This is a genomic window from Aquimarina megaterium XH134 (genome assembly GCF_000520975.1).
In the GTDB taxonomy this organism is placed as follows: domain Bacteria; phylum Bacteroidota; class Bacteroidia; order Flavobacteriales; family Flavobacteriaceae; genus Aquimarina; species Aquimarina megaterium.
Map to the genome: position 1 here is coordinate 288,356 of NZ_JACB01000006.1, position 57,671 is coordinate 346,026.

56 protein-coding genes and 1 tRNA gene (2 of these 57 running past the window's edge) are annotated in these 57,671 nt (G+C 33.4%); 41 read left to right on the top strand and 16 right to left on the bottom strand.

Annotated elements, in window-relative coordinates:
• The 8 genes from ileS to Z053_RS0108220 all read left to right on the top strand — a co-directional run.
• Window positions 1–2,766, top strand: the 3' portion of a protein-coding gene (gene ileS, locus Z053_RS0108185) for an isoleucine--tRNA ligase (RefSeq protein WP_025664549.1). It extends 639 nt beyond the left edge of the window; 2,766 of the gene's 3,405 nt are visible here — the last part of the coding sequence; the start codon falls outside the window, past its left edge; it ends in the stop codon at window positions 2,764–2,766.
• Between the two features lie 5 nt (window positions 2,767–2,771).
• Window positions 2,772–3,155 carry a TraR/DksA family transcriptional regulator gene (locus tag Z053_RS0108190; RefSeq protein WP_025664550.1) on the top strand — a complete coding sequence of 128 codons (384 nt, stop codon included), beginning with the start codon at window positions 2,772–2,774 and terminating at the stop codon, window positions 3,153–3,155.
• A gap of 147 nt (window positions 3,156–3,302) precedes the next feature.
• Window positions 3,303–3,836, top strand: a complete 534-nt coding sequence (locus tag Z053_RS0108195; RefSeq protein ID WP_025664551.1) for an RNA polymerase sigma factor — start codon at window positions 3,303–3,305, stop codon at window positions 3,834–3,836.
• Window positions 3,837–3,841: 5 nt separating this feature from the next.
• Entirely contained in the window at window positions 3,842–4,636 is a 795-nt protein-coding gene (locus tag Z053_RS29945; protein WP_025664552.1) for a HEAT repeat domain-containing protein, read from the top strand.
• Between the two features lie 25 nt (window positions 4,637–4,661).
• The gene (locus Z053_RS0108205) at window positions 4,662–5,417 is read left to right on the top strand and encodes a DUF4097 family beta strand repeat-containing protein (protein WP_025664553.1); all 756 of its coding nucleotides are present in this window, start codon (window positions 4,662–4,664) and stop codon (window positions 5,415–5,417) included.
• Window positions 5,418–5,452: 35 nt separating this feature from the next.
• Window positions 5,453–6,166, top strand: coding sequence for a DUF4097 family beta strand repeat-containing protein (locus Z053_RS0108210; RefSeq protein ID WP_025664554.1), 714 nt, complete (start codon window positions 5,453–5,455; stop codon window positions 6,164–6,166).
• Between the two features lie 292 nt (window positions 6,167–6,458).
• Complete coding sequence (locus tag Z053_RS0108215) at window positions 6,459–7,457, top strand: hypothetical protein (protein ID WP_025664555.1); 999 nt, start codon at window positions 6,459–6,461, stop codon at window positions 7,455–7,457.
• A 236-nt stretch (window positions 7,458–7,693) separates the two neighbouring features.
• Complete coding sequence (locus tag Z053_RS0108220) at window positions 7,694–8,296, top strand: lipoprotein signal peptidase (protein WP_025664556.1); 603 nt, start codon at window positions 7,694–7,696, stop codon at window positions 8,294–8,296.
• Window positions 8,297–8,315: 19 nt separating this feature from the next.
• Here Z053_RS0108220 and Z053_RS0108225 read toward each other — a convergent pair whose 3' ends face one another.
• The 5 genes from Z053_RS0108225 to Z053_RS0108245 form a co-directional block, all read right to left on the bottom strand.
• Entirely contained in the window at window positions 8,316–8,717 is a 402-nt protein-coding gene (locus Z053_RS0108225; RefSeq protein ID WP_025664558.1) for a response regulator, read from the bottom strand.
• A gap of 69 nt (window positions 8,718–8,786) precedes the next feature.
• Window positions 8,787–9,356, bottom strand: a complete 570-nt coding sequence (locus Z053_RS0108230) for a 5-formyltetrahydrofolate cyclo-ligase (protein ID WP_025664559.1) — start codon at window positions 9,354–9,356, stop codon at window positions 8,787–8,789.
• Window positions 9,349–10,329 carry a succinylglutamate desuccinylase/aspartoacylase family protein gene (locus tag Z053_RS0108235; RefSeq protein WP_025664560.1) on the bottom strand — a complete coding sequence of 327 codons (981 nt, stop codon included), beginning with the start codon at window positions 10,327–10,329 and terminating at the stop codon, window positions 9,349–9,351. Before Z053_RS0108235 ends, Z053_RS0108230 begins: the two co-directional genes overlap by 8 nt.
• A gap of 4 nt (window positions 10,330–10,333) precedes the next feature.
• On the bottom strand, window positions 10,334–11,206 hold the full coding sequence (gene rimK, locus Z053_RS0108240; protein ID WP_025664561.1) for a 30S ribosomal protein S6--L-glutamate ligase: 873 nt from the start codon (window positions 11,204–11,206) through the stop codon (window positions 10,334–10,336).
• Window positions 11,206–11,682 carry an ATP-dependent zinc protease family protein gene (locus Z053_RS0108245; protein ID WP_051476005.1) on the bottom strand — a complete coding sequence of 159 codons (477 nt, stop codon included), beginning with the start codon at window positions 11,680–11,682 and terminating at the stop codon, window positions 11,206–11,208. The genes rimK and Z053_RS0108245 overlap by 1 nt, the downstream gene beginning before the upstream one ends.
• Before the next feature lie 117 nt (window positions 11,683–11,799).
• Here Z053_RS0108245 and uvrC point away from each other — a divergent pair, with 117 nt between their 5' ends.
• The 12 genes from uvrC to Z053_RS0108305 all read left to right on the top strand — a co-directional run bounded on the left by uvrC (window position 11,800) and on the right by Z053_RS0108305 (window position 30,527).
• Window positions 11,800–13,599, top strand: coding sequence for an excinuclease ABC subunit UvrC (gene uvrC / locus Z053_RS0108250; RefSeq protein WP_025664563.1), 1,800 nt, complete (start codon window positions 11,800–11,802; stop codon window positions 13,597–13,599).
• A gap of 2 nt (window positions 13,600–13,601) precedes the next feature.
• Window positions 13,602–15,884, top strand: a complete 2,283-nt coding sequence (locus Z053_RS0108255) for a patatin-like phospholipase family protein (protein ID WP_152538275.1) — start codon at window positions 13,602–13,604, stop codon at window positions 15,882–15,884.
• 179 nt (window positions 15,885–16,063) lie between these two features.
• Window positions 16,064–17,221: a homogentisate 1,2-dioxygenase gene (locus Z053_RS0108260; RefSeq protein ID WP_025664565.1), complete on the top strand. Its 1,158-nt coding sequence runs from the start codon at window positions 16,064–16,066 to the stop codon at window positions 17,219–17,221.
• A 186-nt stretch (window positions 17,222–17,407) separates the two neighbouring features.
• The gene (gene hppD, locus Z053_RS0108265; RefSeq protein WP_025664566.1) at window positions 17,408–18,547 is read left to right on the top strand and encodes a 4-hydroxyphenylpyruvate dioxygenase; all 1,140 of its coding nucleotides are present in this window, start codon (window positions 17,408–17,410) and stop codon (window positions 18,545–18,547) included.
• A gap of 199 nt (window positions 18,548–18,746) precedes the next feature.
• Window positions 18,747–19,739 (top strand): fumarylacetoacetate hydrolase family protein, encoded by a 993-nt coding sequence (locus Z053_RS0108270; RefSeq protein WP_025664567.1) that lies wholly within the window; start codon window positions 18,747–18,749, stop codon window positions 19,737–19,739.
• A gap of 486 nt (window positions 19,740–20,225) precedes the next feature.
• Window positions 20,226–21,005, top strand: coding sequence for a DUF3108 domain-containing protein (locus tag Z053_RS0108275; protein WP_025664568.1), 780 nt, complete (start codon window positions 20,226–20,228; stop codon window positions 21,003–21,005).
• Window positions 21,005–21,970, top strand: a complete 966-nt coding sequence (locus Z053_RS0108280) for a tryptophan 2,3-dioxygenase family protein (RefSeq protein ID WP_025664569.1) — start codon at window positions 21,005–21,007, stop codon at window positions 21,968–21,970. The genes Z053_RS0108275 and Z053_RS0108280 overlap by 1 nt, the downstream gene beginning before the upstream one ends.
• 12 nt (window positions 21,971–21,982) lie before the next feature.
• Window positions 21,983–23,245 (top strand): peptidoglycan DD-metalloendopeptidase family protein, encoded by a 1,263-nt coding sequence (locus tag Z053_RS0108285; RefSeq protein WP_025664570.1) that lies wholly within the window; start codon window positions 21,983–21,985, stop codon window positions 23,243–23,245.
• 3 nt (window positions 23,246–23,248) lie between these two features.
• Entirely contained in the window at window positions 23,249–24,895 is a 1,647-nt protein-coding gene (pgi, locus tag Z053_RS0108290) for a glucose-6-phosphate isomerase (protein ID WP_025664571.1), read from the top strand.
• 462 nt (window positions 24,896–25,357) lie between these two features.
• Entirely contained in the window at window positions 25,358–28,612 is a 3,255-nt protein-coding gene (locus tag Z053_RS0108295) for a TonB-dependent receptor (RefSeq protein WP_025664572.1), read from the top strand.
• A gap of 263 nt (window positions 28,613–28,875) precedes the next feature.
• Window positions 28,876–29,928, top strand: coding sequence for a cytochrome-c peroxidase (locus Z053_RS0108300; protein ID WP_025664573.1), 1,053 nt, complete (start codon window positions 28,876–28,878; stop codon window positions 29,926–29,928).
• 158 nt (window positions 29,929–30,086) lie between these two features.
• Window positions 30,087–30,527, top strand: a complete 441-nt coding sequence (locus tag Z053_RS0108305) for a hypothetical protein (protein WP_025664574.1) — start codon at window positions 30,087–30,089, stop codon at window positions 30,525–30,527.
• Window positions 30,528–30,653: 126 nt separating this feature from the next.
• Here Z053_RS0108305 and Z053_RS0108310 read toward each other — a convergent pair whose 3' ends face one another.
• Entirely contained in the window at window positions 30,654–31,076 is a 423-nt protein-coding gene (locus tag Z053_RS0108310; RefSeq protein ID WP_025664576.1) for a secondary thiamine-phosphate synthase enzyme YjbQ, read from the bottom strand.
• A gap of 178 nt (window positions 31,077–31,254) precedes the next feature.
• Between Z053_RS0108310 and Z053_RS0108315 the strand changes: the two genes are divergently transcribed.
• The gene (locus Z053_RS0108315) at window positions 31,255–32,067 is read left to right on the top strand and encodes a Cof-type HAD-IIB family hydrolase (RefSeq protein WP_025664577.1); all 813 of its coding nucleotides are present in this window, start codon (window positions 31,255–31,257) and stop codon (window positions 32,065–32,067) included.
• Between the two features lie 6 nt (window positions 32,068–32,073).
• Here Z053_RS0108315 and Z053_RS0108320 read toward each other — a convergent pair whose 3' ends face one another.
• Window positions 32,074–33,147 carry a hypothetical protein gene (locus Z053_RS0108320; RefSeq protein WP_025664578.1) on the bottom strand — a complete coding sequence of 358 codons (1,074 nt, stop codon included), beginning with the start codon at window positions 33,145–33,147 and terminating at the stop codon, window positions 32,074–32,076.
• Window positions 33,148–33,254: 107 nt separating this feature from the next.
• On the bottom strand, window positions 33,255–35,051 hold the full coding sequence (gene lepA, locus Z053_RS0108325) for a translation elongation factor 4 (protein ID WP_025664579.1): 1,797 nt from the start codon (window positions 35,049–35,051) through the stop codon (window positions 33,255–33,257).
• A 351-nt stretch (window positions 35,052–35,402) separates the two neighbouring features.
• On the opposite strand from lepA, the gene dusB reads away from it, so the two are divergent.
• Window positions 35,403–36,395: a tRNA dihydrouridine synthase DusB gene (dusB, locus tag Z053_RS0108330; RefSeq protein WP_025664580.1), complete on the top strand. Its 993-nt coding sequence runs from the start codon at window positions 35,403–35,405 to the stop codon at window positions 36,393–36,395.
• A 102-nt stretch (window positions 36,396–36,497) separates the two neighbouring features.
• On the opposite strand, the gene Z053_RS0108335 is transcribed toward dusB, so the two are convergent.
• Both Z053_RS0108335 and rbfA read right to left on the bottom strand, forming a co-directional pair.
• Window positions 36,498–37,700, bottom strand: a complete 1,203-nt coding sequence (locus Z053_RS0108335; protein WP_025664581.1) for an ABC transporter permease — start codon at window positions 37,698–37,700, stop codon at window positions 36,498–36,500.
• Between the two features lie 119 nt (window positions 37,701–37,819).
• Window positions 37,820–38,212 carry a 30S ribosome-binding factor RbfA gene (gene rbfA, locus Z053_RS0108340; protein ID WP_025664582.1) on the bottom strand — a complete coding sequence of 131 codons (393 nt, stop codon included), beginning with the start codon at window positions 38,210–38,212 and terminating at the stop codon, window positions 37,820–37,822.
• A gap of 63 nt (window positions 38,213–38,275) precedes the next feature.
• Here rbfA and mce point away from each other — a divergent pair, with 63 nt between their 5' ends.
• Window positions 38,276–38,698, top strand: a complete 423-nt coding sequence (gene mce, locus Z053_RS0108345; protein ID WP_025664583.1) for a methylmalonyl-CoA epimerase — start codon at window positions 38,276–38,278, stop codon at window positions 38,696–38,698.
• A gap of 143 nt (window positions 38,699–38,841) precedes the next feature.
• Window positions 38,842–38,915: transfer RNA gene (locus tag Z053_RS0108350), tRNA-Ile, on the top strand.
• A gap of 93 nt (window positions 38,916–39,008) precedes the next feature.
• On the opposite strand, the gene Z053_RS0108355 is transcribed toward Z053_RS0108350, so the two are convergent.
• The 3 genes from Z053_RS0108355 to Z053_RS0108365 form a co-directional block, all read right to left on the bottom strand.
• Window positions 39,009–39,797: an MOSC domain-containing protein gene (locus Z053_RS0108355; RefSeq protein ID WP_025664584.1), complete on the bottom strand. Its 789-nt coding sequence runs from the start codon at window positions 39,795–39,797 to the stop codon at window positions 39,009–39,011.
• A gap of 58 nt (window positions 39,798–39,855) precedes the next feature.
• Window positions 39,856–40,749, bottom strand: coding sequence for a DMT family transporter (locus tag Z053_RS0108360; RefSeq protein WP_081748233.1), 894 nt, complete (start codon window positions 40,747–40,749; stop codon window positions 39,856–39,858).
• Between the two features lie 66 nt (window positions 40,750–40,815).
• Complete coding sequence (locus Z053_RS0108365; protein ID WP_025664586.1) at window positions 40,816–41,136, bottom strand: hypothetical protein; 321 nt, start codon at window positions 41,134–41,136, stop codon at window positions 40,816–40,818.
• A 92-nt stretch (window positions 41,137–41,228) separates the two neighbouring features.
• Between Z053_RS0108365 and Z053_RS0108370 the strand changes: the two genes are divergently transcribed.
• The 9 genes from Z053_RS0108370 to Z053_RS0108410 all read left to right on the top strand — a co-directional run bounded on the left by Z053_RS0108370 (window position 41,229) and on the right by Z053_RS0108410 (window position 47,765).
• On the top strand, window positions 41,229–41,819 hold the full coding sequence (locus Z053_RS0108370) for a CGNR zinc finger domain-containing protein (protein ID WP_025664587.1): 591 nt from the start codon (window positions 41,229–41,231) through the stop codon (window positions 41,817–41,819).
• A 12-nt stretch (window positions 41,820–41,831) separates the two neighbouring features.
• Window positions 41,832–42,221 (top strand): RidA family protein, encoded by a 390-nt coding sequence (locus tag Z053_RS0108375; protein WP_025664588.1) that lies wholly within the window; start codon window positions 41,832–41,834, stop codon window positions 42,219–42,221.
• A 51-nt stretch (window positions 42,222–42,272) separates the two neighbouring features.
• Window positions 42,273–42,416, top strand: a complete 144-nt coding sequence (locus Z053_RS31425) for a hypothetical protein (RefSeq protein ID WP_160112040.1) — start codon at window positions 42,273–42,275, stop codon at window positions 42,414–42,416.
• A 161-nt stretch (window positions 42,417–42,577) separates the two neighbouring features.
• On the top strand, window positions 42,578–43,360 hold the full coding sequence (locus Z053_RS0108385) for a 2-keto-4-pentenoate hydratase (protein WP_025664589.1): 783 nt from the start codon (window positions 42,578–42,580) through the stop codon (window positions 43,358–43,360).
• A 31-nt stretch (window positions 43,361–43,391) separates the two neighbouring features.
• Entirely contained in the window at window positions 43,392–44,495 is a 1,104-nt protein-coding gene (locus Z053_RS0108390; protein ID WP_025664590.1) for an aminotransferase class V-fold PLP-dependent enzyme, read from the top strand.
• A gap of 4 nt (window positions 44,496–44,499) precedes the next feature.
• The gene (locus Z053_RS0108395; RefSeq protein ID WP_025664591.1) at window positions 44,500–45,402 is read left to right on the top strand and encodes a PhzF family isomerase; all 903 of its coding nucleotides are present in this window, start codon (window positions 44,500–44,502) and stop codon (window positions 45,400–45,402) included.
• Window positions 45,399–46,238, top strand: coding sequence for a PhzF family phenazine biosynthesis protein (locus Z053_RS0108400; protein ID WP_025664592.1), 840 nt, complete (start codon window positions 45,399–45,401; stop codon window positions 46,236–46,238). The genes Z053_RS0108395 and Z053_RS0108400 overlap by 4 nt, the downstream gene beginning before the upstream one ends.
• A gap of 34 nt (window positions 46,239–46,272) precedes the next feature.
• Window positions 46,273–46,650 (top strand): RidA family protein, encoded by a 378-nt coding sequence (locus Z053_RS0108405; protein WP_025664593.1) that lies wholly within the window; start codon window positions 46,273–46,275, stop codon window positions 46,648–46,650.
• Window positions 46,651–46,664: 14 nt separating this feature from the next.
• On the top strand, window positions 46,665–47,765 hold the full coding sequence (locus Z053_RS0108410; RefSeq protein ID WP_025664594.1) for an aminopeptidase: 1,101 nt from the start codon (window positions 46,665–46,667) through the stop codon (window positions 47,763–47,765).
• A 249-nt stretch (window positions 47,766–48,014) separates the two neighbouring features.
• Here the strand turns inward: Z053_RS0108410 and Z053_RS0108415 are convergent, their stop codons facing one another.
• Window positions 48,015–48,353, bottom strand: coding sequence for a hypothetical protein (locus Z053_RS0108415; RefSeq protein ID WP_025664595.1), 339 nt, complete (start codon window positions 48,351–48,353; stop codon window positions 48,015–48,017).
• 478 nt (window positions 48,354–48,831) lie between these two features.
• On the opposite strand from Z053_RS0108415, the gene Z053_RS31430 reads away from it, so the two are divergent.
• On the top strand, window positions 48,832–48,987 hold the full coding sequence (locus Z053_RS31430) for a hypothetical protein (RefSeq protein WP_159099330.1): 156 nt from the start codon (window positions 48,832–48,834) through the stop codon (window positions 48,985–48,987).
• A gap of 69 nt (window positions 48,988–49,056) precedes the next feature.
• Here the strand turns inward: Z053_RS31430 and Z053_RS0108425 are convergent, their stop codons facing one another.
• Complete coding sequence (locus Z053_RS0108425) at window positions 49,057–49,644, bottom strand: riboflavin synthase (protein WP_025664596.1); 588 nt, start codon at window positions 49,642–49,644, stop codon at window positions 49,057–49,059.
• An 87-nt stretch (window positions 49,645–49,731) separates the two neighbouring features.
• On the opposite strand from Z053_RS0108425, the gene pdxA reads away from it, so the two are divergent.
• The 6 genes from pdxA to accC all read left to right on the top strand — a co-directional run bounded on the left by pdxA (window position 49,732) and on the right by accC (window position 54,834).
• Entirely contained in the window at window positions 49,732–50,790 is a 1,059-nt protein-coding gene (pdxA, locus tag Z053_RS0108430) for a 4-hydroxythreonine-4-phosphate dehydrogenase PdxA (protein WP_025664597.1), read from the top strand.
• Between the two features lie 175 nt (window positions 50,791–50,965).
• On the top strand, window positions 50,966–51,508 hold the full coding sequence (locus Z053_RS0108435; RefSeq protein WP_025664598.1) for a YceD family protein: 543 nt from the start codon (window positions 50,966–50,968) through the stop codon (window positions 51,506–51,508).
• A gap of 7 nt (window positions 51,509–51,515) precedes the next feature.
• The gene (rpmF, locus tag Z053_RS0108440; protein WP_024768393.1) at window positions 51,516–51,713 is read left to right on the top strand and encodes a 50S ribosomal protein L32; all 198 of its coding nucleotides are present in this window, start codon (window positions 51,516–51,518) and stop codon (window positions 51,711–51,713) included.
• A 173-nt stretch (window positions 51,714–51,886) separates the two neighbouring features.
• Complete coding sequence (locus Z053_RS0108445; protein WP_025664599.1) at window positions 51,887–52,882, top strand: beta-ketoacyl-ACP synthase III; 996 nt, start codon at window positions 51,887–51,889, stop codon at window positions 52,880–52,882.
• Between the two features lie 27 nt (window positions 52,883–52,909).
• A complete protein-coding gene (accB, locus tag Z053_RS0108450) occupies window positions 52,910–53,395 on the top strand; it encodes an acetyl-CoA carboxylase biotin carboxyl carrier protein (RefSeq protein ID WP_025664600.1) in 486 nt (161 codons plus the stop codon).
• 89 nt (window positions 53,396–53,484) lie between these two features.
• Window positions 53,485–54,834, top strand: a complete 1,350-nt coding sequence (accC, locus tag Z053_RS0108455; protein WP_025664601.1) for an acetyl-CoA carboxylase biotin carboxylase subunit — start codon at window positions 53,485–53,487, stop codon at window positions 54,832–54,834.
• A gap of 133 nt (window positions 54,835–54,967) precedes the next feature.
• Here the strand turns inward: accC and Z053_RS0108460 are convergent, their stop codons facing one another.
• Window positions 54,968–56,539, bottom strand: a complete 1,572-nt coding sequence (locus tag Z053_RS0108460) for a hypothetical protein (RefSeq protein ID WP_152538276.1) — start codon at window positions 56,537–56,539, stop codon at window positions 54,968–54,970.
• 168 nt (window positions 56,540–56,707) lie between these two features.
• Between Z053_RS0108460 and Z053_RS0108465 the strand changes: the two genes are divergently transcribed.
• A protein-coding gene (locus Z053_RS0108465) for an NAD(P)/FAD-dependent oxidoreductase (protein WP_025664603.1) crosses the window boundary here: on the top strand, window positions 56,708–57,671 show its 5' portion. 149 nt of this gene lie beyond the right edge of the window; only the first 964 of its 1,113 coding nucleotides appear in the window; it begins with the start codon at window positions 56,708–56,710; the stop codon falls past the right edge of the window.

Genomic DNA, 57,671 nt, shown 5'->3' on the forward strand with positions numbered 1-57,671 from the left:
TTTAAAGCTAAAAAAGAAACATTACCCTCATTTTTGCAGGAAATAGAAGAAGCTATTTACTTTTTGGCCTGGACGACAACTCCATGGACTCTTCCTTCGAATACAGCATTAACAGTAGGTCCTAAAATTGATTATGTTGTTGTAAAAACATTTAATCAATATACTTTTGAGCCGATTCATGTTGTTCTTGCAAAAAACTTGGTAGGAAAGCAATTTGCTGGCAAATTTGTGCAGGCAGAAACTAAAGAAGAGCTTATCGCTTTTAAAGAAGGAGACAAAAAAATTCCTTATTTCATCTTAAAAGAATGTAAAGGAGCTGATCTGGTCGATATTCGATATGAGCAACTTATAGATTATGTGCAACCTTACCATAACCCAGAAAATGCTTTTAGAATCATTGCAGGTGATTTTGTAACTACCGAAGACGGAACCGGGATAGTACATACTTCGCCAACTTTTGGTGCAGATGATGCATTGGTCGCTAAACAAGCAAAGCCAGAAGTACCTGCATTATTGGTAATGGATGAAAATGATAATCTTGTACCTACTGTAGATTTACAAGGACGATTTATCCCGCAAATGGGTGATTTGGGTGGTAAATATGTTAAAAATGAATATTATGATGATGGTGAAGCTCCAGAGAAATCTGTAGATGTAGAAATAGCCATTAAATTAAAAATAGAAAATAAAGCTTTTAAAGTCGAAAAATATGTACACAGTTATCCAAATTGCTGGCGTACCGATAAACCTGTCTTATATTATCCTTTGGACTCGTGGTTTATCAAAGTAACCGATTTTAAAGATCGTATGCATGAGCTTAATTTGGGTATTAACTGGAAACCTAAAGCAACTGGTGAAGGTCGTTTTGGGAACTGGTTAGCTAATGCTAATGATTGGAATTTATCTCGATCTAGATTCTGGGGAGTTCCATTACCGATCTGGAGAACAGAAGATGGTAAAGAAGAACTTATCATTGGCTCTGTCGAAGAATTAAAAGCCGAAATGACCAAGGCTGTTGATGCAGGAGTACTCGATAAAGATATATTCTCAGATTTTGTTGTTGGTGATATGAGTGAAGAGAATTATGACAAAATTGATCTTCATAAAAATGTAGTAGACAAAATTACCCTGGTATCTTCTTCAGGAAAACCAATGAAACGTGAGAGCGATCTTATCGATGTATGGTTTGACTCTGGATCAATGCCTTATGCACAATGGCATTATCCTTTTGAGAATAAAGAAAAGGTAGAAACAGGAGGAAGGAAAGCCGATTTTATAGCCGAAGGAGTAGATCAAACTCGTGGATGGTTCTATACGCTACATGCTATAGGAACTATGATTTTTGATGATGTTGCCTATAAAAATGTAGTATCTAATGGCCTTGTATTAGATAAAAACGGCCAGAAAATGTCTAAAAGACTTGGTAATGCAGCTGATCCTTTCGAGACGTTAAAAACTTTTGGACCAGACGCTACCCGATGGTATATGATTAGTAATGCCAATCCCTGGGATAACTTGAAATTTGATTCTGAAGGAATTGCAGAGGTTCGACGTAAGTTTTTCGGTACACTATATAATACGTATTCATTCTTTACTTTATATGCTAATATCGACAATTTCACTTATGCCGAAGCAGATATTCCATTAGCAGAACGTCCCGAGATTGATCGTTGGATTCTAAGTGAACTACATACCTTGATCAAAAATGTAGATACCTGTTATAATGATTACGAACCTACCAAGGCAACCAGAGCAATCTCTGATTTTGTTCAGGAAAATCTAAGTAACTGGTTTGTACGCCTAAGCAGAAGAAGGTACTGGAAAGGCGATTATCAAAAAGATAAAGTTTCTGCTTATCAAACATTATATACCTGTATGCTAACGATTGCTAAATTAGGAGCACCGGTAGCACCATTTTTTATGGATCGATTATATAAAGATTTGGTAACAGGAACCAAAAAAGAAGCTTTTGAAAGTGTTCATTTGGCACATTTTCCTGAGTATAATCAGGATTTTGTAGATACATCCTTAGAACACAAGATGCAAAAAGCCCAGACCATATCTTCTTTGACACTTTCTCTTCGCCAAAAAGAAAAAATCAAAGTTCGACAGCCATTACAGCGAATTATGATTCCTGTGTTAAATGAAGCCGAAAAGAATGAAATCAATGACATTGCGGGTCTTATAAAAAGCGAAGTTAATGTTAAAGAAATAGAGCTTATAGATGACGCATCAGGTATTCTGGTAAAACAAATTAAACCTAATTTTAAAACATTAGGCCCTCGTTTTGGTAAAGATATGAAGCTGATTGCCAACAAGATACAGTCTTTCGGTCAAGAAACTATAAAAATTCTTGAACAAACAGGGCATTTTGATGTAGAAATTAATGATAAAATTATTACATTAGGTACCGATGATGTAGAGATAAGCTCTCAGGATATTGAAGGTTGGTTAGTCGCAAATTCTGGAGCTTTGACTGTAGCATTGGATGTAACTATAAGTCCTGAGCTTAAAAAAGAAGGAATCGCCAGAGAACTTATAAATCGTATTCAAAACATTCGTAAAGATAGCGGTCTTGAGGTGACTGATAAGATAAAAATTGTTTTTCAGGAAAATGAAATCATTCAAGAAGCTATCGCCACTAATGAGAGTTATATTAAAAATGAAACCTTAACCGAGACAATTGAATTTGCATCAGATGTAATAAATGGTACAGAAATTGCGTTTGACGACATTGCAACCCAATTGATAATAAAAAAACATTAAGAAGTATGGCAGAAGATATCAAAGTAAGGTACAGCGACGCTGATTTAGCGATGTTTAAGGAAATCATCGTAGAGAAAATGGAAAAAGCACAGAAAGATTTGGAATTGCTTAGAAGTGCTTATAAAAATGATGGAAATAACGGTACAGACGACACTTCACCAACGTTTAAGGCATTTGAAGAAGGAAGTGAAACGATGTCTAAAGAAGCTAACACGCAACTTGCTATTAGACAAGAAAAATTTGTACGCGATTTAAAGAATGCTTTATTACGTATCGAAAACAAAACATATGGTATTTGTCGTGTAACAGGAAAACTAATTAATCCTGATCGATTAAAACTGGTTCCGCATGCTACATTAAGTATCGAAGCAAAAAATATGCAGAGTTAAAAACAAACAAATAATCTATAATTATAGATTTGACCTCACCGGTTTTTTAAACCAGTGAGGTCTTTTTTTTTATCTTATATCAAATAAATGTAACCTTTTTTAAAAAACAAGGTATTAGTAATAGAAACCAACCAAAAGAGTAACATCTTGAAAAATCTAACTGACGAAGAATTAATGATTCTGGTATCCAATGGTAACCTGGATGTAATGAGTGTCCTTTTTGAAAGATACCATATCAAAATCTTTAATTTCTTATTAAAAATGACGAGAGATCGAGAGATCAGCCAGGACATTACACAAGAAGTTTTCTATAAGGCGATTAAATATAGAACTTCTTATAAAAAAGGAAAATTTTCATCATGGATCTATACCATTGCCAGAAATATATTTAGCGATCATTATCAAAGTCAAAAAACAGTCGCTCAACGTTTTGAAAATGTTGAATATAAAATAGAGCAAAAAGAACAAGATCATATTGAAATAAAAGAGACCAGTGAAGAATTATACCGAGCATTAAATCAACTTAGTAAAACCGATAAAGAGCTTGTTGTTATGAATCGATATCAAGGAATAAAATACCAGGAAATAGCCGAGATTACAGGCTCTACAACAGGAGCTGTAAAAACCAAAGTTCATCGGGCTATCCATAAATTAAAAGATTATTATTTACAAAACATATAATTGTTATGAACTGTAAAGACATACAAAATCAACTGATCGATTATATAGATCATAATCTGGATCAGGAAACATATAAAAAGGTAGAAGTACATCTCAAAAGTTGTAAACAGTGCAAAACAGCCTTACAAGAACTTCAAACCGTTTTTGAGGCTATACACCATACTTCTTCTCAAGAACTTCCGGATAAAAGTTTACAAATGAACTTTGAAGAAATGTTGAGAAAAGAAAAAGAAATACTCAATGATCCTAAGGTTGTATCCTTAAATCCAAAAACCAAAAGTTCATGGAAAACAGCTTTACAGATCGCTGCAACCATTGCACTTGTTTTTTCAGGATATTTCTACGGAAAACTAGAGAACACCGCATCACTTTCTGAGGAAATGGCGGTATTAGAAAAAGAAAAATATCAAATGAAGCAAACGATGACCATTTCTTTAATAGAAAATGAATCTGCAAGCAAACGCCTACAAGCTGTAAACTATGCAGAGGAATTTGAAAAACCCGGAAATGATATCCTAAATGCTTTAATCAATAAAATGCATTATGACGATCATAGCAATGTGCGATTAGCTGCAGCAGAAGCACTGGCAAAATTTTCGGATTCTGAGATGGTTCGTAAAGCATTAATCAATGCCTTGGATATTGAACAAGATCCAGGTATACAAATTGAATTAATTCAAATATTAGTCTCCATTCAGGAAAAACGCGCAGTTCCTTCTATGGAAAAATTACTTCAGAATGAAGAAACACCCGATTATGTAAAAGATCAGGTAAAAATCGGGTTACCAAATTTAATTTAAAAATTCAATCAAAAAACAAATAGTCATGAAGAAAATAGCAATCGCATTACTAGTATTTATAGTAGCAGGAAATCTAGCTGCACAAGATTATAAACACTCCTTACAAGGAATCAAAAAAGTAAAAATAGCCTCAGAATCTGGAGTTATAGCAAAAACTCACAGCCAAAATGAAGTATTGATCAAAGGAGAAGGAAGAGAAACTCCTGAAAAAGCCCGAGGATTAAAAGCGGTATACTCTGGTGGAAGTGATAACACCGGCATAGGAATCTATGTTCAAAAAGAGGGAGAAACACTTATCATTAGAAACCTCAAAGGTATGCATAGTGAGACTTTAGAGATTTATCTCCCAAAAGAAATCAACATTACGACAGAGAGTAGTAATCTGGGGAGTCTATCTTTTAGCGGGTTTTCTTCTGAAATAGAAGCAAGAACCAATGTAGGTGGTATTACATTAAAAAATGTTACTGGCCCCATTGTAGCTAAGACTGCGACTGGCGAAATTAATATTGTATTCGACAAAGTAAGCCAAAGTTCACCTATTTCTATCGTATCTGCTACAGGAGCAATCGACGTAAGTCTGCCATCAAGCACTCCGGCAAACTTAGAATTAAAAACTTCTATGGGAGAAATCTATACCGATTTTGATATAAAATTTCCTGTTGAACATAAAAACATGAAGGTAATTAGTGGTAGAAGAGCTATAAACACCAAGCTAAATAATGGTGGAGTCGATATCACTCTGAGATCATCTACAGGAAATATTTACCTGAGAAAAAAATAATCGAGGTCATCAATTAATCAAAAAAAACAACGAACATGAAAACTGTATTAAAACTCATCCTGCTGTGTTTTGTTTCATTACAAATACAAGCGCAAAAAGTAATCCAAAAAGAACTTACCACTTCTGCTGATCTAATCAAGGTAGAATTTAAATTTGCCCAAGACATCGTTATCAAAACATGGGATAAAAGCAACGTATCATTAAAAGCCAATGTAAGTATTAATGGCGGGGAATTTGACGACTATTTTAACTTAAAAATAGACAACACTTCATCGGTTCTGGATATATCATCAGACTATGGTGACCTATTCGACAAGTGGAAGAAAGAACGGGGATCAAACGATAAAAACAATTGGGGTCCTTGCAATAATTTAGACATTGATGCCACATATACCATGTATCTTCCGAAAAATTCTACACTAAGAGTAAAAAGTATTTCTGGAAATGTTGAGTCTGAAAATTATCAGGGAGAACTAATTGTAGATATCATTAGCGGAAATATCGATATCAAAAACTATAACGGAGATCTTAATCTTAAAACTGTAAGTGGTGATATTGATATTAATGTCTCAAAATCGAGATTAAAAGCAGAAACGGTTACTGGAATGATTTATTCTGATAAAGACATGAAATTTGATCATGGTAAAAATAGGATAGTAGGAAGCAAAGTAACCGGTACTTTTGGGGATGCAAGAAGTGAACTAAAGCTTGGAACCGTGAGTGGTAGCATATTTATTAGAAAACAATAGCTAAGTACTTAAAATAACATAGAAATAGTTGCCTTGCTTCTATGGCAGCTATTTCTTGCTGTAAAACTTAAACCTATGAAACTTGATTCAACTAGGCTAATTTATTAAAATGCAGGTGAAATAAATAGTAGGTGAATCAGAATACGGGAAATTATTTATAAATCTAGAATTGTTACAGATAAAAGTAAAAAAATAAAAGCCAACTTGTAACAAACTATATAATTAATAGCTACCCCATCGGGATGACTACATAATCCTATAGCAAGCGTTCTGCAACATAAACAGATACAAAATGAACAGAATACATTTAATAATTTTACTTTTAATTCAAAACATTGCTTTATTTGGTCAAGAGTTATCCGAAATTGAAAAAAAATATGATTTTGTAGAAGTCTGGGGATTAGAAAACCAATCAAAAAAAGACTTTTTAACAGAAATAATGTCTTATCCCGAAGGGATTTGTGAACAATCTTTAATTAAAATGGAGATTATGGAAGGTAATAAATTACCAATTCCATTTTCAAATAAAATAATAATTACCATTAGAAATACTCCCAAATATGTTTCTAAAAATAATATTAAGCCCATTAACAATAAAGAATTAAAGAAATGGAAAAAATTCAAGTCTATTTATGAAAAACTTGGATTTTATGAAAGACAGCAAGTACCTATTTTTAAAAACTCATTTATAGATAATAATGAACCGAAAATAGACAGCTTGTTTAATAATTTACATTCTGAATTTAAAAGTTATGGAATAGATTTAAAAAAAGCCAAAATCCTTCAATCACTAGATGTCTATAAAAAGTATTCAAATCAATTTTCTAAAATAGATGTTTTATCTGCACTTTATCACTCCAAAAATAAAGATTCTATTCGTGAAACGGCAATGTTTATTGCTCCTAACTATCTTAAAAACCATAATGATTTAATAGAATTTTTACCATTACTTTTAAAAAAAAACAGTGGAGTTCAACCTCTCCTTGCTTCATTCATAAAAAAATACAACGGGAAAATTGATTGGAATAGTAGGATGGACTTGCTTACAAAATTGGTAAACAACCCAAATCCATATCAAAGTATATTAGCACTTCGTATTGCTGACAAAACTGGGTTTACAAAAAATAATATGAAAATTCTTTTATCTTCTGAAATGAAAACAATAAAAGAGATACTTCAATCAAAGTATTTACCAAAAGAACAAATAGATTTTCTTATTGTTTTTCTAAATAAATATTCAGATGTACCGATCGAGCAAAACAAAGAAATGTTAATTAAACAATTGGATTAAATACGTCACATAACACTTTCCGTTTCTTTTCAAATTAGACCTGGTCATTTAGGGTATTTACACATCAATGGATCAAATATGTTGAAAAAATACTAAAAGAAGACTAGTCATAATTTTTATCTTAATACTGAACAAAAGTTCATAAATCTTGTAGCTAAAACAATAAGTATCTATAAAACAAAATAAAACACTATTTTTGTCCGTCGCTTTTAACAGCCAAGCAAATTAATACTTATATGTCTTTAAAGAAATCTATTTTAGTTATAATTTTAGTGTTACTTATTGATCAGATCACCAAAATTTATATTAAAACTCATTTTACTCTTCATGATAATGTAGAGGTATTTGGTTGGTTTCGTATCATATTTGTAGAAAATAAAGGCATGGCCTGGGGATTTGAACTTCCTGGGAATTATGGCAAACTGGTTCTTACCCTATTTAGATTGGTAGCCATCACTGGTATCGGATATTGGTTGTATGATTCTGTTCGTAAAAACAGTCCCACTATTCTTACTTTTTGTATTGCATTGATTTTTGCCGGTGCTTTTGGAAATATTATTGATTCTATATTTTATGGTATTTTATTTAGTGAAAGTACACCTGTAGAGATTGCAACTTTCTTACCAGAAGGTGGTGGTTACGAAAGTGTTTTTTATGGTAAAGTGGTCGATATGATTCAGTTTACTTTCTATGATGATATTTTACCAGATTGGATTCCGTTTATGGGAGGCAAACATTTTTCATTCTTTGATCCTGTATTTAATATTGCCGATTCTGCAATAAGTATTGGTGTATTTTTATTGATTGTTTTTAACAAAAAAGCATTTCCAAAAAAATAAAACAGATCTTAAACTCTAATTAGATCAATATCCTCTCGAAGTCATTTAGCTTAATAGGTTTGGTAAGATAATCAGATACTATATCAATAGATTTGGCACGTTCTATATCTCTAGAGTCTATTGAAGAACTCACTACATAAAGGTCAATTTTTTTTCTAATTTGATTTTTGATTTTAGAAAACTCATTCAAAAATTCCCATCCATCCATCACTGGCATGTTAAGGTCTAAAAAGATAATCTGTGGTATATCTTCGTTTTCTTCTTGCTGCAAAGATTGTAGAAAAAAATCTAAAGCTTCTTTACCATTGTTAAAAACTAAAACAGATTCTGATAGTTTTTTTAGTTCAATGATCTTGCTTACTAGATTAATATAAATAAGATCATCATCAATGATACAAACACTTTCTATATTTTGGGGCATTTTTTATAGAGTACAAAATTAAAGATATCGAAATATACAAAAGTATTTCTTAATTCAGTAAACCTCTATTTATTTCTTAATCGAATACACTTTTGTTGGAGTAACACAAAAATCCAGCGGTATATCTGCAGTAGTTACATTTTCTATTTCTTCTTCAGCAGAAAAAAAAGAAAGACCAATTTTTAAAGTATTGGGATTACATTTTGCCAAAAACTTATCATAAAACCCTTTTCCGTAACCTACTCTATTTCCATTTTGATCAAATGCAAGTAATGGTACAAAAACTACTTCTATTTTATCTTCGGGAATCGGGATGCCATCAACTGGCTCAGGAATTCCCCAAGAATTTACTTTTAATGCAGTAGTATCTGTGAGTAAAAAATGCTGCAATGTATTGTCTTTAAAATTACTTTTTGACACGATTACGTTTTTATCCTTTCCCAGAAGAATATTCAACAAAAACTCTGTATTGATTTCTTTCTTTTGATGAATAGATAGAAAAATATGATAATACGACTTTTCCCAAACAGGTAGCTCGAGTAATCGGTTTGCTATATCAATGCTTAAGCTCTCAACTTCTTCGTTACTTAAATGAGATCTAAGGGCTTTATATTTAGCACGCAGTTCTTTTTTATTCATTTACTAATTCTTTGGTTATACGAAAAATAGCATCTCCTTTATACACAATTGAGGACTCATTTACATTTATAATATATCCTTCATTATTTGCTTTAACCACATGTCTCATCTTACCATAAGGATCTGTAATTGTTGCCATAACCTCTCCTTTTTCTATATGTTTACCAATGGGTACTTTAATATGTAATAAACCACTATATTTTGCGCGCATCCATACACTTTTTATAACAATCTGAGTGTCAGAATCGCGAACTGGAGCTTCGAATTCTGCTTTGAGCATTCCCAGATAGTCCAAGATTCGCATGGTCCCCTGCACTCCTTCTCTTGCTATTTCTTTGCTACTATTTTGAGATTTTCCTCCTTCAAACAATAATATGTCTTTTCCTTTCTTGGCACAAGTAGCTCGATATGACCCCTCTAGATTCTTAGAAAAAAGAGTAAATGGAGCATTAAAAATCTTTGCTAATTCTATCAATCTTTCATTTTTGGGATCCACTCTAATGTGCGGAGCATTAAATCTACTGGCTCCCCCAGTATGAAAATCCAAACAAAAATCTACTGCAGGTAAAATATCATTTATAAATTGATAAGCAAAACGACTTGCTAGAGACCCATTTTTGGTTCCTGGAAAAACCCTGTTAAGATCTCGACCATCGGGGAAAAAACGATCCATACTTAAAAATCCAAATACATTAAGTACTGGGATACATATAATACTACCTTTTGCGGGCTTATTAATTTTTCTTGCAATGATTTGCCTCACAACTTCTACTCCATTGATCTCATCTCCATGAATTCCTGCCGTAATAAGTACTGTAGGACCTGGTTTTTTTGATCTTTCTATAATTATTGGTATTTCTACTTTGGTAGAAGTATATAACTTGGCGATATTAAAATTTATAGTTGTACTCGTGCCAGGCAATACGTCTTTGCCAAGAATATTAAGTATATTTTTTTCTGTTACTTTGGTCATTGTGTTATAAACTTCTTTCAATATAACGAATAATGGTTTTTGCTATATCTTTTCCTGTAGCGTTTTCTATACCTTCTAATCCGGGAGAAGAATTAACTTCGAGAATAAGAGGTCCTCTATCACTTTGTAGCATATCTACACCTGCCACGCCCATTTTTAAAGCTTTGGCCGCCTTTATAGCTGCCTGTTCTTCTTCTTCACTAAGGGTAATCACTGATGCACTACCTCCTCTATGCAAATTAGATCGAAACTCACCTTCTTTCCCTTGTCTTTTCATAGCTCCAACGACTTGTTCATCAACAACAAGAACTCTAATATCTGCTCCTTTGGCTTCTTTTATAAATTCTTGTACAATTACACGAGCTTGTAGCCCATTAAAAGCCTCTAACACAGATTCTGCAGCTGTCTTCGTTTCAGCCAATACAACTCCTAATCCCTGAGTACCTTCTAGTAATTTAATAATTAGAGGGGCTCCCCCTACGTGGGATATCACCTCAGAAACATCTTTAGAATAATTGGTAAATACTGTTTTGGGGAGTCCCAATCCCGCTTTTGATAATATTTGTAAACTTCTTAGTTTATCTCTCGATTGCAGTAATGCTTGTGACTTAAGTGTGGTAAATACATTCATTAACTCAAACTGGCGTACTACTGCAGTCCCATAAAAAGTGATAGAAGCACCAATTCTGGGAATCACAGCATCTACATGATCTAATTTTTTACCTCGATAATAAATTTCAGGCTTTTGTTTTTCAATAATAATATCACAATTAAGAGGGTCTATCACTTGTACATTATGCTTGCGCTTTACTGCTGCTTGAACCAAGGCATTAGTAGAATACAAACTCGTACCACGAGACAAGATTTTAATGTTCATTACAAATTTTGATTATAAGACTGATTTTCTAATTGGGGGTCAACTAAAAACTTACCGCTTAGAAATTTGCGCCCAATCAATACCGGAAAACGCATATCATCGCGGGAAGATAATGTGAGGGTTATGGGGTATGTTTTATCAAATACAATAATCTGCGTTCTAATGGCATATCGTACTTCTACTTTTCCAATATTACTTTTTACTGCAGTAATATCGTAATTTTTAAATGTAAATTTTTTACCGTTATATTCTGAATGCGTTGCATCAAGAAGATTGCATTGCAATGTTTGATCAACCTCTCTTATATCGATACAATGAATAGACGAAGTATATGCTCCTGTATCGATTTTGGCATCGATACCTTTTAGCTCTAAAAGAGGAAAATCCACTTTATCAGTTCTGCCAATTATTTTCTTTTCTTTCTCCAAAAGATATGATTGATATTCGCTACTAATGTAATAAAAATCAATAAGCATTGTATTACATCCTCTCTATTTAATAGAAAACCATAACACGAACAGTAATTAACAAAAATTTAAACCCCTAATATTTGCATTACAATTCAGGTAAACCCTTAACTTTACCATTAGAATATGCAAGAAGCTACTTTAGACATACAAATTAAAATATTACCTACCAGTCCTGGAGTGTATCAATATTATGATAAAGACAACACATTACTTTATGTAGGAAAAGCAAAGAACTTAAAAAAAAGAGTCTCTTCTTACTTTACAAAAAATCATGATAACTATAAAACCAAGGTTCTTGTAAAGAAAATTCATACCATAAAACATATTGTTGTCGAAACAGAAACAGATGCTCTGTTACTAGAAAACAATCTGATTAAAAAATATTTGCCCAGGTTTAATGTCATGCTCAAAGATGATAAGACGTATCCATGGATTTGTATCAAAAAAGAGCGTTTCTCAAGGATATTTCTTACTCGCAATCTTATCAAAGATGGCTCAGAGTATTATGGCCCTTATACTTCGGTAAAAACAGTACATGTGCTTTTGGATCTTATCAAGGAACTTTACCAGCTTAGAACTTGCAGTTATGATTTATCTCAGGAAAAAATAAACAATGGAAAATATAAAGTTTGTTTAGAATATCATCTGGGTAATTGCAAAGGGCCTTGCGAAGGATTACAAGATGAAAAAGAATATCTCGAAAACCTTGAAGCTATTCGTCAAATTGTGAAAGGAAATTTTAAAGATTCTCTAAATCGTTTTAGGAATCAAATGATGGTTCATGCAGAGAAAATGGAGTTTGAAGATGCCCAGCGGATTAAGGAAAAAATACAAATACTAGAAAACTATCAGGCAAGATCAACTGTAGTGAATCCAAAGATAAGTAATGTCGATGTGTTTTCTATCATATCAGATGAATCCTATGGGTATATAAATTTTCTTCAACTGTCCTATGGTGCTATAATTAGATCTCATACTACAGAAGTTAAAAAGAAATTGGACGAATCTGACAAAGAACTTTTAGAACTTGCCATTATCGAACTCAGACAACGTTTTAACTCTACATCTAAAGAAATATTTGTTCCTTTTAATGTAGAAGTAGGAGAAGGTCTAAAAATCACAGTCCCACAATTAGGTGATAAAAAAAAGATCGTAGACTTATCTCTAAGAAATGCAAAATACCATAGACAAGAACGTTTTAAGCAAATCAAGATCATGGACCCAGATCGGCATATAAAACGTCTGATGGCACAAATGAAAAAAGACTTAAGACTACCAGAAGAGCCAAGACATATCGAATGTTTTGATAATTCGAATATTCAAGGAACTAATCCTGTTGCCGCCTGTGTAGTATTTAAAAATGGAAAACCTAGCAAGAAAGAGTATAGAAAATTTAATATAAAAACAGTAGAAGGTGCTAATGATTTCGCTTCGATGGAAGAAGTCGTATATCGACGTTACAAACGATTAACCGAAGAAGACCAGCCATTACCACAACTAGTAATTGTAGACGGAGGAAAAGGGCAGCTTTCTTCAGGATTAAAAGCTCTGGACACATTAGGTTTAAGAGGAAAAATAACTATTATTGGTATTGCCAAGCGACTAGAAGAGATTTATTATCCCGGAGATTCTATACCACTATACTTAGATAAAAAATCAGAATCCTTAAAGGTTATACAACATTTACGAAATGAAGCACATCGATTCGGAATCACCTTCCATAGACAAAAAAGAAGCAAAGCTGCTTTAGATACCGAATTAGATTTAATTCCTGGAATTGGAGAAAAAACCGTTATAGAATTATTAAAAACCTTTAGGTCTGTAAAAAGAATAAGTGAAGCTTCTAAACACGAATTAAGTGAAGTGATTGGAGATTCGCGCGCAACCAAAGTGTACAATTATTATCTTTCTAAAAAAGAATAAGCGTGACCAGACACAATACATTAAGATTTTTTTTATCTGGGATACTACTTTTAGTGTTCCTCATTCCTGATATAATTTGGTCGCAAGAAAAACAACTCTTAGAGACTCATGATGATCCCGCTATAGAAGATATAAAAATAGGATTAGTCTTAAGCGGAGGTGGTGCAAAAGGACTTGCTCATATTGGCGCTCTAAAAATAATAGAAGATGCGGGAGTACGTATCGATTACATTGGTGGTACCAGCATGGGAGCTATTGTAGGAGCTTTATATGCTTCTGGATATCGTGCAGCAGAACTCGACTCTATCTTTAGAGCTGTTGACTTTGATGCATTTATACAAGATGAACTTCCTAGAAGTGCCAAAACTTTTTATGAACGAGAAGACTCAGAAAAATATGCAGTAACTCTTCCTTTTGATAAATTTAAAATCGGTTTACCCAAAGGATTATCTAAAGGGCAGAATTTTTATAACCAATTCTCGAGATTTACAGCTCATGTAAGTGAAGTACGCGATTTTAACAATCTCCCAATCCCTTTTTTCTGTATGGCTACTAATATTGAAACCGGAGAACAAGTACTTCTGGACAAAGGATACTTGCCCGATGCTGTTGCTGCCAGTGGTGCATTACCTTCTGTTTTTAGCCCAGTAGAATTAAACGGAATTTTAATGACAGATGGAGGAGTGACCAACAACTATCCTGTTAAAGAAATTAAAGAAAAAGGAGCCGAAATAGTTATAGGGATTGATGTACAAGACAGTTTAATGTCTAGAGACCAACTAACTTCGGTAACTAATATCATGCTTCAAATAAATAACTTCAGAACTTATGAAGCTATGAAAAATAAAGTTCCTGAAACAGATCTATACATTAAACCTTCGATAACAGATTTTTCGGTAATATCTTTTGACCAGGCTGATAAAATCATTGCTAATGGAGAAAAAGCTGCATTTGCAAACTATGAAAAACTCAAAGCAATTGCAATGCGTCAAAAACCTGGACCAAAGAGTCCTGTAATTGCTAAAAGCTCAGAAAACATATTGGTGAGCAGTTTAGCCATTTCGGGAAATGAAAGATATACAAGAGCTTACATCAAAGGGAAGTTAAAACTAAAAACCCCTAGAATTACCACCTACAAAAAATTAAATGAAGGGATTAACAACCTATCTGCAACAGGAAATTTTGATCGGGTAAGCCACAAGCTCATCGACACAAAAGATGGTAAACACCTAGTACTTAATGTAAAAGAGAGTGACAACAAAATGTTATTACGTTTTGCACTTCATTATGATGATCTATATCAAACTGCAGCTCTAATTAATGTTACCAGAAAAAGCCTATTATTTGACAATGATGTATTTTCTGCCGATGTAGCTTTAGGTGATAACATTCGTTATAATCTGGACTACTATATTGATAAAGGTTTTTATTGGAGTACTGGAATAAAATTTCGTTATACTAATTTTAAAAAAGCAATTGATTTTGATTTTATAGGAAGATTTGGAGAAATCCCGGATTTAGATATTAATACCATTGATGTAGACTATACCGACTATAATGCGCAAATCTATGCAGAAACCTTATTACAACAAACCTTTTCTGTTGGCTTGGGTGCAGAATATAAACGCCTTAGTATTATTTCTGAAACATTTGGAGAAGACGAAAATCAAATTCCAAGAACTGTATTTGATGATAGTGATTATTGGAGTGCCTTTGGGTATATTAAATTAGATACATATGACAATAAATATTTTCCGAAGCGAGGATTTTTATTTGAAGGAGATATCCACACTTATCTTTTTTCTTCTGACTTTACTGAAAGTTTTGATGAATTCTCAATTACCAAAGCGCAACTAGGGTTCGCTACACCTTTATATAATGCACTTTCTATGAATATTAGCCTGGAGGCGGGTACTAAAATTGGAAATACTTCCCTAAGTTCTCTCGATTTTCTACTTGGAGGTTTTGGCGCTAAAACTATTAATAATTTTATTCCTTTTTATGGATATGATTTTTTTGGAATGACAGGGCAAAGTTTTGTAAAAGCTTTACTATCTGTAGATTATGAGATATTTAAAAAGAACCATATTAACGCATCTGCCAACTTTGCAAATGTAGGCAATAAACTATTTAGTACCGGAAAATGGTTTGAAGATCCAGAATTTTCTGGATATGCCTTGGGGTACGGCCTGGATACCTTTGCTGGACCAATACAAGTCAAATATTCTTACTCTCCAGAACTAGACGAAAGTAACTGGTTTTTTAGCATCGGTTTTTGGTTTTAAAAAATTATACTGCAAAAGAATAGAAATATTTACGATATTTGTAATGTTATGAACTTGTTTTGGCAGGATTTATTATTACTACTACACTACCTTATTAAGCGTAATCCCGAATAAGGTAGATCTGCTGTTTATTATTGTCTTATTAAAAAAAGTAGTTAATATTTTAAATTTGCAACATCATGCCTTTTTATCATACTCTTGGGGAAATCCCTCCGAAACGTCACACCATCTTTAAAAAACCAGATGGTAATTTATATTATGAACAATTATTTGGAACAATAGGTTTTGACGGAATGTCGACCAATTTATACCATTGCCATAGACCAACACAAGTAAAAGAAATTAAAGGAAGTTATAGTGTAGCTCCCAAAGTAGCTATAAAAAACAATATCAAATCTTATAGATTTCACGGTTTCAAAGTGGACCCAGAAAAGGATTATCTACAAAGTAGAAAAAATGTATTAACCAATAGTGATGCAAGCATTATTTTATCTGCTCCGCAGGAATCCACTACCGATTATTTTTATAAAAATACTGATGCCGACGAATTAATTTTTATTCATCGTGGAAGTGGAAAGTTTCGAAGTCATTTAGGTAATCTCGATTTTAAATATGGAGATTATATATTAATTCCCAGAGGAACTATTTACAAACTCGATTTTGATACTTCTGATAATCGTTTGTTTATTGTAGAATCAAGAAGACCAATTTATACTCCAAAAAGATACCGTAACTGGTTTGGGCAATTATTAGAACATTCTCCGTTTTGCGAACGTGATATCAGAGCTCCTTATGAATTAGAAACTAATGATGAAAAAGGAGATTTTCTAATTAAGGTAAAAAAGCAGGACGAAATTTTTGATATGATCTATGCAACACATCCATTTGATGTAGTAGGATATGATGGATTTAATTTTCCTTATGCTTTTTCAATACACGACTTTGAACCTATTACTGGTAGAATACATCAACCACCACCAGTGCACCAAACATTCGAGACCGATGCTTTTGTAATTTGTTCTTTCGTACCAAGATTATATGATTACCACCCAGAGAGTATTCCTGCACCCTATAATCATAGTAATATAGATAGTGATGAAGTGTTATACTATGTAGATGGTGATTTTATGAGTAGAAATGATATTGATGCAGGGCATATTTCCTTACATCCTGCCGGGATACCACACGGTCCTCATCCCGGGGCAGTAGAACGAAGTATTGGAAAAACCAAAACCGATGAATTAGCTGTTATGGTAGACACCTTTAAACCTCTTATGGTTACCGAAGAGGCTATGAAAATAGCCGACGAAGATTATCACAAATCCTGGCTTGAGTAACCATTAGAAAATGTTTTATAACCAAAATAGCTTTAAAAAAGATAATTTGTTATGCTAAATTACAGGAAAGATATTACAGCGCATCTAAGAGCCATGTGGTAATGTTTTTAAACTAACCTATTCGAGAAAATTATAAATACCTTTTTCTCATTGATTTATTTTTTAACTATATTATTTAAAAACATTATGTCGACCAATATAACACCTCAGAACTTAGAAAAAGTAGTTCCTCAAGCAGAAGATTTTTTACCGCTATTAGGAACAGATTATGTAGAACTCTATGTAGGTAATGCCAAACAAGCTGCCTATTATTACCAAGCAGCATGGGGTTTTCAAATTATAGCCTATTCTGGATTAGAGACAGGGCGCAAGGATAGCGTTTCTTATGTACTACAACAAGATAAAATACGATTGGTTCTTACCTCTCCTCTACAACCAGATGGAGATATTAATAAACATATAAATGCTCATGGTGATGCCGTAAAAGTAGTTGCTCTATGGGTTGATGATGCTACCAAAAGCTATCAAGAAACTGTAAAAAGAGGTGCTAAATCTTATATGGAACCCACCGTTGAAGAAGATGAAAACGGTCGTGTTGTATTCTCAGGAATCCACACTTACGGAGAAACTGTACACGTTTTTGTTGAACGAAAAAACTATAACGGAGTATTCTTACCCGGGTATATAGCCTGGAACAAACCCTACAAAACAAAAACTACAGGTCTTAAATACATAGATCATATGGTAGGTAATGTAGGATGGAATGAGATGAACAAATGGTGCGAGTTTTACGCCAAAGTCATGGGGTTTGCACAATTAGTATCTTTTGATGATAAAGATATTTCTACAGAATATACAGCCTTAATGAGTAAGGTAATGAGTAACGGTAACGGACGTATAAAGTTTCCTATAAACGAACCTGCCGAAGGAAGAAAAAAATCTCAAATTGAAGAATATATCGATTTTTATAATGGTGCCGGAGTACAACACATAGCATTAGCTACCGATAATATTATTGAAACCGTTTCTGCACTTCAGAGTCGAGGAATAGAATTTCTTACTGTTCCTGCCAGTTATTATGAAACTGTTTTGGATCGAGTTGGTGAAATCGATGAAGATCTTGCACCGCTTAAAGAATTAGGAATTCTTATCGATCGGGATGATGAAGGATATCTGCTTCAGATTTTTACCAAACCAGTTTTAGATCGCCCAACAATGTTTTTTGAAATTATACAGCGTAAAGGAGCTCAATCCTTTGGTAAAGGTAATTTTAAAGCATTGTTCGAAGCTATCGAGAGAGAACAAGAGCAAAGAGGTACCCTATAGAATACTTTAACATCACATTTTAAGAAAATAGACTTATTATTTTCTTGCCATTTATATACCAATTATTTAGAACTCATCTTTTAATTGGTGTATAATGTATGGTATAATATCTCTAAAAATCAAACAAAAGTTTCTCATAAAAATAGCTTTCTGAAAAGTAAATTATTATGAGTTATAAACTTTCAAGAAAAACAATACAATGAAATTAGCAACAATAAAAAATAATAGCCGAGACGGACAACTAGTTGTAGTAAGCAGAGATCTAACCAAAGCTGTAAAAGTTCCTGAAATTGCTCAAACCATGCAGGAAGCTTTGGATAATTGGGATGATATCTCTCCTAAACTAGAAAAGGTGTATGACCAGTTACAAAATAATACATTACCAAATACTTTCGATTTTGATTCGACAGAAGCCATGGCTGCAATCCCCAGAGCGTATCATTGGGCAGATGGTAGTGCCTATGTTACTCACGTAGAATTAGTAAGAAAAGCAAGAAATGCCGAACTACCAGAGACGTTCTGGACTGATCCCTTAATGTATATGGGCGCTTCTGATGCATTTATTGGAGCAAATGAAGATATCAAAATTGAAAAAGAAGAATGGGGAATAGATTTTGAATCTGAAGTCGCTGTAATAACAGATGATGTTCCTGCTGGTGTAAGTGCAAAAAATGCTCAAAAGCACATTAAACTTGTGGCAATCATTAATGATGTTTCATTAAGAAATCTAATTCCTAACGAGTTAGCTAAACAATTTGGATTTTATCAATCAAAACCATGGACTACATTTTCTCCAGTAGTAGTTACACCAGATGAACTAGAGGATGCCTGGAGTAATGCTAAAGTACATCTACCATTAATCTCTACACTAAACTCTAAAGTTATAGGATCACCTAATGCAGGAATAGATATGACTTTTGATTTTGGTCAATTAATTGCTCATGCAGCCAAATCAAGGTCTTTAATGGCCGGATCTGTAATAGGGTCTGGTACTGTTGCAAATCAAGGTAGTCCTAATGGATCAAGCTGTTTGGCAGAAGTTAGGTGTTTAGAAATTATAAAAAACGGGGAACCATCTACTCCTTTTATGAGTTTTGATGATCGTATAGAAATCGAAATGAAAAATAAAGAAGGAGAGACTATTTTTGGAAAAATAGATCAGGTAGTAAAACAATACGAGCCTATAAATTAAGTAAATTATAGATATACTATTTTTAATCAAAAAATAAATCAGTCTATCCTGTGAGAAATAGATCAAATCTTTTTTCAGATGTATAACAGTTATTGGTTAAAAAAGCAGCCGAAATATACTTTTTTTATTGATTAAAGCTATTTTTTGATTTTTGAGAAAAATGCATTTTTCACAGCAAACGATATAAACTTTTGTTAAATTTCATAATAAAAAAACGTTTTCGTTTGATAATTATTCAAAAAAAGTTCATTTTTGCATTTATAGGTGGAGTGGTTACTGCCTATATCTAAAACAATAATTATTCTCATAATTTAAGTTTTTAGTTGGTTAATAAAAGTAAAGAAGAGAGCTGTGGTGGCTCTCTTTTTTTGTTTATATTTTTAGATTAGATAACAACATTCATTTTTATCTCTTCATATTAAATAGTATTTTTGGAATGGATATTGTAATTAATATGTATATCAAATAATAACAATGCCCTAAACTATGAAAAAGTGTATTATCATATTGCTTTTGATAACAAGTATAGTTCCTGCTTTTGCTCAAGATAGCCATAAAGCATTCGATTCTGGAGAATGGTTTAAGTTTAGAATTCATTATGGCCTTTTTACAGCTAGTTATGCTACACTTGAAATTAAAAAAGAACAGTTAAATGGTAAACCGGTACATCATATAATTGGTACAGGTAAATCATCTGGTTTTTTAAGCGTCTTTTTTAAAGTAGAAGACTATTATGAAACTTATATTGATATCGATAGAGTAAAACCTTATCGTTTTATTCGAAAAATAAATGAAGGAGGACATACTAAGAATATAGAAATTAACTTCGATCATAATGAAAATAAGGCATTAGTTTTCAACAAAAAGCACAATACAAAAAAGTCTTACCCTATACAATCTGATGTACAGGACATGATGTCTTCTTTTTACTACTTGCGTAATAATATTAATACATCTTCTCTAAAAAAAGGAGACGAACAGTATGTAAATATGTTTTTTGATAATGAAAGCTATCGTTTTAAGTTAAAGTTCTTAGGACGAGAAGTAATTAAAACCAAAATGGGTAAAATTGCATGTTTAAAATTTAGACCCTATGTTCAAGCAGATAGAGTTTTTAAAGAAGAAGAAAGTATGACTGTATGGGTTAGTGATGATGACAATCGAATGCCTGTAAGAATAAAAGCTGATATCCTAGTTGGTTCGATAAAAGCAGATTTAGATGCATTTAAAGGACTTAAACACCCATTTAAAATTATAGTAGATTAATGAATGAATCTATACAACCAGAGATCGCCGAAAAAATAAAGCAACTAGAAAAAAAATTTAAAAATTCTGGCCAGGATTTGGGATCATATTTAGATGGCCTGCTTCATGATCGATATTTAACCTATTGGGATTATATACATTTAGACACTTTATTAAGTTTACAAATCCCTAGAACACATTTTCCCGATGAAGAAATTTTCATCACTTATCATCAAATTACAGAGCTCTATTTTAAATTAATCATACACGAGCTAAAGCAAATTATTGATGATAAATTACAAAATGCTGCATTTTTTACTGCTAAAATTGATCGGGTAAATCGTTATTTTAGAGTCCTGATCAATTCTTTTGATGTTATGATTAGAGGAATGGACAGAGAACAGTTTCTTAAATATCGAATGTCTCTTCTACCTGCAAGTGGTTTTCAATCTGTGCAATTCAGGTTGATCGAGATATATTCGACCCCTCTGGCAAATCTAGTGAGCACAAAGGAAAGAAGTATGTTTTCTGAAAAAGATGTTCTCGAAGATGTATTCGAACATTTATACTGGAAATCTGGTGCTACCGATAAAGAAACCGGCGAAAAAACACTTACACTTAAGCAATTCGAATATCGATATACACCAAGAATGATGCGTATTGCTCACCAGGTACAACACAGCACTATTTTTCATAAATATCTCGAACTACCAGAAAAAGAACAAAATAATGTGCTCCTTATCGAAGCATTACGTACTTTTGACACTAATGTGAATGTTAATTGGTTATTAATGCACATGGGTGCTGCCTATAGGTATCTCAATAAAGAGAAAGGTGAAGTTTTGGCTACAGGAGGAACGAACTGGAAAAGTTTCTTGCCTCCAAGTTTTCAAAGGATTATGTTTTTTCCTAATCTTTGGACTAAGGAAGAAAAAGAAAACTGGGGTCAACAATGGGTTACTCATCAATTTAATACCGCAAAATAAAATAGTCGTCAGTTGAAGCAAATAGGTTATTTACTACTTATAGCGGTAGTATTATTTTCATGTAAGAAAGAAACAAAAGAAGCAAAAATTATTGTTCCCGAAGTTATCGAGGAAGAAAAAGCACCCCCTATTATAACCGAATTTGGTTATGTCCTAAATGATTTTAATGTTGTGAAAGACACCATACGTCCCGGAGATAGTTTTGGTGCTATTATGGATACTCATGGCATAAGCAGAACTAAAGTATTCGAGATCACCAATACAATTAAAGACACTTTTAATGTAGCCAGGATTCAGGCAGGAAAACCTTATATGCTTCTTAAATCAAAAGATACTACAGAAAAAGCCCAGGTATTTGTATATCAAAATAATAAAATCGATTATACTGTGATCGATTTTAGAGATAGTATTATTGCTAAAAAAAGCAAAAAACCGGTAACACTGGTTGAAAAAACTGCTTCAGGAACTATAAACAGCAGTTTAATGCAAACATTTGATGATATGGATCTCAATTTTCTGGTTGCATATAACATGGCAGATATTTATGCCTGGACTATTGATTTCACAAGATTACAAGCCGGAGATAGATTTAAGGTAGTTTATACAGAGAAATTTATTGATGACACTATTCCTGCTGGAGTTGACCAAATTAAAGCATCATATTTTGAGCACAGAGGTAAACCAATCTATGCTTTTAGATTTATGGATGATTCTATCAATAATTCTGTAGATTACTATGATGAAGAAGCTAATAATTTGCGTAGAGCATTTCTTACTGCTCCTGTGAAATTTAGTAGAATTTCTTCTCGATACAACCTTAAACGTAGAATTAAATACTATGGCTACAAAATAAGACCACATAGAGGTACTGATTTTGCTGCTCCTATAGGCACTCCTATACTAGCCACCGCAGACGGTATTGTAACCAAATCCGAGCGCAAAGGTGGAAACGGTAAATATGTAAAAATAAGACATAATGCCACTTATGACACTCAATATCTACACATGAGCAGACAAGCTGTAAAAGTAGGTGAATTTGTAAAGCAAGGAGATGTTATAGGGTATATTGGGATGACCGGTAATACAGGAGGTCCTCATGTATGTTACAGATTCTGGAAAAACGGAAAAGAAGTAGATCCATTCAAACAAGATTTGCCAGCTTCAAAACCATTAGCCGACAGTCTTAGACAAGGATTTTATAACCACATCGAACCTTTAAAGACCGAACTAGATAGTATTTCTTTTAAACCACAAAAACCACTGGAAATTTTATAAATCATGACATTACCAACTATTAACCCAACCACCACAAAAGCCTGGGAAGCATTACAATCTCATTATGAAACTATAAAAAAAACACATCTTAAAGATCTTTTCGAACAATATCCAGATCGTGCTACTGACTTGTCGATTGAATGGAAGGACTTTTATGTAGATTATTCTAAAAACAGAATAGATAAGACTACAAAAAAATTATTATTAGATCTGGCTAGAGAAGTAAAACTTGATGAAGCCATACAATGTTATTTTGACGGAAGCACTATCAATGAAACAGAAAATAGAGCTGTTCTACACACTGCTCTTAGAACACCATCAACACATCAAGTCACCATTGATGGGAAAAATATAATTTCGGAAGTTACAAACGTAAAAGAAAAAATAAAGTCCTTTAGCCACCAGGTTATTTCAGGAAATCTTAAAGGGTATACAGGTAAAGCTTTTACAGATATTGTAAATATTGGTATTGGGGGGTCTGATCTTGGCCCTGCTATGATTACAGAGTCCTTAGCTTATTATAAGAATCATCTTAACCTACATTTTATTTCTAATGTAGATGGAGATCATGTTCATCAAAACTTAAAAAATTTAAACCCAGAGACTACTTTATTTGTAGTTGTATCTAAAACTTTTTCTACTCAAGAAACGATATCCAATGCTACAACAGCAAGAAATTGGTTCACCAAAAATGCACCAAAAGAAGCTGTAGGAAGCCATTTTGTAGCCGTGTCAAGTAATATTTCTAATGTGACCAACTTTGGGATTGCAGAAGAAAATATCTTCCCACTATGGGATTGGGTTGGGGGTCGCTTTTCTTTATGGAGCGCAGTTGGATTATCTATATGTTTATCTATAGGTTATGAAAATTTTGAAGCTCTGCTAGTAGGTGCTCATGAAATGGATGAGCATTTTAAGAACACTCCTTTTGAAGAAAATATTCCAGTAATTTTAGGAATGCTTAGTATATGGTATAATAATTTTTTTAATGCAGAAAGTGAAGCTATCATCCCATATTCTCAATATTTACATAGATTACCAGCATACCTGCAGCAAGGTATTATGGAAAGTAACGGAAAAAGTATCGATCGCAATGGTAACCCTATTAACTACCAAACGGGTACAATTATCTGGGGCGAACCAGGTACCAATGCCCAGCATGCCTTTTTTCAATTGATTCATCAAGGGACAAAATTGATTCCAGCAGAGTTTATTGGCTTTAAGCACTCTTTATTTGGAGATCAGGATCATCAAAATAAATTAATGGCCAACTTTTTTGCACAAACAGAAGCCTTGATGAATGGTAAAACACAAGAAGAAGTGCTTCAGGAATTAAATGCAATAAACACCTCTGAAGAAACACTGAAAAAACTATTGCCTTTTAAAGTATTCGCAGGTAACAAACCTACTACTACTATTTTAATTGACACCCTTACCCCAAAAAGTTTAGGAGCACTAGTATCAATGTATGAACAACGTATTTTTGTTCAAGGTATCATATGGAATATTTTTAGCTATGACCAATGGGGTGTAGAATTAGGTAAGCAATTGGCTACTACGATCTTATCAGAAATCGATACTCATGAGGTTAAAAAACATGATTCGTCAACAAATACGCTTTTACAACGGTATTTAAAGAAATCTGAATAATAAATCTATTTTCAGAAAATAAAAAAATAAGTTTTCAAATCAATTTGTAACCATAAATTGATTTGAAAACTTATTCTCTTTTTGGTACTAGTAATATGTTAATATTAATCTATTTAGCATCTATTTTTCATACTCTGGACGTTTTTTTCACCCAATGTTGCAAGATTGTATCAATTTTTAATTAACAATTTCTTAGTTAATAACTTTTTAATATCTTCAATTAATTAATAATCAATCTGGTACAAAAAAAAATTATCTTAAAAACTATAATACAAATCTGTATAAAATTTAACATTTTAATAAACTATGCACGCATAAAGATTCGTTCTTTTGCGAAGATTATTAACTCTATCAAATATTTACGAAACTGGATACGATTTAAATGATTTTTAAACCTTATAGTGTTATTATTTTAATCGTTAAGAGTTTCATGAGACAATTAAAAACAACTAAAACACACTCATGAAAAAGATTACATTTTTATTTGTTGTAATCCTTATGGCAGTCGTTGGGGAAACGTTTGCGCAAGGGGTAACCAAATCTTCCATTAATGGTAAGATAACTGATAATACAGGACAAGCTCTTCCTGGTGCCAATGTAGTTGCGATCCACACTCCATCTGGAACAAAATATGGTGCAATTACCGATTTTGATGGCTTTTACAGAATAGCAAATATGAGAACTGGTGGACCATACAAGGTTACTATTTCTTATGTTGGTTTTAAGGATTATGTAAAAGACAATACTTTTCTTCAATTAGGAGATTCGCAAAATATCAGCACTCAAATGATTGAAGAGGCTAGTGCTCTTGAACAAGTTATAATTACAGTAACTAACAATAGTGTTTTTGATTCTGGTAAAACAGGTACAGAAACTACGGTGACAGAGAGACAAATTAATTCTTTACCTTCGGTATCAAGATCTGTTGCCGACTTTGTAAGAATTACACCTCAAGCTCAAATAACTGAAGGAGACGATGGTTTTTCTGTTTCTTTAGCTGGGCAAAATAACAGATACAATGCCTTATATATTGACGGAGGGGTAAGTAATGATGTATTTGGTCTTGCCGGATCAGGTACTGATGGTGGACAAACAGGGGTAAATCCATTCTCAATCGATGCGATTGAAACTTTTCAAATTAACATAGCTCCTTTTGATGTAAGACAATCAGGATTCTCTGGAGGTGCTATAAATGCAATCACTCGATCAGGAACAAATACCATAGAAGGATCTGCCTATACCTATTTTAGAAACGAAAGTCTTGCAGGAAAAACTCCTCCAAGTTTAGTAGGAACTGGTGAATCAAGAGAAAAATTATCTGATTTCTCAGCAAAAATTTATGGAGCTCGTATTGGTGGTCCAATTATAAAAGACAAATTATTTTACTTTGTTAATTACGAGAGAGAAGAACAAGAAACTCCACAGCCATTTAATTTTAGCAACTACCAAGGAAATGCTACTTTGGCTGATATCCAAAATCTATCTAATTTCTTACAGACAACATATGGTTATAATCCTGGTGGGTTTGACAATAATACAAGAACATTAGACAGTGATAAATTAACCGTTAAATTAGATTGGAATATTAATGACAACCATCAATTAAGTCTAAAGCACAATTTTGTAAAAGCTGAAAATTTAGAAGCAAGAAATAGTGGTAACAGAAATATTGGTTTTATTAATGGTTCTGAGCTTTTTGAAAGTACTAAAAACGAAACTACTTTAGAATTTAGTTCTTCTATAGGAAGTTGGGCTTCTAACAACTTACTTATTGGTTATAAATCGGTAAGAGACGATCGTGATCCTTCTGGTAACCCATTTCCAACTGTTGATATTCGTGATGGTGGAGGAACAATTTCTTTTGGAGCAGAACCTTTTTCTACTGCAAACCTATTAGATCAGGATATTGTTAATATAGCCGATAATTTTGAGATTTACAGTGGTAAACACACAGTAACTATAGGTACTCAACATGAGTTTTCAAAAATTAAAAACTTATTTTTTGCTTTTAATTACGGAGATTACACCTTTAATAGTTTAAGTGATTTCTTTAATGGTATTATTGATGAATATCAAAAAGGATATTCTCTAGTAGGAGGTAATGCCGTAGGTGATGAGTCTTCTGGAGCATCTGAATTTAAATTATATCAACCAAGTTTTTATGTTCAAGATGAAATAAGTGTAACTGATAATTTTAAATTAACAGCTGGACTAAGAGTTGATGTTCCTATTTTTGATGCGGGTGCTGAAAATCCTGATTTTAACGATAGAACTATTCCTCTTCTTGAAGCTGCAGGAAAAGATCTTCAAGGTGCAAGAGTAGGTAAAAAAATAAGACCTTCTGCACATTTATCTCCTCGTGTTGGATTTAACTGGGATGTAAAAAATGATAAGACTACTCAAATACGCGGTGGTTTTGGTATTTTTACTTCAAGAATCCCATTAGTATGGCCAGGTGGTTCATATAACAATAATGGTATTACCGGTGGATTTACTGGCGGCTTTAATCTAGACCCTTCTACAATAACTTTTAACCCAAATGTTAACCAACAACCTGTAGCCGTAGCACCAGGAACTGGAGAAACAGCAGGAAATATTGACATTTTCACTCCTGATCTAAAATTACCTCAGGTAATGAAATACAATATCGCTATTGATCAAAAATTACCACTTTGGGGATTAATTGCAAGTGCAGACTTTTTATACACAGATGTTATTACTAATATTTATTATCAAAACTTAAATATTCGTGGACCAGAAGGAACTTTAAATGGTGCTGATAACAGACCGTACTACAGTGATAGTTTCGGAGATCGAATCGACAATACTTATGGAAGAATAATTCTTGGAACCAATACTGGTGAAGGATTCTCTTATAATACATCTTTTACCCTAAGAAAACCTTTTGACAACGGATTTCAAGGAAGTGTATCATATTCTTATGGTGAATCAGAATCTGTTTTTGATGGTACTTCTTCACAAAACAGTTCACAGTGGAGAAATATTCAAACAGTAAATGGTAAGAACTCTAACATCCCAAGGTCAAGATCTGATTTTTCACAAGGATCTCGTTTTTCTGCTAATGTTAGTTACGAAAAAGAATACCTAGGGTTTATGAAATCGACAATTGCATTATTTTATGAAGGTACACAAGGTGCTCCTCACTCTTTTGTTTACAGAGAAGGTAGAGACCTTTTAAATGATGATTCTAGAGATAATGCTCTTATCTACATCCCTTCAAACGCAAGTGAAATTAACCTTGTTCCTTTTAGAGATCGCGACGGAAACATAATCCCAGGATCAGCTACTCCTGCAGAACAGTGGGCTTCATTAGATGCTTTTATAGAAGGAAATGATTATTTAAGAAAAAGAAGAGGTGGATATGCAGAACGTAATGGAGATAGAGGTCCTTGGAGTCATGCTATTGACTTAAAATTCTTACAGGATTTTTATATCAATACTGGTGATAAGAAAAATACGCTTCAGCTTTCTCTTGATATTTTCAACTTTACTAATCTTTTAAATAAAGATTGGGGAAAACGTAAATTTATCCCTGGAAATGTTGCATTAATTGAAACAGTAAGAGGAGGAACAGCAGATCCTGAGTTTACTTTTGACGCTAGTTCTTTTGAAGACGGAATTGAACAAATAGATGACAATGGTCTTCAATCATCTAGATGGCAAATGCAAGTAGGATTACGTTATATATTCAATTAAGAGAATTTATAAAACAAATATCAAAAACCTCATTCGAAAATCGAATGAGGTTTTTTTATGCTCTCAATTTCTGGTCTTTATTATCTATACTTAAACGAATAATAAACCATCACAAACTCCGTTGTAAATTTCTGATATTGAAACAATTACAACAGCTTATTTTTTTTCAAAAAAAACACTGTTTTATTTGTAAGTATCCCTATATGATAACGACAGTAAAAAATCCAACTTTAACATATATATATTAACACAAAAACAATACTATGAAAAACTTACTTCAATGGGGGTTAGTCCTTGCAATATGCGTAGGGTGTAAAAACGATTCTAAACAAAAAGATAAAGATTACATTCCTGTTTCCTCAATCGGAAATAAGGCGGTTGCAGTATCAGAACTTGACAAAACAGCTCGAAAAACTTTTGGTGTATTACCCAAAATAGCAGAAAATCCAGAAAATCCTATAACTCATGAGAAAGTAACTCTGGGTAAAACACTTTATTATGACAAACGACTTTCTAAAGACAATACACAAAGTTGCAATACCTGCCATAATCTAAAAACATATGGAGTTGACAATCAATCTTTTTCGATAGGTAATGATGGTAAACCAGGAGGACGTAACTCTCCTACAACTCTAAATGCCGCACTACATATGGCCCAATTTTGGGATGGGCGAGAACCGGATGTAGAAGCACAAGCTGGAGGCCCTATATTAAACCCAATAGAAATGGCAATGCCCAGCGAAACAGTAGTAGTAGATCGAATATCAAAAATCGAAGAATATGTTGAGCTTTTTGCCAAAGCTTTTCCAGAGGAAAAAACTCCTATAACCTACAGAAACATAGAAAAAGCCATTGGTGCTTTTGAACGAAAGCTAATCACTCCTTCTAAGTTTGACAAATATATGGCTGGCGATGGTTCTGCATTAAATAAATATGAAAAGAAAGGTATGGAAACTTTTATAAGTGTTGGTTGTATTACCTGTCATACAGGAGCACTACTAGGAGGTAATATGTATCAAAAATTTGGGCTTACTGTAAATTATTGGGACTACACAAACAGTGAAAAAATAGATAACGGTAGATTTGATCTCACCAAAAATGAAACCGATAAATATGTCTTTAAGGTTCCTTCGTTACTTAATATTGAAAAAACAGCACCTTACTTTCATGATGGCAGTGTTAAAGATCTTAAAAAAGCCATTTCAATTATGGGAGAAACTCAGTTAAATCAAAAATTAAATCCACAGCAAATTAACGAGATTCATTTATTTTTAGAAACCTTAACAGGAGAGGTTCCGCAGGAAGCTTTAGAATAAAACTGATATATCATATGTATCTAAACTTATTATGAGTAACAATAAGCACAAATAGCTCATACACTTCGTAGAATAAGTCTAAATAAAGACTCCTATCCTACTAGGGTGAGGCTTTTTTATGCATTATATGTACCTTTGAATAAACTAAACACATCATTATGTACGAAGCTATTCAAATCGTCCATTCGTATTGGGCTTACCTTGTTGTTCTTATCGTTACACTAGCAACTATTAATGCCCTTGCTGGGTTTTTTGCCAAAAGAGAATATGCTCCTAAAGACTTTAGAGTCTCTCTATTTGCACTTATTGTCACTCATATTCAGCTTTTAATAGGTATTATTATTTTCTTTGTATCTCCTCTGGTCGTTTGGTTCTCAGGAACTCACAAAATGGGAGAAATTATGAAAGATGCTACGTTACGATTGTATAATGTAGAGCATCCTATAGTGATGATCCTAACCATTGTTTTTATTACAATGGGATATTCTAAACATAAAAAGAAACTTACTTCTACACCTAAATTTAAAACATTGGCTATTTTCTATACCATTGCCTGGATTCTTATGCTATCGAGAATACCTTGGGCACAATGGTTTTAGGATCGTAAAGTATTTTAGTTATAATACTAGATTAGACTCATAAAATCTATGATGCTTGTCATTCTGGTTTGCACCAGAATGGCAAGTTTAATTAATATAAAAGCAAAATCGTCTTTTATATAATCTCTATACTCCATAAGCTGTTAAAACCAGTTTTCTCGGGCCTCCGTAATCTCTATGCTCACAGAGATAAATACCTTGCCATGTTCCTAGATTTAATTCTCCCTTAGTAACAGGAATCAAAACAGAAGTACCCATCAATGAAGCTTTAATATGAGCAGGCATATCATCAGGACCCTCATAGGTATGTATATAATAAGAAGCATTTTCTGGAACCATAACATTCATATGACTTTCAAAATCCTGTCGTACCGTGGGGTCTGCATTCTCATTTATAGTAAGACTAGCAGATGTATGCTTAATAAACACCTGTAACTGACCTATCTGTATTTCTTTTATTTCATTTATTTCGGCAAGAATTTTAGGCGTAATCAAATGAAATCCTCTGGGATATGACGGTAATTGTATCTCTTTTTGAAAAAATCTCATGGTATTATCCCGGTACAACTCGGGGGTTCCTTTAATTAATATTCAATCTGTTTTGAAAGGTATTATCAAACCGATCAAAGCTCTTTATTTACCAGCAATTTAATACAAATTTTACAGTTATAATACCTTGTATTTACCCTAACTCTAATACCTTTACAATTTAAAATTATAAATTACTATGGATCTATCACAAATCAAAATGGTTGCTACAGATATGGATGGCACACTTCTTAATACTAATGGTGAAGTTAGCCGTCGTTTTTTTGAACTTTTTGAAGAGCTAAATAACCTGGGTGTAACCTTTGTTGCTGCTAGTGGAAGACAATACTATAGTATTATTGACAAACTAAAACCAATTAAAGATGATATCTATGTCATTGCCGAAAACGGAGCTTTGACTATGCAACAAGACAAAGAACTTCAGACTACAGAAATCGATCGCGAAACGTATCTGGAATTACTTGATATCTCTAAAACATTACAAGGTTCTCAGGTAATAGTTTGTGGAAGAAAACGAGGGTATATTGAAGATTACGGGCAAGATTTTATCGATATGTTTAATGAATATTATTATCGATATGAAATTGTAGAAAATCTTGCAGAAGTAATCGATGATCAATATCTCAAAATTGCAATTTGTAATCAAAAAGGAGCAGAAGAATACCTCTATCCTGCTTTAAAACATCTAGAGAACAAATTGAAAGTAAAAGTATCTGGAGAAATCTGGCTAGACCTTTCTCATAACCTTGCCAATAAAGGCCATGCACTACAACAATTGCAAAAAAACAATAATATATTACCAGAAGAGACTATGGTTTTTGGAGATTACAACAATGACCTCGAAATGATGACCAGAGCAACGTATAGCTTTGCTATGGAAAATGCCCATCCAAACGTAAAAGCAATTGCCAATTACTCAACAAAAAGTAATAATGATAATGGTGTAGAATATATGTTACACAAGATGATTGAAGCTAAAAAAGCTAGTTAGAATTAGCTATTTTATGTCTTGCTGCGAGATTTCAATCTCAAGCGTAGCTCTTTCTCCTGTCGCCTGCCAAAAGTTAAAGAAAAAACTACCCCAATCAGGAGTTCCTTTTTTAGTAAAATTATCTAAATCTTTATTGATAGATGTAACCTTTTCATCATCTAATTTCGAAGTAGAAATAACCACTGTAATTCCTTTAAAGCTTTTTTGAGAATTCTCTTCAGAAGGTACACGAGCTCCATTTTTTGTAATTAAATCTGCCGCTGTAAAAGTTGTGATTTTATCTGCCGTAAACTTACCTCCGGCTGCAACTGCCTGCGGGTTTTCTGCTACCTGAACCGATTTAAGTTCACTTTCTTTTATTAGTCCCATAAGGTACAATTCTAAATTACCATACGCAAGCGTGTTTCCTCCATTGGCAAAAGTGCCAAACCCATCTTCACCATCTATCTTTCCTTGATAATTACCACCTCCTAAATCAATAAGCTCATCAAAACCACCAAGTTGCCCTCCTACACTAGAATACCCCCAGTGACCACCAACTGTGGTTGGGATAAAATCATAATTTGCCCAATAATGCATGATTTCATGTAAAAAGGGGCCATTTTTAATATATTCTGCTCTAGGCATGTGAATAACACTCTTTAACACACCTTTAGAACCATATGCCGCGGTATTATCATAAATAGATGACCCTACACCCTGAACATCGTTTTTAACTTTCTGATTTACTCCATAATACAAACCATTAGGTTGTTCGGTTTCAACAGAGAGTATAAAAATAAAATCAAAATTGTCATTTAAATACTCATATACCTTTTTAGACACCATAGCAAAATCACCATTCCCGGCAATAAACTTATTGTAATCTGCTTCCGATAAAACATAGTTTATAAGCTTACTATCTTTACCTAAAATAAAATCTTCTGCAAAAACAGTCTGTTCTCCCGAGGGATCTGGGTCAACTCCAGTATCAGTAGTATTTGTAGTATCATCATCTTTGCTACAAGAAAGAAAACAAAAAACAAAGAAAGCTATAAAAGATAAGACCTTTAGACTCTGCTTTAATTGGGGCTTTAGCATGGGTATATATTCTTAGATTATAAAAAAACAACGCTATAATAAGCACTTTATTTGAATTGCACAACAAATAAATTAAACCTATCTATAAGGAACTAATAATCAAATCTCTAATCATTTAATTTTAATACCGCCATAAATGCTTCCTGAGGAATCTCTACATTACCTACCTGGCGCATTCGTTTCTTTCCTTTTTTCTGCTTTTCTAATAATTTACGTTTACGAGAAATATCACCACCATAACATTTGGCTGTTACATCTTTACGAAGAGCTTTTACGGTTTCACGAGCAATAAATTTTGCTCCAATTGCTGCCTGTATTGGGATATCAAATTGTTGGCGAGGGATCAGTTCTTTTAATTTCTCACAGATCTTCTTACCTATATTATAAGCATTATCTTTATGTAATAATGCCGATAATGCATCTACAATATTTCCATTAAGTAAAACATCTACTTTTACCAGCTTAGAAGAGCGCATACCAATAGGTGTATAATCAAAAGATGCATATCCTTTTGATACTGTTTTTAAGCGATCATAAAAATCAAATACGATCTCTGCCAATGGCATATCAAAGGTAAGCTCTACTCGCTCTGTAGTCAAATAGGTTTGGTTTGTTATTTCTCCTCGTTTCTCGATACATAAAGACATTACGGATCCTACAAAATCAGATTTGGTAATAATAGAAGCTTTGATATACGGTTCTTCTACTCTGTTCATAGAAGAGGGATCCGGTAAATCAGATGGATTATTTACAATTATGATATCATCAGGATTTTTATTGGTAAACGCATGATACGACACATTGGGTACTGTAGTGATAACGGTCATGTTAAATTCACGCTCCAATCGTTCCTGAATAATCTCCATATGTAACATCCCCAGGAATCCACATCTAAAACCAAAACCTAGTGCTGCCGAACTCTCTGGTACAAACACCAAAGAAGCATCATTAAGTTGTAATTTTTCCATAGAATTACGAAGTTCTTCATAATCTTCTGTATCTACAGGATAAATCCCAGCAAATACCATAGGTTTTACATCCTCAAAACCTTCAATTGCATTTTGTGTAGGTGTTTTGGCATCTGTAATAGTATCTCCTACTTTTACTTCGCGTGCATCTTTAATACCTGTAATAAGATATCCTACATCTCCTGTTTTGATTACCTGTTTAGGTTCCTGATTTAATTTCAATGTTCCTACCTCATCAGCAGAATAGTTTTTCCCGGTAGCCACAAACTTAATCTGTTGCCCTTTTTTAATTTCACCATTAACTACCTTAAAATATGTTTCTACACCTCTAAACGAGTTATAAACCGAATCAAAAATCAGAGCCTGCAAAGGTTCTTCAGGATTTCCTTCTGGTGGAGGAACACGTTCTATAATGGCAGTAAGAATTTCTTCTATACCTATCCCTGTTTTAGCACTTGCAGGAATTACTTCTTCGGCATCACATCCCAAAAGATCTACAATATCATCGGTCACTTCTTCTGGATTAGCACTTGGTAAGTCTACTTTATTGAGTACCGGAATAATTTCCAGATCATTTTCGAGAGCCAGATATAAATTAGAAATTGTCTGCGCCTGTATACTTTGTGCTGCATCTACAATTAGTAGCGCTCCTTCACAGGCTGCAATAGAACGAGAAACCTCATAAGAAAAATCAACATGACCAGGAGTATCAATAAGATTAAGGATATACTCCTCTCCTTTGTGTTTATATTCCATCTGGATCGCATGACTCTTGATCGTAATCCCACGTTCACGCTCCAAATCCATACTATCAAGTAATTGTGCTTGCGCTTCACGAGCGGTTACTGATCCGGTAAAGTCCAATAATCGATCTGCCAGTGTACTCTTACCGTGATCAATATGTGCAATAATGCAAAAATTTCTAATATTTTTCATGTAGTCTCTCTCTTGTATACCATCAAATCTAACATAATCATTTATAAAGGTATATCAATCATTTTTAAATACCCATTATGGGTTCCATTCTTCTTTTTCAATACGTTTTGGGGCGTGACCCGTCATTACATTATGGGTCGGGCTATTCGCGCTACACGGTAGCTCGCTTCTATCCCTCACGCAATTTTCATGCTCTTAATGACTTGCAAATATAATTGATTTTAGAAGCTTTATACTATCTCTCCCAGTATTTTTAGATTTCGTTCATTTCAAAAAAAATTAGACTTCACAGGTCATAGAGATCTGCGAGGTATTAAAGAATTTGTATTTTTGCCAAAAAAAAGATTCGCTGTGGCCAAGATAGGAGACATAGATGTAGGAGAATTCCCATTATTATTAGCCCCAATGGAAGATGTAAGTGATCCTCCTTTTCGTGCATTGTGCAAAGAGCAAGGTGCCGATGTAGTGTATACAGAATTTATTTCTAGTGAAGGGCTAATTCGTGACGCTGCCAAAAGTGTTATGAAGCTTGATATTTATGAAAAAGAACGTCCGGTTGGTATTCAGATTTTTGGAGCCAACCTGGATTCTATGCTTAAATCTGTTGAGATTGTAGAAGCATCGGGCCCTGATATTATTGATATTAATTTTGGGTGCCCTGTAAAAAAAGTAGTAAGCAAAGGTGCCGGAGCAGGGATTCTTAAAGATATTGATCTTATGGTTTCTCTTACCGAAGCTATGGTTAAACACACCAAATTACCCGTTACTATAAAGACACGATTGGGTTGGGACCATAACTCTATTAGAATTGTAGAAGTTGCAGAACGGCTACAGGATGTAGGAGCCAAAGCTATTTCTATTCATGGTCGTACCCGGGCACAGATGTATAAAGGTAATGCAGATTGGAAACCCATTGCCGAAGTAAAAAACAACCCGAGAATGCACATTCCCGTATTTGGTAATGGCGATGTAGATACTCCCGAGCGTGCTATGGAAATGAGAGATCTATACGGTCTTGATGGTGCTATGATTGGTCGTGCCAGTATTGGTTATCCCTGGTTTTTTGCAGCAGTAAAACACTTTTTTAAAACTGGTGAGCATTTACCACCACCAACCATAGAAGAACGAGTAAATGCAGCTCGCAGACACTTACAAATGGCAATCGATTGGAAAGGCGAAAAATTAGGTGTTTTTGAAACCCGCAGACATTACACTAATTATTTTAAAGGAATACCTCATTTTAAAGAATACCGAACCAAAATGGTAACCAGTGATCTCTCCCAGGATGTATTTGCTGCTTTTGATGAAGTGCAATCAACATTTTCTGGATTTGAATTCGTATGATTTTTTTGTTATTCCGAACTTAATTTATGAGATATTTTAGTTTGCTTGTATAGTATAGTTTTTCAGAAAAATACAACCGTATTACTTTAAACCTAAGAAGAGTCAACTCACTAATTTCTGATTAATTCTACTAGAGGCCAATAAAGAAGCTATAAAACCGATAATAGTAATCGTAAAAAAGACTACAACAAAACTAATTACGGTAATACGAGTCGGATACGGTAATGAGGGTGTAATCATTAATAATCCAAATTGCTGTTGTAATATGATAACAATGAACCCTAATAACAAGCCTAATACTGTGCCCAAAACGGTCATAAGCGAACCTTGAAACAAAAATATTTTTCTAATACTAGGCAGAGAAGCCCCTACATTATAGAGCGTTTTTACATTGCTTTTCTTATCGATAATCATCATAATAATTGCTCCGGCAACATTAAACAAAGCAATAATAGCAATTAACGTGATCACCAGGTAGGAGACTAAATTCTCAGTATTTAACATTTTATACAATGTATCATTAAGCTGCATCCTGTTTTTTACAATCACATTATGATCAAAAATCTGTTGTAATCCTTTTATCACCACTTCTTCATTAGCTTGTGGTAATAATTTAAGCTCTATATGAGTCACTTTATCTTCTGGTAATTTCAACAATTTGCGTACTAATCCTGTAGTTGCAAAAATGTATTTTTTATCAAGTTCTTCATTTACGCTATACACCCCAATATTTACAGCTTTCTCTGATCTAAATGCTTTTGAAGGATCACTGGGAATACCTTTACCTGGCTTTGGCACATAAATACTAAGCAGATTTGTATAGGTTTGCTCTACTCCCATATTAAGTTCTCTGCTAATCCCATTACCCGCAACGATCTGGAAATCATTATCGGTTAACCAATCCCCAAATACCAGTATACTATCGGTGTGAATAACATTGTGATAATTAGCATCTACCCCTTTGATATAGGACATCTTTTGTTTACCCACAAACTCTAAGAAAACACGTTCTTCTACTATTTCAGAAAAATGAGCAACTCCTTCAAGTTTAGCTAGCTTTTCTTTTTGAGTATCGGTGAATGTAAATGTCTTTCCGCTTGACGGAAAAATCTTAAGATCGGGATCAAAATATGAAGAAAATTGAAGGCTAAAATCCTTAAGCCCCGCAAATCCTGATAACACAAGAAATAATGCCATCGCTCCTATAACCACGCCAGTTGCAGCAATAATTGTAATAATATTAATGGCGTTGCTACTACCAGGAGAAAACAAGTATCGCTTTGCGATGTAGTATGAAAAATTCAAATCCTTATGATGAGCATTAGATGTGTATGAAATTTTAATTCTGCAATAAAGATAAGAGAAAAGAAAATTCTATTTCTTCTACTTTCTATGATTTTTCTATTTGTAAGGACCGCTAAAGATTACTTCTTTTTACGTTTTTCGAGAAGTTCGGGATTATTTATAGGATCTTCTTTGCCCTTTACAGCTTCTTCTATATTAGAAATATACTCAAGAGAATCATCAATAAAATAGGATAACTCTGGCATACGGCGTAACTGATTTTTGGTGCGCTGCGCTACCTGATGTTTTATTTGTGATTTTACCTGGTTTACTTCTTTTAATACTCTTTCTCCTTCCTGATGCGGGAAGACGCTCATATATACTTTTGCAATAGAAAGATCTGTAGTTACGCTTACTTTGGTAACGGAAACCAAAATCCCCTGTACTCCCGCTTCACGTAATGCAAGTTGTATCACATCGGCTACATCGCGTTGTAATACTCCTCCAATTTTTTTCTGTCTGTTTGTTTCCATGGTGCAAAAGTACAATTTATATGTATTTTTGCGACATAGTGATAAAAGTATATTATGAACCACATCAATAAAATAGAACACCTGGGTATTGCAGTCAAAGATATCGAGCAAGCAAATACATTATACGAGAAACTTTTGGGAGTTGCTCCTTATAAGCAAGAGGCCGTAGAAAGCGAAGCTGTAATCACTTCTTTTTTTAAGGTAGGAGATAGTAAAATAGAATTACTGGCCAGTACCCGAGAGGATGGACCCATCGGAAAATTTATTGCCAAAAAAGGAGAAGGTATTCATCACATCGCTTTTGATGTCGATAATATCGAATTAGAACTGGATCGATTAGAAAAAGAAGGGTTTCAATTAATCAATAAGGTACCTAAACCTGGCGCTGATAATAAATTAGTTGCTTTTTTACATCCTAAAAGTACAAATGGGGTCTTAATAGAGTTATGCCAGGAAAAACCTATTGATCAGGATATTACAAAATAAATTTTATCGTTTTTATAGCTCTTTTTTCCTTTTTTAAAGAAGAATCAAAGTCTTTATACGGCTTAAGAATAAAAGACAATTAAAATAATAGAAAAAAATGTTGGCGCGTTTATATCAAATCCTTAAATTTGCCCTCCGTTTTAGGTCCCATAGCTCAGCTGGTTAGAGCACCTGACTCATAATCAGGGGGTCCTTGGTTCGAGCCCAAGTGGGACCACCTAGTTAAAAAGCTGTTTCTTGTATTAGAAACAGCTTTTTTTGTTCACTCAGGATACTACATCGTTATTTTAATCCAATTTCGATATCAAAATCACATTACACTAATTTCATCTCCCACAGCAATAGTATAATCTTTGCTATCAATAAGCTTAAGATATCTTCCAAACCAGATTTTTCGCTCTGATAATCGATATTGTGATAAGGTTTTTAAAGGTTCTTCACCTTTTTCTCCCGTTTCTTGATTTACCGTCGTTACTGTACACCGAGCACATGATTTGGTGATTTCGAAAGTAGTCTCATTAATTTTAATCTTTTTCCATTGATCTTCAATAAACGGGCTTCCTCCTGCAAAGACAATATTGGGTCTAAATCTGTTCATTTTAATAGGAGAAGGCAACTTACTATTTAAATCATCCAAAGAACTATCTCCTATAATCAAGTACTGAGCACCATCCTGAAAAAGAATTCGTGCCTCATTATTTTGCTTAACCCATCTTTTTTCGGTACTCGATTGCCGAACCAGGTATACTTGTTTTCCTAAAAGGTCCGAAAACCATTCATTCACCACCTGTTCTTCTTTTATAGCCTCTACTTTTTCTTTAAAAACAGAAACCAAAATTGGTTCTTTTAACGTTGGATTCTCTAGCTTAATCTCAATAGTGCTTTCTTTATAGGTAACCAATAATGAATCCTGTGATAATGCTACCTGAAACAATGCCAATTTAGGTTCTTCTCGTTGGGTAATATGTTTTCCGTTTTTATCGGCCAGCATCCAATACCGGTCATACTCAAAACCTGTTTCGGATAAAGTAGCACTTTGTAATTCAATTCTGCCCAGTGATTTAACCGGATACACATATAATTCTGAGATTTTTAGCATCTTTTTGCTTTTAATATTTGTTGTCTATCGATTTAGAAACAGTATTATTTTGTAAAGTTCAGCTTTTCTTTTTAGTAAACCCAAATAATAACAGGCCAATAATTACCACACCTCCTCCTATTAGTTGCTCAGCATACAACGTTTCCCCAAAAGGAAATGCAAGTAACACCGTAAAAAACGGAATAAGATTCATAAACAAAGTCGAGGTTGTTGCTCCCAATTTAACGACACAGAAATAAAATGCAGTATATGCGATTCCGGTTCCTAGTATTCCCATAAATAAGATACTACTCCAAAAAGATATATCGGCAGGAACATCGGTTGTTATAAATTCTGGTAGTGAAAAAACCGCAAACAAAACAAAGGCCATGAGCGAAGTAATCGTGGTCATCACAACAGCATCTACATGAGGAAGGTATTTACTTACAATGACCTGAGAAAGCGAAAATACAATAGCCATACCCATGATATAAACATCTCCAATTTCGAACTGCAATTCTGCCAGCTTCCCAAAATCTCCTTTTACCAAAATAATGGCCACTCCAAAAAAGCTAATCGCAATAGCAATCCATTGTATTAATTTCACTTTTTTTCTTTGCAATAAAAAAGTGAAAACAGCAGTAATTGCCGGGCTAGTTGCAATAATAAGAGATCCATTTACAGCACTGGTAGTTTTTAGGCCTAGATTAAAAAAGTATATGGTTAAAAAGATTCCGAAAAAGGAAGTAAGAAACATATACCACCATTCTTTTGCAGAAAATCTGAGTTTGAATAATGAATTACCAAACCTTATATACACAAGAAGAAATAACGAGAGAACTCCAAAGAAAAATCGCAAAGCAGCCACACTTACAGGAGAATAAAACTCTAAAGTTATTTTTACCACATGAAAATTAGCTGCCCAAAAAAGCATGGTTAGTATTAAAAACAGAAACGTAATTATTTTAGTCATTATAGATATATATTATTTATGGTTCGGTTCATTAAGAAGTTTTTTAATCTGAAATCATCCTTTATTTTAAAAAACAAACGTTTCAAAATGTTGCACTTCTTCTTCAAATTCAAGAAGAAAATCCTTATCTCTATCATAATATTTCGCTTTGGCATAGTCTTCTCCAGCGAAAGTTTTAATACTCTCATAATCTTTCCATTTGGTCACTGTCCATAAATGGCAGATATCATCTTCAAATCTTCTTAAAATTTCTACACCTAGTATTCCATCAACAGATTTATAATCTGCAACACCACTTTCTATTAAGTATCGCAAATATTCCTCGGCATCTTCGGCATTAATTTTCCCATGCCATTTTCTTGTAATTACACTTGATTTATAATTCATACTACTAAAATTAATTACACTGGTGCAAATATAAGATAATATTTTTACTACCAAAACTTGTTTTACTGGTTATAATTATTTTACTTTGCACCATGAATAATGTAGAACATATACAAAACAGCCTTTTAGACGGAGGAAATCTATCTCTCAATTTTATCAATACGATTAAAGATAGGCTGGTTGCAGACCCTATAGACTACCTTACCGGGAAAGAGGAATGGATTGCCTGGTTAAAACACGTTGATATTTTAGAAAATGAAACATCAAACTTTGATGAAGTTAGTTTTAATCTAAAGGAAGTTATAAGGAAAAGAGAATTTTTGCATCGTGTATTTCAAGGACTTGTTTTTCAAAGAGAAATCAAAGAAAAAGATCTTAAATGTTTTGACACACTTTTACAAAAAATCAGAAGATCCACTAAAATTTTTGTAGTAGACAATAAGCCTCAAGAACACTTGGAGATAGACCCAAATGATCTAAATAGCTATATCTTAAAAATTGGAAAAGCAGCTCACGAACTATTGATGTCTGAAGAAATAGACCGAGTAAAAGAGTGTGGCAATTGCGGATGGATTTACTTTGATTCTAGTAAAAACAGATGTAGAAAATGGTGCAATATGGACACTTGTGGTAACGAGGTAAAAGCCAGAAAGTATTATGAAAGTAAAAAAAATAAAGTATAAAACTATATAAAAATGAAAAACAGAAAAAATGTTTCATCTGGTAGCCCCTGGGAAGATATCGTAGGGTATTCTAGAGCCGTAAAAGTAGGGAATATCATCGAGGTTTCTGGTACTACTGCTACCGGTAAAGATGGTAATATTATCGGTATAGACGATCCTTATCTTCAGACCAAAACAATTATAGAAACTGCTAAAAATGTTCTAGAAGAGATGGGGTATAGCTTAGACAATGTTATACGAACAAGAATTTATACAACCGATATATCTCAATGGGAAGCTATAGGAAAAGCACATGGAGAATATTTTGGCACCATAAAACCCACTACCGCAATGGTAGAAATAGCCAAACTAATTAATCCTGATATGCTAGTAGAAATAGAATTTACTGCTATAGTGGATTAATTATAGGAAAATGAATTAAAAATTATTACTAACCTTTAAATACTTATAGTTATGAATTGTAATGTAGAATGTTTACCAAATGATTGTTCAGAAGTAAGAGAAAGGAGTACTATCAAAATTTCTACTCAATCTATTACTGATTGGTTAAAAACCTTTAGTATCCCGGGAGCCGAAGATGCCTCGAGGTTTAAATAACATCTATTTCAATAATCTGTATGATATGAAATAGACCACACAAATCATCTTAATTTATAAAAAAAGAGATCAAATAGATGGTCAAAAATTAGAGATCATGAATCTGCCGAGTCATTATATTTTAGAGATCCTGATAAAAAATTTAACCGAAACAAGTATTTATGAAAGATAAAATCTACAGCTCAAAAACTCTATTATACAGGTCAGAAATGATGGCAGCATACAAGAAAGAGATCTCACTACCATATCTGTCGGATTTTGATATAGTATTAACTTCAGATCAAGCCTATCAGATTCAGAAACATTTGGTGCAGGAAGCATCAGAAAATGATGCTATTATTGCTTACGAAGCAGGTATGACTTCTAAAGGTTCTCAGAAAAAATTTGGTGCAACTCAACCACTTGCGGCAGCACGATTTGCTTCTGGACTTTATTTCGACACTACAGAAATTAAACTCTCTGAATTTCAAAATCCAATCCTCGAAACAGAAATCGGTTACCGAATGAAATCAGCAATCACAAAAAAAGTAACCTTAGGTAGCGTAAAAGAATTGGTAAAAGAAATTATACCTATGATCGAAATCCCGGATATTAAACATCCAGATATGTCCAGGTTAACTCAGAAAGATATGATAGCTACCAATGGTGCTGGTGCAGTAATTATCCAAGGCAAACCAATGAATCCCAATGTAGATATTAATGAAGAAATCATAACCCTAGCATTGGGTGAAGAAGAAATTAGCAGAGGAAAAGGAAGTGACGCTATGGGAGATCAATGGACATCATTAGTATGGTTAATCAATAAGACCTTGGATCAAGGATACCCAATTACTTCAGAACATACCCTTATGACTGGTACAGTTGGACAAATAGTACCACTAACCAAAGGTTCTTATACTGCTTTATACGGATCTCTGGGAATGATCAAGTTTATAGTAGTCTAGACTAGACTAAAGAATTTCTAACACATAAAAAATGAACTGGGAAAAGTATCGTCAGGAATTTCCTGCATTAAACACCTATACATATCTAAATACTGCGGGAGGATGTCCCTTGGCAACATCGGTAAAAAATGCTGGTATTCAGTTTTATAAAGACATGGAAAAGCATGGGGATACTCCTTGGGACAAATGGATGGTTAAGATAGAGGAAACGCGTCAAAAATTAGCTCTGTCTATAAATGCAGATGTAGATGAAGTTGCATTTCTTTCGACAGCTACACAGGCCGCTAATTTGGTTTCCCGAATGCTTCCAAAAGGAGGAGTACTTATGTTACATAAAGAGTTTCCATCTACTAGTTTACCCTGGCTACACCAAAACTATCCGGTAACTTTTGTTGACTTCCCAAATGATCAGGATGAATTATATACCAATTTAAAAAAAGCAATACAACCAGATACTCATTATCTAGTTACAAGCCACACCCATTACATGACTGGTTTTAGGCATGACCTAAAAGAACTTTCGGCATTTTGCAGAGAGCATAATCTAAAACTTATACTAGACGCCACACAATCTTTTGGCTCTACACCTATTGATGTAAAAAGCGATTGTATTGATATTCTATGGTTTAGCGGATACAAATATGCACTTGCAGGATATGGAATTGCCGCTTTATATATCAACCATTCTCTTCTAAACGATATGGAAATTTCAGAGGTTGGTTGGCGAAGTGCCGAGGATCATGGAGAGATGTGGCATGACCGTATAGCCATAAAAAAGGGAGCAGCTGCACTAGAAACAGGGCACCCACCTTTTGCCGGAATCTTTGCCCTAAATCAAGGTCTTAATATTCTAACTGAAATATCTATAGAAGCTATTCATAAGCGTTTAACAGAACTTACTGATTATTTGGTATCCTGTTTGGTTAAAAACGAAATGGAAATAACCTCACCAACATCAGAAAAATATCGATCTCCAATTGTTATAATAAAGGTAAAAGATGCCAATCAAATTGAAAAGAAGCTTATACAGCATAATATATTTATAGGAAAACACAGCAACCGATTAAGAGTTTCTTTGAATTTCTATACTACTCAAAAAGACATCGATCACTTTATAGCGATTTTAAAAAAATAAGAGCATGAAAAAATTCACTGTATATCAAATAGATGCTTTCACCAAAGAAAAATTTAAAGGAAATCCTGCAGGAGTTGTAATTAACGCAACAGGATTAGATGATACTCAAATGCTGGCTATCGCACGAGAATTAAACAACTCTGAAACAGCATTTATTTTTCCTTCTGATAGCAAAGACAATGATGGTGTTATACGATATTTTACACCTACAGTAGAGGTTCCTATTTGTGGTCATGCAACTATCGCTGCTATGTATGCCAAAGCCATATCCGAAAATCTTAATTCTTGCGTATTAAGAATGAAAACCAAAGTAGGTGTTTTACCATTTACTATCTATAAAAAAAATGATGATTATAAAATAGAAATGACACAGGGCCCTATCAGTTTTGAGTCACCTTTTAGTAAAGAAATTCAACATCAAATTATAGCTGCACTTGGACTAAAAAGTACCGATATAGATGAAAAATGTCCTATCCAAATTGCTTCTACAGGGCATTCTAAAGTAATGATAGGCATCAAAAACAATAAAACACTTAATACCCTTAAGCCCAATAATAGTAGACTTAGTGAACTCAGTAAAATAATTGGATGTAATGGGTATTATGTTTTTACGTTTGATTCTACCGATAAGGATTGTTTGATCGATGGGCGCATGTTTGCTCCGGCTATAGGTATAAATGAAGACCCCGTTACTGGTAATGCTAATGGTCCTTTAGGCGCTTATTTGATTCATCATGAATTGGTTTCATATAATGGTAAAGAATTTACTTTTAAAATCAAACAAGGTGAAAAAATGAAGCGTACAGGTTATATGAATGTTCATGTGACCTGTGCATATAATCAACCAAAACAAGTACAAATTACAGGCAATGCAGTCGTTGTATTTAAAACCACAATAACCATATGAAAACAACAAAAATTCAAAAAATAGCGGCTTTCTCTTATAACAATACAGGAGGAAATCCTGCAGGTGTTGTAATAACAGATAAAATGCCGAAAGAAGAAGAAATGTTTAGCATCGCTAAAGAAGTGGGATTCTCTGAAACTGCTTTTTTACATCCCAAAGATGACGGGTGGCGTATTCGGTATTTTTCTCCTGAAATAGAAGTTGATTTTTGTGGTCATGCTACCATTGCCACAGGAGCAGGTTTGGGGCAAAGTCATGGAGAAGGAACATACAAACTGTTTTTAAACAATGGAGAAATTAGTGTTGCCGTTAAAAAAACTACAGGAAAGGATTTTAAAGTAACATTGCAATCGCCCGAAACTTGGTCAAAACCAGCACCACAATCGGTTATAGATGATATTCTTAGTTTATTTAACCTTCCGGTTACGGCACTTCATACAGATTTCCCGATTCGATATGCTTTTGCAGGAGCCAAACATCTTATTCTTGTTGTAAACGATCGAAAAACAATAGCCAATATGAAGTATGAATTCGAAAAGACCAAAACTCTTATGCTTAAAGAAGACCTGGTCACTATAAGTTTACTATGGTTAGACACCAATAATGTATTTCATTCCAGAAACGCATTTGCTTCAGGAGGAGTATATGAAGATCCTGCTACAGGAGCTGCCGCTGCTGCCCTAGCGGGTTATTTGCGCGATATACATTGGAAAGGAAATAATAAATTCGAAATCATCCAGGGAGAAGATATGAGATCTCCATCACGACTAATGGTAGAATATACTTCCGTTATCGGATCTAGTGTAAAAATATCAGGAAGTACACGGAATATTTAGATAAAATTTTGAACAACCGACTCAAATAAAAAACATGAAGACAAATGAAACTTTACACATACCCAAAAGTAATGGACACTATGCTATGTGGGTAGAACATAAAGGGACTCTTTATTTAAGCGGACAATTACCGATACATCCAATTACCAAAGAAGTTCCTGTAGGTATTGAAGCACAAACAAAATTGCTACTACAGAATATAGAACTCACGCTAAAAGAAGCTGGAAGCAGTAAAAATCATATCATTAGAAATGAGATTTTTATTAATGATGTTGCCCATTGGCCAACAATAGACAAAGTATATGCTGATTTTTTTGGAGATTACAAACCCGCTCGAGCAGTGGTTGGCAATGCCGAACTACATCTCGGTTGCCTCATTGAAATCGTAACAACAGCAGCAATAATCGAATAATTAATACTAAAAAAATGAATTCATCTATATTAAAAAAATACGCAGATCTATTGGTACATTACTCCCTTGATATACAACCAGGAGATAAATTATTTATTCAAACTACAACACTTGCAGAACCATTAGTGCGAGAAGTTTTTAGAACTGCTATCAAAGCCGGAGCACATGTAGAATACCAATTGGAGTTTAGTGAAGCTCATAAAATTAAAATTGATAATTCTGAAGAAAAGCAATTAAATCAACCTCCTGTATTGTATGCGCATGCGATGGAGCATTTTGATGCTTATCTTAAAATTATGGCTCCCCATAATCTTATCGAAAATCAAAATATAGATGCTCAAAAACAACGAAAGCATAAAGAGACTTTAAAACCAATAACAGAACATTATTATAAAAGAACCGCCAATGGCAGCTTAAAACGAACTTTGTGCTTATATCCAACACAAGCGGGTGCACAAATGGCAGGCATGTCACTAGAAGAATATTCACATTTTGTCTTTAATGCTTGCCATCTATTTGATGAAGACCCTAAAACATCCTGGCTGCACATACGAAAAGAACAACAAAATATTGTTGATTATTTAAACAAGGTAGATAAGATACAGTATATCACCAAAGGAACCAACATACAGTTTAGTGTTAAAGGACGAAAATGGATAAACTCTGATGGACGAACAAATATGCCCAGCGGAGAAGTATTTACCGGACCAATTGAGGATAGCGTGAACGGAACAGTATATTTTAGTTTACCTTCTATCTTTGAAGGTCATATCGTAAAAGGAATTACACTAACGGTTAATGATGGTAAAATTATAGATTGGAAAGCAGAAGAAGGACAAGAATTATTAGACGACATATTTAAAGTTCCGGGAGCTAATTATTTTGGAGAAGTCGCTATCGGGACCAATTACAATATACAGCAAGCTACAAAAAACATCTTATTTGATGAAAAAATAGGAGGCACTATACATATGGCGGTAGGACAATCGTATTTTCAAACCGGTGCCAAAAACAAATCTATTATTCATTGGGATATGATTACAGATATGACACAAGGAGGCAAGATATTGGCAGATGGAAAATTAATCTATGAAAATGGAAAATTTCTTATATAATACACAAACGATTGGCAAAATTAATCTTAAGTAATTTTTATTAATATTATATTCAATAAATTCTCTGGGATAAGCCGATTATAATCAAATCTAAACATCATGTAAAAAGGGATATTTAACTTATATTGTTTCGGGTGAATGTTTCAAAAACAGGTATTAAATATTTTCTTTTGAGGAAAACCCATAATCAGGCACTTCAATTAATATATACTATAGCACTTTTTTATTCACGTTTTAGAAGAAATAAAACTATACCAACTTAATATCCTCTTTAAATAACATATGAATATATTCGGCATGCACTTCTGCATGGTGTTGATTTTCTAGGCAATGAAATAGTAGATGAATCAATCCATAATCACCCAAACTATCCCTATACTCATATCTGGCCTTATTTTTTACCCATAAAATAAAACAACATAAATGACCTATCTCCCCCAACTTTTGAGGATCTTTTAAGCATTCTCTAAATTCGTCTAATGTCATATGAGCATATTCATCATACTTTTTTTTGCAAAAGTCATAATCAAAAGTATGCTTATACGATTGTAATTTTCGGTTTTGTATTTCGTAGTTAATACCACTCATAACATAAGAGTAATTTACATCAGGTTAAGTATTCATATCCTCATAAATATACGATTTGAAGTTATCTCTGTTTTTACAAAACGCATGCCAGGACTTTAAAAAATTAACCCAAAAAGCTTAAGTAAATCTTAAAATTTTAATTAATAGTTTATATTTTTATTTATTGGAATAATTCCAATACAAAAATACAAAATTTGGAATGATTCCAATAAAGATATTTCGTTTTTGTGCCTTAATTTTTCAACTTATTACCAGAAAAAGCAAAAATACAAAGGAGACAAACCAAGATGTAACTTATTGTTTTACAGGTTTTTAAAACCAAACATTCATAAGTTTTGTTAATAAAACCTGATAAGTTTATTTTAAAAAATCAAACATGTCTATTAAATTTACTCTTGAATTTGATACGATATGGTATGTTTTTTGGGGAAAGAACTACTATAACGAAAAATTGGGAAAATAAATCAAATCTAGAATTATGCAGTATAAAGTAATTGATGCAAAAAGCCAGTATTTTGGCAAAGTATTGGATTTCGAATCCTGCTCCACTTTAAGCGATCTGGGAGGAGTACTCTTAAAGATCGAAAGAAACAGGGTTTCACTTTTTAAATTTAACGAAGTAGAACTGGTATAATTGCCATTCTACTTCTTTATATTTTCCTTACTTATTTTTACTACATCCTTAAGATGTTTATAAGTTAAGCTATCTTAGTTCTGTAATTCGTTTTACATATTTACCAATTACATCAAACTCGAGGTTAACAACACTTCCTTCTTTAAAAGTGTTAAAGTTTGTATGCTCATAAGTATATGGAATAATAGCAACACTAAATTCGTTCTTTTTAGAATTAACTACAGTCAAACTAACTCCATTAACCGTTACCGATCCTTTTTCTATAGTGATATTATTTAGTGAAGGATCATAATCAAAAGTAAAATACCAACTTCCATCAGCCTCTGTGATTGCTGTGCAAATTGCAGTTTGATCTACATGTCCTTGTACAATATGCCCATCTAACCTATCACCTAATTTCATTCCTCTTTCCAGGTTTACTACGTCATCAACCACAAGGGTATTAAGATTAGTCTTATCCAGCGTTTCTTTGATCGCCGTAACTGTATACATATCTTCATTAATAGATACCACCGTCAAACAAACCCCGTTATGCGCTATACTTTGATCGATTTTCAATTCTGAAGTAAAATTCGCGCGTATAGTAATATCCAGATTTTCTTTATTAGTTTGTAAAGAAGTAACAATTCCTAATTCTTCGATGATTCCTGTAAACATAAATGCGAATTATTTAATTAAATTTGTGACCTTGAAGTTTGAAGTCTGATTTTAGATTTCAAAAATACTGATAAAGTAGTTTATATAATGAAGAAAGAAGAAAAAATAAGATTAGGGATTTCTATTGGTGATCTTAACGGAATAGGAAGTGAAGTCATCCTTAAAACTTTTGAAGATTCGCGAATGTTAGATTTTTGTACTCCGGTAATTTTTGCTTCGGTAAAAATTCTTTCTTTCTTAAAAAAACAATATAAAAGCAACATAAACCTTCATGGTATAGATAAGACATCTCAGATTCTGGATGGTAAAATAAATGTTCTTAATGTTTGGAAAGAAGCCGTTAGTCTTAATTTTGGAAAAGAAGATGAAAAAGTAGGAAGCTATGCGATCAAATCACTTAAATCTGCAACCGAAGCTTTAAAAAACAATCAAATTGATGTACTGGTTACCGCACCTATTAATAAACATAGTATTCAATCTAACGAATTTAAATTCCCAGGACATACCGATTATCTGGATCAGGAGTTAGAAGGAAATAGTCTTATGTTTATGATCACCGATGATTTAAAAGTTGGATTACTTACCGATCATGTTGCTGTTAAGGATATAGCCGATACCATTACACCAGAATTGATTGAACAAAAAATAGATACTATTCATCATGCGCTTAAACAAGATTTTGGTATCTCAAAACCAAAAATTGCAGTATTAGGAATTAATCCACATAGTGGAGACAACGGTGTAATTGGTAAAGAAGATGAAGATGTATTAAAGCCAACAATCCAAAAAATTAATGAATCTGGTAAATTAGTATACGGTCCCTACGCAGCAGATAGTTTTTTTGGTTCTAATAATTATAAAGCCTTTGATGCAATTGTAGCTTCATATCATGATCAGGGATTAATTCCTTTTAAAACACTCTCTTTTGGCAAAGGAGTAAATTATACGGCAGGCCTACATAAAGTTCGTACTTCTCCAGATCATGGTACTGCTTTTGAAATTGCAGGAAAAAACCTAGCCGATAATAGTTCATTTAAAGAAGCTGTTTTTGCGGCATTAAAAATTTTTAAAAATAGAAATGAATATAATGAATTAACTCAAAACCCTCTAAAAAAACAACCTCGTAAACCGCAAAATAAGTTATGAGAGGCTAGGAATTAGTTGTAAAAACGATCCTCAAACCTATTACCCTGATCCTTAAACCTAATTAATCACTAACAATCTGATATAATTTTGTTTACAAAAATACTTTCATAACGAATTTTTATTATCTTTGCACCCGCCTTTATCAAATTGATAGGCACTTGAAACTGATGATGAAATGATACAACTTAAAGAGTATACTATTCCTTTCGTTGGACTGAAGCAAGGATTACACCAGTTTGAGTATCAAATTGACAATACGTTCTTTGAACATTTTGAGTATGATGAGTTTAATTCATCTGCAGTAAAAGTTGATATGGAGTTTAATAAAAAAACAACTTTATTAGAACTTCAATTTAAAGCAACCGGAACTGTAAATGTAAATTGTGATCTCACCAATGAACCTTTTGACTTACCTATTAAAAATGAATTCTTTTTGGTAGTAAAGTTTGGAGATGAATATAATGATGAAAATGAAGAGCTTCTTATTCTTCCTCATGGAGAATATGAAGTTAATGTTCAGCAATATATTTATGAGCTTATTGTTTTGGCTATGCCATCTAAAAGAGTTCATCCAGGTGTTGAGAACGGAACATTACAATCAGACATACTTGAAAAACTAGAAGAATTAAGTCCGAAAGAAAAAACAATAGTGAACAACAATGAGGAAACAGATCCTCGCTGGGATAAATTAAAAAACTTATTAAACGATAAACAATAGCTAAGCAATGGCACATCCTAAGAGAAAAATATCGAAAACAAGAAGAGATAAAAGAAGAACGCATTATAAAGCTTCTGTACCACAAATAGCTACTGATCCAACTACTGGAGAGGCGCATTTATATCACAGAGCACACTGGCATGAAGGTAAATTATACTATCGTGGTCAGATTGTTATCGACAATACTGAAGAAGAAGTAGCGTAAGGATACTGTTAAAATTTTAATGAGAGCTCTCACAAATGTGAGAGTTTTTTTGTTTTTAGTTGAATATGTGTCAAAATCCCGTTATTTTGCGCCATATTTGTGTATAATTTAGTAATTTCGACAACTTTTTGAACGCATTTTTATGCTATAGTTTGTGAAACTAAAACTAAGATATGAGTAAAATCACAGCCGCTATCACCGCTGTAGGTGCATACGTGCCAGACTATGTGTTAACTAATGATATATTAGCAACAATGGTCGAAACTAACGACGAATGGATAACCAGTCGTACAGGTATCAAAGAACGCAGGATACTAAAAGATAAAGATAAGGGAACATCTTTCTTAGGTATAAAAGCGGCAGAAGATCTAATCGCTAAAAAAAATCTCGACCCTAAAGAGATTGATATGGTGATTTTTGCAACTGCAACTCCAGATCTTCCAGTTGCTGCAACCGCAGCATACACAGCTTCGAAGATAGGGGCCGTTAATGCTTTTTCCTACGATTTACAGGCAGCTTGTTCCAGTTTTTTATATGGAATGTCTACTGCTGCCAGTTATATAGAATCAGGAAGATATAAAAAAGTGTTAGTAATAGGAGCAGATAAAATGTCCTCTATTATTGATTATACCGATCGTACCACTTGCATCATTTTTGGTGATGGTGGTGGTGCAGCTCTTTTTGAACCCAATTATGAAGGTTTAGGACTTCAAGACGAATACCTACGTACCGATGGTATCGGAAGAGAGTTCTTAAAAATTGAAGCCGGAGGATCTATTCTACCTCCATCAGAACAAACTGTAGCCAAAAGGCAGCACTTTGTTCAACAAGACGGAAAAACTGTATTTAAATATGCAGTTTCTAATATGGCAGATGCCAGTTCTAAGATTATGGAACGTAATAGTTTAACAGGACAGGATGTAAACTGGCTTATTGCACATCAAGCCAATAAACGTATCATCGACGCTACAGCCAAAAGAATGGAGCTAGATGAAAGTAAAGTTCTTATGAATATCCAACGATATGGTAATACAACCTCAGCCACCTTACCATTATTGTTACACGATTACGAGAAACAACTCAAAAAAGGAGACAACATAGTATTTGCCTCATTCGGTGGAGGCTTTACTTGGGGATCCATTTATCTTAAATGGGCCTATAATTCCTAAACAACTAAAACACACAATACCCACATTATGGATTTAAAAGAAATTCAGAATTTAATTAAATTCGTAGCCAAATCAGGAGCTAGCGAAGTAAAGTTAGAAATGGATGACATTAAAATCACCATTAAAACAGCATCAGAAGATGGTAAAGAAACCACAATTGTACAACAACTACCAGCAACTCCTCAAGTGGTAGCTCCCGTACAACCAACACCTCCTGCAATTACACCTGCAGCAGTTGTAGAAGAAAAAAGTGCTTCTGACGATAATTCAAAATACATAACCATCAAATCACCTATAATAGGTACTTTATACAGAAAACCATCACCAGACAAACCTACATTTGTAGAAGTTGGTGATTCTATAAAAGAAGGAGATGTACTTTGTATTATTGAAGCGATGAAACTCTTTAATGAGATCGAAAGTGAAGTCTCTGGTAAAATTGTAAAAGTATTAGTTGATGACTCTTCTCCAGTAGAATTTGATCAGCCACTATTCTTAGTAGACCCATCATAATTAAACTCATAATTTCAAACCTTTAAATTTCAAATCAAATATCAAGAATTGAAATTTATTGTTTTGAATATTGTAATTTCTAAGAAGTTATGTTTAAAAAAATTCTAATTGCAAATAGAGGTGAGATTGCATTGCGTGTAATCAGAACCTGCAAAGAAATGGGGATAAAATCTGTTGCGGTATACTCTACAGCAGATGCAGAAAGTTTACATGTACGTTTCGCAGATGAAGCCGTTTGTATCGGACCTGCACCCAGTAATGAATCTTACCTTAAAATGTCTAATATTATTGCTGCTGCAGAAATCACAAATGCAGATGCAATACATCCAGGCTATGGTTTCCTTTCAGAAAACGCTAAGTTCTCTAAAATTTGTGAAGAGCACGAAATAAAATTTATTGGTGCCAGTGCCGAAATGATTGATAAGATGGGTGATAAAGCTTCTGCAAAAGCAACTATGAAAGCAGCAGGAGTACCTACAATCCCTGGTAGTGAAGGTATTTTGGATTCTTTTGAAGAAACCGAAAAGCTTGCCGATGAAATGGGATACCCAGTAATGCTAAAAGCTACGGCTGGTGGTGGTGGAAAAGGTATGCGCGCTGTATGGGCAAAAGAAGACTTGAGAAAATCATGGGATAGTGCCCGCCAGGAAGCAGCAGCCTCATTTGGTAATGACGGTATGTATATGGAGAAACTCATCGAAGAACCACGCCATATAGAAATTCAGATTGTAGGAGATAGCAACGGAAGAGCTTGTCATTTATCTGAAAGAGATTGCTCGGTACAACGTAGACACCAAAAGCTTACAGAAGAAACTCCTTCGCCATTCATGACAGATGAGTTGCGTAAAAAAATGGGAGAAGCTGCAGTAAAAGCTTCAGAATATATCAAATATGAAGGTGCAGGAACAGTAGAGTTTTTGGTTGACAAACACCGTAATTTCTACTTTATGGAAATGAATACTCGTATCCAGGTAGAACACCCTATCACAGAGCAAGTAGTTGATTATGATTTGATTAGAGAACAAATTCTTGTTGCTGCGGGAGTACCAATTTCAGGTAAAAATTATTTCCCACAATTACATTCTATAGAATGTAGAATCAATGCCGAAGATCCATATAAAGATTTTCGACCTTCACCTGGTAAAATTACCAATTTGCATATACCAGGAGGTCATGGTGTACGAATAGATACTCATGTATATAGTGGATACATTATTCCGCCTAATTACGACTCTATGATTGCCAAATTAATAACCACTGCACAAACACGTGAAGAGGCGATTAATAAAATGAAGAGAGCATTAGATGAATTCGTAGTAGAAGGTATAAAAACTACCGTTCCCTTTCATAGACAACTTATGGACGATCCAGATTATATCTCTGGAAATTATACCACTAAGTTTATGGAAGATTTTGAAATGGAAGACCCAACTGAATAACAACCAATTAAGCCTCAGCAATGAGGCTTTTTTTATGCACTTTACTTATTAATTTTAGAGATAGTCCGTGGATGCATAAGATCAAGTACTCCTTTAGAGCATTATGACTTCATATATTCTTCTTATAAGTTTTTTAATTATTTTCTATTAAGCCAAATCCTTTCCAACCACTATTAGTATATACCCAACCAACATAACCTCCAGGAATTGCATTGGTATTATAAACAATATCACCTTGATTCCAACTACCTGTGACTGGTATTGAAGATGAATAGTTTATTTTATTACTTTCTGAAGACCCTAACCCCCTTAATGATATACCATTTGAGGATCTTAAACTTAGGCCTCCATAATTACCATTTGCGGATGAAGGATTAAAAACAAAACTATTTGAAGGAATAGAATTTATAATTGGAAAATTTTCGTTGGATACACACATGTTTACATTAACTCCTTCTGCGTAATCTGCACTATATATCGGAGTTTTTCCAAACTCATAAAAATAAGAACCAGAAATATTCATTCCTTTTACTCCTCCCAATACTATAGCCCAATATGGGGAAACGTTCCATTTTGAATTAAAATAATTATCGATAACATTTACCCCTCGAACATTAGCAAGATTATTTATAGCAATAGCTTCATAATCTAGCCACTCCCAATAACAACCTATAAAGGAAATATTAGTAAGAGGAGCATTTCCTCTATTATCTAGTAATACACCATGCCCAAATTCAAAATTACAGCTAACAAAATTGATACTTGATGAGTCTCCAACTATTTTAAATAAAAAACTGCTTTCATTTTGAGGTTTATTACTTAAAAAACATCTTTCTATCAATAAGTTGTTACATTGTCTATTGAAAATATATCTTGGTGCAGAAATGTCCAAATGTCTTTGAGTACTTCTACAATTTTTAATAGTCGCTCTCCAGAACGATTGTGCATTAATATCGTTTACCAAATTTCTAAAATGAATATTCTCAATTAATGCATCTTCATTATACTTTAATTTTATGCCAGAAATGTTACTTCTTTGAATATAAGTTGTATCATTTACTTTTATATCTGTATCACTTAATAAAGTTAAATTACTTAGTATCATATTTGTAATTTTGGCCTTATATCTAATATTTCCCTGATTATCCGTTTTCTCCGGCATTTCTAAATCAAAAATATAACCACCACCATCAATTGCTCCATAAATATTCGATCCCTTATATCCTTCTCCTTTTATTTTAAGCCTATGGATATGTGATTTTTTCTCATCGATTTCAATTTTTAAAGAATTAACAATGCGATAATCTCCTTTAGGAATAATCAGAGTATTTCCTATTCGTTGAGTTTCGTAAATTGCATTTTGTATAGCAGCTGTATCATCCGTATTATAGCTATACGCTCCACGTGCTCCAAACCACTTGACATTTATATCGCCTTTATATACTCTAATCCATTTTTTGTTAGGATTTGCATTTACATTAAAAACTGTACCTCCATTCTCCTTTAAATCAGAAACTTCATTTTTGAAAAGTCCACCACCACCATCATCAGGAGTATAATAACCTTTAACATAAACATAATCATCATTACCAGGGTGGTTTTGGAGTTCAGATATATTAGGAAAGATTGCTGTTGCCAAAACTGATTGAGCTCTCGAATTAATAATGAATGATAATACTAAAACTATAAAAATGTATTTTCTCATTTTTTTATATCGTTTCATGTTTATGTCTCGATAATTAAAAATGTTACTTCCCTTTTTAAGAAAGCTGTTTTAAAAATGTATTTTCTGCTATAGTAACTATACAAGAAATCATAAAATCTCTTTAGGAACAACTATATTTGTTTTCTAACATATAATACCTGTTGTACTTTGAATTTTAGTTATTGGGAGCATAAAACTTGGTTATCTAATATCGATTTTACTGTTATCGGAAGTGGAATTGTAGGACTTACTTGTGCATTAAGATTACAAAACAATTTTCCGAAAGCTAAAATTCTTATTCTGGAGCGTGGTATATTACCAAACGGAGCTAGTACCAAGAATGCAGGTTTTGCTTGTTTTGGAAGTCTTTCAGAAATTCTAGACGACTTAAATTCGCATAGCGAAGAAGAAGTATTACAACTTGTCAAAAAAAGACACAATGGACTTCAGTTATTAAGAAAACACTTAGGAGACCAGACCATCGGCTATTTTCAAAATGGCGGTTATGAACTTTTTACCAAAAATGACCAAGCTCTATATGAAGACTGTTTTTCAAAAAGAGAGCAAATAAATACGTTATTAAAACCAATTTTTGAAGATGATGTTTTTAGTACAAGTTCTAATATTTTCAATTTTGAGAATATCCAGCCTCAATACATCGTTAATCAATTTGAAGGTCAAATCGATACCGGAAAAATGATGGAAGCATTACTAAAAAAGGTTCGAAATTCTGGTATTAAGATTCTAAATAATTGTACAGTCGAAACTTTTGATGATGACCATACTTCTGTAAAAATAAAAACCAATCAGTTTACGTTTTCTACACACAAAGTATTGATCGCTACAAATGGTTTTGCTTCTCAATTAGGAATTCGGGAAGTAAAACCCGCCCGTGCTCAGGTTTTGATTACCCAACCCATAGATAATTTACATATTAAAGGAACGTTTCATCTAGATAAAGGATATTATTATTTTAGAAATATTGATAACAGAATCCTATTTGGCGGAGGCCGAAATTTAGATTTTAAAGCTGAAGAAACTACAGATTTGGCTCAAACTGAATTGGTACAACAAAAATTAGAAGAAATTTTACGGGATGTCATTTTACCCGATATTAATTTTGAAATCAATC

Coding starts and splice junctions, on each gene's coding strand:
- Z053_RS0108190 (WP_025664550.1), top strand. CDS start 2,772: ATGGCAGAAGATATCAAAGTAAGGTACAGCGACGCTGATTTAGCGATG.
- Z053_RS29945 (WP_025664552.1), top strand. CDS start 3,842: ATGAACTGTAAAGACATACAAAATCAACTGATCGATTATATAGATCAT.
- Z053_RS0108205 (WP_025664553.1), top strand. CDS start 4,662: ATGAAGAAAATAGCAATCGCATTACTAGTATTTATAGTAGCAGGAAAT.
- Z053_RS0108210 (WP_025664554.1), top strand. CDS start 5,453: ATGAAAACTGTATTAAAACTCATCCTGCTGTGTTTTGTTTCATTACAA.
- Z053_RS0108215 (WP_025664555.1), top strand. CDS start 6,459: ATGAACAGAATACATTTAATAATTTTACTTTTAATTCAAAACATTGCT.
- Z053_RS0108220 (WP_025664556.1), top strand. CDS start 7,694: ATGTCTTTAAAGAAATCTATTTTAGTTATAATTTTAGTGTTACTTATT.
- Z053_RS0108225 (WP_025664558.1), bottom strand. CDS start 8,717: ATGCCCCAAAATATAGAAAGTGTTTGTATCATTGATGATGATCTTATT.
- Z053_RS0108230 (WP_025664559.1), bottom strand. CDS start 9,356: ATGAATAAAAAAGAACTGCGTGCTAAATATAAAGCCCTTAGATCTCAT.
- Z053_RS0108235 (WP_025664560.1), bottom strand. CDS start 10,329: ATGACCAAAGTAACAGAAAAAAATATACTTAATATTCTTGGCAAAGAC.
- rimK (WP_025664561.1), bottom strand. CDS start 11,206: ATGAACATTAAAATCTTGTCTCGTGGTACGAGTTTGTATTCTACTAAT.
- Z053_RS0108245 (WP_051476005.1), bottom strand. CDS start 11,682: ATGCTTATTGATTTTTATTACATTAGTAGCGAATATCAATCATATCTT.
- uvrC (WP_025664563.1), top strand. CDS start 11,800: ATGCAAGAAGCTACTTTAGACATACAAATTAAAATATTACCTACCAGT.
- Z053_RS0108260 (WP_025664565.1), top strand. CDS start 16,064: ATGCCTTTTTATCATACTCTTGGGGAAATCCCTCCGAAACGTCACACC.
- hppD (WP_025664566.1), top strand. CDS start 17,408: ATGTCGACCAATATAACACCTCAGAACTTAGAAAAAGTAGTTCCTCAA.
- Z053_RS0108270 (WP_025664567.1), top strand. CDS start 18,747: ATGAAATTAGCAACAATAAAAAATAATAGCCGAGACGGACAACTAGTT.
- Z053_RS0108275 (WP_025664568.1), top strand. CDS start 20,226: ATGAAAAAGTGTATTATCATATTGCTTTTGATAACAAGTATAGTTCCT.
- Z053_RS0108280 (WP_025664569.1), top strand. CDS start 21,005: ATGAATGAATCTATACAACCAGAGATCGCCGAAAAAATAAAGCAACTA.
- pgi (WP_025664571.1), top strand. CDS start 23,249: ATGACATTACCAACTATTAACCCAACCACCACAAAAGCCTGGGAAGCA.
- Z053_RS0108295 (WP_025664572.1), top strand. CDS start 25,358: ATGAAAAAGATTACATTTTTATTTGTTGTAATCCTTATGGCAGTCGTT.
- Z053_RS0108300 (WP_025664573.1), top strand. CDS start 28,876: ATGAAAAACTTACTTCAATGGGGGTTAGTCCTTGCAATATGCGTAGGG.
- Z053_RS0108305 (WP_025664574.1), top strand. CDS start 30,087: ATGTACGAAGCTATTCAAATCGTCCATTCGTATTGGGCTTACCTTGTT.
- Z053_RS0108310 (WP_025664576.1), bottom strand. CDS start 31,076: ATGAGATTTTTTCAAAAAGAGATACAATTACCGTCATATCCCAGAGGA.
- Z053_RS0108315 (WP_025664577.1), top strand. CDS start 31,255: ATGGATCTATCACAAATCAAAATGGTTGCTACAGATATGGATGGCACA.
- Z053_RS0108320 (WP_025664578.1), bottom strand. CDS start 33,147: ATGCTAAAGCCCCAATTAAAGCAGAGTCTAAAGGTCTTATCTTTTATA.
- lepA (WP_025664579.1), bottom strand. CDS start 35,051: ATGAAAAATATTAGAAATTTTTGCATTATTGCACATATTGATCACGGT.
- rbfA (WP_025664582.1), bottom strand. CDS start 38,212: ATGGAAACAAACAGACAGAAAAAAATTGGAGGAGTATTACAACGCGAT.
- Z053_RS0108355 (WP_025664584.1), bottom strand. CDS start 39,797: ATGCTAAAAATCTCAGAATTATATGTGTATCCGGTTAAATCACTGGGC.
- Z053_RS0108360 (WP_081748233.1), bottom strand. CDS start 40,749: ATGACTAAAATAATTACGTTTCTGTTTTTAATACTAACCATGCTTTTT.
- Z053_RS0108365 (WP_025664586.1), bottom strand. CDS start 41,136: ATGAATTATAAATCAAGTGTAATTACAAGAAAATGGCATGGGAAAATT.
- Z053_RS0108370 (WP_025664587.1), top strand. CDS start 41,229: ATGAATAATGTAGAACATATACAAAACAGCCTTTTAGACGGAGGAAAT.
- Z053_RS0108375 (WP_025664588.1), top strand. CDS start 41,832: ATGAAAAACAGAAAAAATGTTTCATCTGGTAGCCCCTGGGAAGATATC.
- Z053_RS31425 (WP_160112040.1), top strand. CDS start 42,273: ATGAATTGTAATGTAGAATGTTTACCAAATGATTGTTCAGAAGTAAGA.
- Z053_RS0108385 (WP_025664589.1), top strand. CDS start 42,578: ATGAAAGATAAAATCTACAGCTCAAAAACTCTATTATACAGGTCAGAA.
- Z053_RS0108390 (WP_025664590.1), top strand. CDS start 43,392: ATGAACTGGGAAAAGTATCGTCAGGAATTTCCTGCATTAAACACCTAT.
- Z053_RS0108395 (WP_025664591.1), top strand. CDS start 44,500: ATGAAAAAATTCACTGTATATCAAATAGATGCTTTCACCAAAGAAAAA.
- Z053_RS0108400 (WP_025664592.1), top strand. CDS start 45,399: ATGAAAACAACAAAAATTCAAAAAATAGCGGCTTTCTCTTATAACAAT.
- Z053_RS0108405 (WP_025664593.1), top strand. CDS start 46,273: ATGAAGACAAATGAAACTTTACACATACCCAAAAGTAATGGACACTAT.
- Z053_RS0108410 (WP_025664594.1), top strand. CDS start 46,665: ATGAATTCATCTATATTAAAAAAATACGCAGATCTATTGGTACATTAC.
- Z053_RS0108415 (WP_025664595.1), bottom strand. CDS start 48,353: ATGAGTGGTATTAACTACGAAATACAAAACCGAAAATTACAATCGTAT.
- Z053_RS31430 (WP_159099330.1), top strand. CDS start 48,832: ATGCAGTATAAAGTAATTGATGCAAAAAGCCAGTATTTTGGCAAAGTA.
- Z053_RS0108425 (WP_025664596.1), bottom strand. CDS start 49,644: ATGTTTACAGGAATCATCGAAGAATTAGGAATTGTTACTTCTTTACAA.
- pdxA (WP_025664597.1), top strand. CDS start 49,732: ATGAAGAAAGAAGAAAAAATAAGATTAGGGATTTCTATTGGTGATCTT.
- Z053_RS0108435 (WP_025664598.1), top strand. CDS start 50,966: ATGATACAACTTAAAGAGTATACTATTCCTTTCGTTGGACTGAAGCAA.
- rpmF (WP_024768393.1), top strand. CDS start 51,516: ATGGCACATCCTAAGAGAAAAATATCGAAAACAAGAAGAGATAAAAGA.
- Z053_RS0108445 (WP_025664599.1), top strand. CDS start 51,887: ATGAGTAAAATCACAGCCGCTATCACCGCTGTAGGTGCATACGTGCCA.
- accB (WP_025664600.1), top strand. CDS start 52,910: ATGGATTTAAAAGAAATTCAGAATTTAATTAAATTCGTAGCCAAATCA.
- accC (WP_025664601.1), top strand. CDS start 53,485: ATGTTTAAAAAAATTCTAATTGCAAATAGAGGTGAGATTGCATTGCGT.
- Z053_RS0108460 (WP_152538276.1), bottom strand. CDS start 56,539: ATGAGAAAATACATTTTTATAGTTTTAGTATTATCATTCATTATTAAT.